Genomic DNA, 56707 nt, shown 5'->3' on the forward strand with positions numbered 1-56707 from the left:
CGTCCGCGGCGTCCCCGGCTCGTCCGGCAAGACCTCGACCAAGGACGTCATCGCGCAGCTGATCGAGCCGATGGGCCCGACGGTCGCGCCGCCCGGGTCGTTGGTGCGGTGGTGCGGGAGCGGGTGGCGGTGCTGGCGATGCCGGAGCAGCGCGAGGTGGCCGGAGCGCGGCGAGCGGTGGTCACCTCGCTCGGTGGGCCAGCCGTGCCGCCTTGCTGGCCCGCCGAACGGGCTGAGCTTGCCTGCTTCCCGCGCATCCCCGCATCTGGCAGGCTCGCCGGACCTGAGGTTCCTGCGGGCCACCCTCGTGCGACGGGCCTGTCCGGCCGTCCGCGCATCGCTCACTTCCTCAGGCCCACGAGAACCTCCATCGGCGTGACTGCACCAAGGACGTCGCGTACTCCCGCAAGTTCCCTGGCTGCGTGAGGTACGTGGGGAGGCTGAAAGCCCGGTGCTCGGCTGCCACCGTGAGCGCCCTGGCGTGGGTGCGGGGTGGGGCGGAAACCGAGAGCTCCAGCGAGTCGAAGCCCAGCGTCACCAGGGTCGCGCCGAAGCGGTCTTCCCAGCTGCGCAGGACTGCTGACAGCTCCGCGACCTGGTCTGTCGACTTGATCATTCCCGTCCAGCCGATGAGAGCCGGGACGTCAGCCGGACGGTCGGCTTGGACCAGGCCCAGCCGGTGTGGGGTCCGGGCGGCAAGGATCGAGCCGGTGTTGCCTGCTTCGGCCAGCGGATCCGAGCGGCGGTGCGAGCGTTTCGCCAATCCGGGGAAGCGGGTGCCGAACGGGCGCAGGCAGGCTCCGTCGCAGCAGGAACCGTCCCACCAGCGGGCCAGTACTTCGGCGGGGTCGGCGTTGGCGACGCGGTGGCCTGCGGGAGCTAGCCGGCCGCGGTCGTCCAGCCAGTCTTCGCCGCGGGCGGTGAAGCGCTGGTCGGGCGGTATGAGCACGGGCCACAATCCCGAGCGCTCGAACTCCGCGACGCAGCTCAGGTACCGCTGCGGGCGCGTGAGCGGTTCCTCCGACACCCAGATCCGCCCGTGCCAGCGCCCTGGCGGCAAGGTCTGGACCGGCGGTGCCCCGACGCCGGGGCGGAACGGTGCGATCGTCATGAGCTTCCCCTCGAACTGGTGTTCGGTGCCTGCATATCGAACAGTAGTTCGAACCACCGACAATTTCCAGGGCAACGCTCGCTCATCCGTTCGAGTGAACCTAGGGAAAGCCCAGGTCGAGGGGTGGAAAGAGTCAGTGCCGGGAGACGCGGCGCACCCGGACCGCGACGAACAGGCCGATGGCGATCGCCACCGCGGCGAGTACGACGTACTGGAAGACCGACGCGTACCGGTCCACCAGCGACCAGCTCTCCCCGAGCAGGTAACCGGCTACGACGAAGGCGGTGTTCCACAGTAGGCTGCCTGCCGTCGTCAGCAGCAGGAACCGGGCGAACGGCATCCGCTCGACGCCCGCCGGCAGGGAGATCAGGCTGCGGAAGATCGGCACCATTCGGCCGAGGAACACCGCCTTGCCGCCGTGGCGGGCGAACCACGCCTCGGTGCGGTCGAAGTCGGCGGCGTCCATCAGGGGCAGGCGGCTGAGCAGTGCGCGGCATCGGTCGCGGCCGAGCAAGGCGCCTAGCCAATAGACGATCACGGCGCCGGCGAGGGAGCCGAGGGTCGTCCAGAAGAGGGCGCCGACCAGGCTGAAGGTGCCGCGGCTCGCGGAGAAACCGGCTAGCGGGAGGACGAGTTCGCTCGGGATCGGCGGGAACAGGTTGTCCAGGCCGACGACGATCGCGGCGCCGATGCCGCCTAGCGAGTCCATCAGTCCGACGGCCCATCCGGCCAGTCCGGTGAGGGGTTCGGCGGGGGTGGCGAGCAAGAGGTTCACGAGGGGTCCTTTCGCGATGGAAGGCAACGTCGTCGAAGGTAGGAAGCCAAGGCGCGCAACACATTGCGGGCGGCCACCCGGAGAAATGCGGAAAACCGCAGTACTCCGCCCCCACCGAGCTGGCTAGCCTGATCAACGTGAACAGACCGCGAGTGCTGCGCCGGACGGCGGGCGTCGGCCTAGGCGCGCTGACGGCGCTCATCGAGGTGCCGTACCTGTTGCTCGCCGCACCCCTCCTAGCCATCCCCGCAGCACGACCGCGGGTGTTCCGCGGCGCACGAAGGCTCGCCGAAATAGAACGTGCCCGCGTGCAGCGTTTCCTCGACGCCGGCAACGGCGACGATTACGACGGCCGCCGCGCCCTGCAGTACCTCGTCCCGCGCGGCCTGACCGGGCTGCTCGCGCTGGGAGTCTGGGTGTGCATCGGCGCGGGTATAGCGGCTGGGGTGTTCTACTTCGCCCAACTGGTCACCGGACGAGCTCCCGGCGGAGCGGGCGACGGGACTCTCCTCGACTGGCTCCCGGTGCTGGCTCTCGGCGCGATCGCGGTATTCCTTTGTGGACAGGGCCTGATCGGCGTAGCCGCACTCGACCGAAAGCTGGCGAGGCGGTTTTTCGGGCCGAGCAGTCAGGAACTGTTGCGGCGCAGGGTGTCCGAGCTGGCGACCACGCGGAGTGAAGTGGTCGAGGCGGTCAACGGCGAGCGTCGCCGGATCGAGCGGGATTTGCATGACGGCGTGCAGCAAAGGCTGGTCGCGCTAGGCGTACTGCTCGGTCGGGCGCGTCGGACGCATGACGCCGACCGGGCGGCTGAGCTGGTCCGCCAGGCGCACGAGGAGTCGCAGGAAGCGTTGCGCGAGTTGCGAGAGGTGAGCTGGCGCGTGTACCCGATCGCGCTCGACGAAAGCGGTCTCGAGGCCGCGCTGGAGTCTCTGGCCGAGCGCGCCACGATCCCGGTCGACCTCCGTTACGCAATCGACGAGCCCTCGCCGGAGTTGGCGACGGTGGTCTACTTCGTGGCGTCCGAGTCGGTCACGAATGCGGCCAAACATGCCAACGCCAACAAGGTCACGATCGACGTCCGCCGGGGAAAGACCAAGCTCGAAGCAGAGATCACGGATGATGGCTGTGGTGGAGCGAGCGTCGGTGCGAGTGGCGGATTGTCTGGGCTGGCGAGGCGAGTGGCGGCGATGGATGGCGAGTTCTCCGTACAGAGCCCCGAAAACGGGCCGACCACAGTGCGGGTGGCGCTGCCGTGCGAGTGATTCTGGCCGAGGACGCGACATTGCTCAGGGAAGGTCTCGTGCGGCTGCTGGCGGAGGAAGGCCACGAAGTGGTCGCCGCGGTCGGCGATGGCGAGAAGCTTCTCGAAGCGACGGCGGAACACCAACCCGACGTGGTCGTCACCGACGTTCGCATGCCGCCGACTCATACCGACGAAGGGTTGCGTGCGGCGCTGGAAATCCGCGAACGCTGGCCGGACACGGGGGTGCTCGTGTTGTCGCAATATGTCGAGAAACGCTACGCGGCCAAGCTGATCGGCGGTGACGGCGGCCGCATCGGCTATCTGCTCAAGGATCGCGTCGCGCAGGTCGGCGACTTTCTCGACGCGCTGGACCGGGTCGGGGCCGGTGGCGCGGCCTTCGATCCGGAGGTGGTGCGCAGGCTCGTCGCCCGCACCTCGCACGAGGACGCGCTCGCGCGGCTGACCCCGCGCGAGCGCGACGTGCTGGAGAAAATGGCGCAGGGCCACACGAACGCGAGCATCGCCACGCTGCTGTACATCTCGCAGAGTGCCGTGGAGAAGCACGCGAACGCGATCTTCGACAAGCTCGACCTGCCGCAAGCGAAGGGGTACAGCCGCCGCGTGCTGGCCGTTCTCCGTTATCTCGGTTCGTGATTCACAGCGGTCGACGCAGGTCCTCCGCGTCGACGATGTGGTACGCGTAGCCCTGTTCGGCCAGGAAGCGCTGCCGATGCGCGGCGTACTCCGTGTCCACTGTGTCCCGCGAGACGATCGAGTAGAAGTGCGCCTGCCGTCCGTCGCCCTTCGGGCGCAGCAGGCGGCCGAGGCGTTGCGCTTCCTCCTGCCGTGAACCGAACGTGCCCGAAACCTGGATCGCCACTGACGCTTCCGGCAGGTCGATCGAGAAGTTCGCGACCTTCGACACCACGAGCGTGCGCAGTTCACCGCGGCGGAACTTGTCGAACAGTTCCTCGCGCTCCTTGTTCTTCGTCGCGCCCTGGATGACCGGGGCCTCCAGTTCCGCGCCCAGCATCTCCAACTGGTCGAGGTACGCGCCGATCACCAGGGTCGGTTCGCCGGCGTGCTTGTCCACAATGGACCGGATCACCGGGATCTTCGTCATCGCCGTCGCCGCGAGCTTGTACCGCTCGTCGGAGTCCGCGGTGGCGTACTGGAGCCGTTCGTTTTCAGTGAGCGTCACCCGCACCTCGGTGCATTCCGCCGGTGCGATCCAGCCCTGCGCCTCGATGTCGCGCCACGGCACGTCGTACCGCTTCGGGCCGATCAGCGAGAACACGTCGCCCTCGCGGCCGTCCTCGCGCACCAGCGTGGCGGTCAGGCCGAGCCGCCGCCGCGACTGCAGGTCCGCGGTCATCCGGAACACCGGCGCGGGCAGCAGGTGCACCTCGTCGTAGACGACCAGGCCCCAGTCGCGCGAATCGAACAGCTCCAGATGCCGGTACTCGCCCTTGGTCTTGCGCGTGACCACCTGGTACGTCGCGATGGTGACCGGGCGGATCTCCTTCTTCTCCCCGGAGTACTCGCCGATCTCGTCCTCGGTGAGCGACGTGCGCGCGACCAGTTCGCGCTTCCACTGCCGCCCGGCGACGGTGTTGGTGACCAGGATCAGCGTGGTCGCCTTGGCGTGCGCCATCGCGGCCGCGCCGACCAGCGTCTTGCCCGCGCCGCACGGCAGCACGACGACGCCGGAACCGCCCGCCCAGAACGCTTCTGCCGCCTTCCGCTGGTAGTCGCGCAGGCGCCAGTCGTCCTCGGCGAGATCGATCGGGTGCGCTTCGCCGTCCACGTACCCGGCGAGGTCCTCGGCGGGCCAGCCGACCTTCAGCAGCGCCTGCTTGAGCCGCCCGCGTTCGGACGGGTGCACGATCACCGTGTCGTCGTCGATCCGCGAGCCCAGCATCGGGCTGATCTTCTTGTTGCGCGAGACCTCTTCCAGCACCGCGCGGTCGGTCGTGGTCATGACCAGGCCGTGCGCCGGGTGGTTGGCGATCTGCAGCCGCCCGAACCGGCCCATCACGTCGACGACGTCGATCAAGAGCGGCTGCGGCACCGGGAAGCGCGAATACGTGGTGAGCGCGTCCACCACCTGTTCCGCGTCGTGCCCGGCCGCGCGCGCGTTCCACAACGCGAGCGGCGTGATCCGGTAGGTGTGCACGTGTTCGGGCGCTCGTTCCAGTTCGGCGAACGGCGCGATCGCGATCCGCGCGTCGTCGGCACGCGGATTGTCGACCTCGAGCAGCACGGTTTTGTCGGACTGGACGATCAGGGGGCCATCAGTCACCTCTCCTTTATACGTTCCCTCCCGGCCCGCGGCCCGGGGATGCCAAGATGGCGGGACGAAGCCGCGGGAGGGGACCCAGTGACCACACCACCGTTCGGCGTGCCGCCGGCCGCGAACCCGTACCAGCCGCTTCCGCGGCAGCCGGTGCCGGGCGGCCCGAAACGGGTGTCGGGCAAGCAGAAGGCGCTCTTCGCCGCGCTCGTCGTCGTGGCGCTCGGGCTCGGCACGCTCGGCGCGTTCGGGTTCGCCGCGGTCGCGCGCTCGGCCGGACCGCCGGTCGCGGGCAGTTGTCTCTACCTCACGTCGCTGGGCTCGGAGACGCAGACCTACACCGGAGCGGACTGCTCCGACCAGGCCGCCACCTACCGCGTCGACACCGTCGCCAAAGGCCGGTCTTCCTGCCGCGGCGAGGACTATGTGCCGTTCGAGCTGTACTCGTCGGCGCGCAGCACCACCAGCAGGCCGACCCAGACGCTGTGCCTCGCGTTGAACGTCGTGTCCGGCGAGTGCGTGCGTGACGTTTCGGACGAGTCGAAGGTCGGCAAGGTCGCTTGTGACGACCCCAAGGCGGAGGCGCGCGCGGTCGTGCACGACGGTACGAAGTCGGCGTCGAGCTGCGGCGAGAAGGACCTGTCGCTGGTCTACGCCGGGCCGCCGGTGCGCACGATCTGCCTGCAGCCGACCGGGGCGAGCATCTGAGGGCTACAAGGCGTTGGGGAGCATCGCCGCCACGTCGAGGCGGTTGGCGAGCTGCCCGGAGCTGTGCATGAGGTCGGCCACCCGCTGAAGCCGGGTCGCCGACAGCGTGGTCGGGTAGCTGCCGAGCGAGATCAGCGCGGCGGTGGTCTGGTCGATGTCGGAGAACGACGGCAGCGCGTCGCGCACCTTCGCCGAGTCGGACGCGGCTAGCTGGGCCTGGGTGAGGACGTTCCGGAACGCCGTCAGCGTGCGCGGGTTGGCGGCGGCGAACTGGCCGGTCGCGGCGTAGCCCGACGCCGGGAAGTCGAGGGTCGCGCCGGTCGAGCCGTCGGCGAGGACCCGCGCGCCGAGTTCCTTCTCCGCGCGGGTGATGTACGGCTCGACCATCAGCGCCGCGTCCGCGTCGCCGGACTGCAGCGCGGCGGGCATCTGCCCGAACGGCCGGGGCACGAATTCGATCTTCGATTTGTCGACGCCCGCCGTGCCGAGGACTGCCCGCGCGGTGAGCGCGCCGATGTCGTCAGGGGAGTCCACCGCGATCTTCGGCGACTTCTTCGCGGTCGGTTCGGTGTAGTCGGAATCGGGCAGCGTGACGAGCGCGATAGTCGTGCGGCCGAAGGTGTACGCCTCGCCCTGCAATTGCAGCGCGGTGCCGGACCCGGCGGCGCGGAACAGCGACACGTCGCTGCCGAACGTCACATCGACCTGTCCGGACTTCAGTTTTTCCACGCCGTCGCTGTCGCCGAGTTCCACCAGTTGGACATTCAGCCCGGCCTGGCGGAACTTTCCCGCGGCGACGGCGATCCGCAGCGGGGCGGTGTCGATGGGGCTCGCGACGCCGACCCGCAGCGTCGCGCGTTCCGGCGGTTGAGCTTGTCCGGCGTCACTGGATCCGAACACGGAGCAGCCGCTGAGTGCGAACAACGTCGCCACCAGCGCAAACCTCAGACCGGTCGCTTTCACTCGCCATCCCCTGCCGGGAGAATCTCTGCCTCGTGCTGGATCGTATGGGCCGCTGCCCATACGATCGCCCGCAGGGCTGTGCCCCCGCCAGGGTGGCTTCCCGATCTTTTCGCCGGGAACTACCAAGCGGTAGTTTCCGGCCGGAGCCCGATGACGTCCGTGGGCAGAGGTTCCCGCGGTGGAAAAGGAAGCACAGGTGACCCGTCGCGACGACCGTCCCCGTTCGGGTGACGCGACGGATCCGGCTGCCTCGCGCCCGGTCGGCGGCCGGTGGCGGCTGCGGAACTGGCGGCTGCGCACCAAGCTCTTCGTCGTCCTGCTGATCCCGGCGCTCGCCGTGGTCGTGCTGGTCGGCCTCCGGGTCAACAGCGACCTGCGCGACGCCCGCCAGCTCGCCGAGTTCGCCGCCCGTTGCCGGGTCGACTCGACGGTCGCCGAGGTCGTGCACCAGCTGCAGCGGGAACGCGACGTCACGGTGCGGTTCGTCGCGGGCGACCGCAAGGGGCCCACCGACGTCCTCGTCGGCCAGCGCACCCGGGTCGACCTGGCGATCGGCGCGTTCGAGCGGTCGCTCGCCGACAGCAAAACGCGGCTCGACGAATCGGCGGCGGGCGATCTGCAGCAGAGCGACGACCGGCTGCGGGTGCTGGGCGGCCTCCGGTATTCGGCCGAGCACTCCGCGTATCCGGCGGACGCGGTGCTCCGCTCCTACAGCGAGCTGATCTCGGGGTTGCTCGACATCAGCGACACCGCCGCGGCCGACGTCACCGAACCCGACCTGGCGCGGCTGCGGCTGGCCGGGAACGCGCTCGCGCGGATCAAGGACCAGATGTCGGTCAAGCGCGCGATCATGTCCGAGGCGATCGCGCAGGGCACGCTCAACCGGGACCGGACGCGTGCGCTGCTCGGCGCGGAGGCCGAACTGGCCGCCGCGCGCAGCGACTACCGCACCTTCGCGACTCCGGATGAACAGCGGATGTACTCGGACACGGTGATCGGCATCGTCGTCGACATCGGCAACGACATGGTCGAGTCGGCGCTCACGCGTACCGAGAACAACCAGCCGCTGTCCGGTCTGGACGCCGACCAGTGGGACACCGCGTCGACGTACACGGTCAATCTCGCCCATCAGGTGCAGCAAGCGCTGCTCGTCCAGCTCCAGGACAAAACGGACGCACGGGCCGCCAGCGCCCGCGCGTCGACGATCTGGGACGGCGGAATCGTCATCGGTGTCCTGCTGGTCGCCGGTGTGCTGTCGGTGGTGATCGCGCGCTCGCTGCTGCGGCCGCTGCGGATCCTGCGCCGTACCGCGCTGGAGGTCGCCGACCATCGGCTGCCCGAGGCCGTGCAGCGGCTGCTCACCGAGCCCGATCCGGCTCCGGAGAACCTGCGGCACCGGGCGGCGGTCGCGCCGGTGCCGATCTTCACCCGCGAGGAGGTCGGGCAGGTCGCGCGCGCGTTCGACGCGGTGCACGGCGAGGCGGTCCGGCTGGCCGCCGAGCAGGCGATGCTGCGCGAGAACGTCAACGCGATGTTCGTCAACCTGTCGCAGCGCAGCCAGGACCTGGTGGAGCGGCAGCTGTCCGTGCTCGACCGGATGGAGGCGGGCGAACAGGACCCGGAGACCCTCGGCGGGCTGTTCGAACTCGACCACCTCGCCACCCGGATGCGGCGCAACAGCGAGAACCTGCTGGTGCTGTCCGGCACCGACCTGATGCGCGAGGACACCGGACCGGTGGTCGCCGACGAGATCATCGGGGCCGCACTGTCCGAAGTGGAGGATTACCAGCGGATCGAGATCGGTCCGGCCCCCGCGCTCGCGGTGCGCGGCGACGCGGTCAACGACCTGGTGCACGTGGTGTCCGAGCTGCTGGAGAACGCCACCCGGTACTCCGGGCCGCAGGCGGCGGTCACCGTCGAGAGCGCGCGGACACCGGAGGGGGCGTGGCGGATCGAGATCACCGACCGCGGCGCGGGCATGCCGCAGGCGGAGATCGACCGCACCAACGCGCGGCTGGCGCATCCGCCGGAGGTCGACGTCGAGGTGTCGCGCCGGATGGGCCTGTTCGTGGTCGCGACGTTGGCCGAACGGCACGCCATCGCGGTGAAGCTGAGTCCGGCCGAGGGACGCGGGCTCACCGCGACGGCCGTCGTCCCGGCGGCGTTGATCACCGAGGCCCCGCCGCTGCCGCAGCCGCCCGCGCCGGTCGAACCGGAACCCGCGCCGGAACCGGAGCTGCTGGCCCCGCTCGCGCCGCTGGCCCCGGCCGAGGAGCCAGCGGAGCCCGTGGAACTGGTCGCGCCGACCCTCGACGACGCCGGTCCGCTGCGGCGGGCGCCGGTGGTCGAGGAAGCGCCGTCGTGGCCGGGGCCGGCGTCGCGGTCGCATTTGGAGATCGACGCGCCGACGGACCGGATGCCTGCCTACCGCGACGTGCTTTCGCGCTGGTTCGACCTCTCCGCCCCGGTCGAGGAACCAGTGGCGCCGGAGCCGCGCGTCGTCGCGCCGATGCCCGAGGTGCCCGCGTTCGAGCCGGACTACCAGGCAGCCGAGCCGAGGCACGCCTACGAAACGCCGCCGGAGTTCCCGACCGACGACCCGGACGAGGCGGCTCCCGAGTGGCCGGCGCCGGAGCCCGCGGAGCAACCGGAGTGGCCGTCGCCTGAGCACCTGGAACAAGAGGACGGGGCCGAGGACACCTGGCCGTTCCTGCGGGTCGCCGACGTGGCGGGCGGCCCCGCCGCGGAGCCGGAGCCGCGGCCGATACTCTCGCTTTCCCCCGACGCGGTGCGCGCCCGGATGACGAGCCTGCAAGGCGGCTTCCGGCGCGGCAGGCACGCCAGGGGGGAAGACACCCCGCCACTGGATCGAAACGGATGAGGCATGAGTTCGAACACCGCCCTGCTGGAAGTGATCGCGCTGGGCGCGCGGGACGCGGAGCGGGCGCAGGAGGGCGGAGCGGACCGGCTCGAACTGGTCTCCGACATGGCCAGCGACGGGCTCACCCCGAGCGAGGCGACAGTGCGCGAGGTGCTCGCGGCCACTGACTTGCCGGTGCGCGTGATGCTGCGCGCGGAGAACACTTTCGACGCGCGCGCGATCGACGAGCTGTGCGCTTCGGCGGCCCGGTTGGTGTCCGCGGGTGCGCAGGAGTTCGTCTTCGGCTTCCTGACCGAGGACGGCGAGGTCGACGCCGAGGCGTGCCGCGCGCTGCTGAAGGAGATCGACGGGCGGCCGTGGACGTTCCACCGCGCCATCGACCGTTCGCGCAATCCGATCGCCGCTTACGACGTGCTGGCTGAGCTCGGCTGCGACACCGTACTGGCGGCGGGCCACGCGAACGGTGTCGCGAGTGGACTGTCCGTGCTGCAGCAGCTGGCGCGGCGGACCGACGGTCCGGCGCTGCTGGTCGGCGGCGGCTTGCGGGCACAGCAGGTGCATTTGCTGCGGGCGGGCGGGGTGCGCGGCTTCCACGTCGGCGGAGCGGTGCGTCCGTCCGGTTGGGACGCTCCGGTCGACGCGGCGGCCGTGCGCGAGTGGGCCGAACTCGTCAAGGGCTGACGCTCCAGTCCATTGCGGAAGGGAACCTCGCCGGGAATTCCAATTCCGGCAAGGTTCCCTTCTTTGCTTGACGAGCACAGTGCGCGTGTGCGCGCAAGCGGTCCGGAATGTCCGGGGCTTCCGTCTTCCGACGTCCGATGGTTTCCGGATTCGGCTGGACATCGCGGCGTCAATCAGTCATAAATCGTGCAAGTGGAAAACAAACCAACCGCGTTAAGGTCAGCCAAAAGTAGGTTTCTTTGTTTCCTGCGGTTTTTTAGGGTCGGTGATACGGGTCGGTACCGCGATTTAGCCGACCTGGTCCCCGCCTCTCGAGAGGAATTCTCATGCGCTTGCGCAAGCTCGTCGCCGCCGCGGTTCCGCTGCCGGCCTTGCTGTGCCTGTCCGTGGCTGGCGTCGCGAACGCCGATCCGCTGGTCGCCCTTTCCGGCAACGCCGCACCGCTCGCCGCCAGCGCGCGGTCCGGCGATATTGCCGCTGAGCAGCAGATTCCCGCCGCACTGTCCCTCAAGCTGCACAACCAGCAGGCATTGGCCCGCTTCCTCGCCGACGTGCAGGACCCGGCTTCGCCGCGGTACCACCGATTCCTCTCTCCGGAGCAATTCACTGCTGCATTCGGCCCAACGCAAGCCGAGGCCGATCAGGCGGTGAATTTCCTCAAGCGCAGCGGTGCGCAGGGTATTGAGGTTTCCGGAAACCGGCAGGCGATCACCTTCTCGGCAACTGCCGGACAGCTGGAATCTGCCTTCCATACGCGTATCGGCAATTACACCGACACGGTCACCGGCCGGAAGTTCTACGCCAACGACTCGGCGCCGGAATTGCCCGCTTCGGTGTCCTCGGTGGTCGATTCGGTCGTCGGCCTCGACAATCACGCGGTCAAGCACCACGCGAAGCCGACGCAGGCGCCGCGCACGGTCAAGCCGGTGACGCCGACCATCCTCAAGACCGCGTACGGCACCAGCGGAATGACCGCCACCGGCGCGGGCGTGAATGTCGGTTTCGTGGAGTTCGACGGCTACAAGAAGTCCGACATCACCGCGTACGACACCAAGTACGGCCTCAAGGCGGGCACGGTCAGCACGGTTTCGGTCAACGGAGCCAACTACGACTCCAGCCCCGGCGACGGCCAGACCGAGGTCGACCTGGACATCGAGGTCGTGCACGCGCTCGCCGCGCCTGCCAACGACTACGTGTACGAGGCCCCGAACTCCAACGCGGGCGAGCTGGCGATGTACCAGAAGATCGCGTCGGACAAGAAGGTCAGCGTCGTCTCGATCTCGTGGGGCTCTTGCGAGGCGGCGGAAGGCTCGGCCGCGGCCAACAGCGTCGACAAGGCGCTCGCGACCGGCACCGCCGAGGGCATCAGCTACTTCGCCGCCGCGGGCGACGACGGCACCACCGACTGCGCCCGCCAGACCGGCAGCAAGTCCCAGGCCGTGGACTTCCCGGCGTCGAGCCCGAACGTCTCCGGCGTCGGCGGCACGCAGCTGACGGTGAATTCGTCGAACGGCTACAGCAGCGAGACGACGTGGAACGACGGTGCTTCCGGCGGAGCGGGCGGCGGCGGCATCTCGACGATCTTCGCCGCGCCGTCGTGGCAGTCCAAGCAGAGCACGACCAAGCGCAAGGTCCCGGACGTCGCCGGTGACGCCGCGCAGGGTTCGGCGTACACGATCATCTCCGGCGGACAGACCGGGAACGTGTGGGGCACGTCGGGCGCCGCGCCGCTGTGGGCGGGCTTCGCCGCGCTGCAGAACGAGGTCCACAAGGGCGGCCTCGGCAACCTGAACGCGAAGTTCTACAGCATCGGCAACGGTTCCTCGTACGGTTCCGGCTTCCACGATGTGACCACCGGCAACAACACCTTCAACGGCACCACCGGCTTCTCCGCCGGAAAGGGCTACGACCAGACGACCGGCTGGGGTTCGTTCAACGGCTCCGGACTGTCCAAACTGATCGGCTGACAACGACTGTCGCGAGCGCCTGTCCCGGTCGCCGGGGCAGGCGCTCGCGCGTGTCTTGTGGACTGAAGCGGCTACGGACAATGGCTGATTGACCAAGATCCGGGACGCTGTTTTGATGGCCGGGTGCAGCCTCTCCTGACGCCTAAGCAGCAGGCCCTCGTCGACCGCGCCGCCAAGCTCGCGGACAGTTTCGCCGAGCGCGCGGCCGAGCACGACCGGGACAACACGTTCCCGCACCAGAACTACGACGACCTGCGGGAGGCGGGCTTCCTCCGGCTGTCGGTTCCCGAGGAACTCGGCGGCTCCGGTGCCGGGCTGCCGGAAATCCTGCCGGTGCTGGAACGGCTGGCGATGGGCGACGGCGCGACCGCGCTGGCGTTCACGATGCACCTGTCGCCGCTGGGACAGTGGGCGAGCGTGTGGCGGCGCACGAAGGCGCCCCGGCTGGAGCAACTGCTGCGCAAGGCGGTGGACGGCGAACTGGTCTGGGCGTCGATCACCAGCGAAACGGGCCTGCGCAACGACATGACGGACGCGAAGACCCGTGCGGTCCGCGTCGAGGGCGGCTTCGAACTGACCGGCCGCAAGAGCTTCGCGACCAACTCGGCGGTCGCCACGCACTGCTCGACCACCGCCCGCTACGAGGACGCCGACGGCGGCCCGCGGCTGCTGCTGTGCCAGATCGCGCTGGACGCGCCGGGCGTCACGATCCACCAGACGTGGAACACCATGGGCATGCGCGGCACCCAGAGCAACGACGTCGAACTGGACAAGGTGTTCGTCGAGGACGCCGCGGTCGTGCACTCGCTGCCAGTGAAACACCTCGACTCGAGGGTGCTGGAAACCGTCTGGGCCTGGGCGATGCCCGCGTTCTCGGCGGTGTACACGGGAATCGCGGCCGGCGCGCTGGACTGGACCGTGCAGACGCTGATCCAGCGCGGCAAGGCGGAAGACCCGGTGCTGCAGGACGTGATCGGCGAATGCCAGATCCTGCTGGAAAGCTCCCGCGCGCTGATCTACCGCCAGGCCGAAGAGGTGACGAGCCGGCGGTTGTTCACCGGGGACATCCAAGACGGCGTGGCCCGCAGCGCGATCGTGAAGTACACGGCGGCGAACAACGCGGTCCAGGTGATGCAGCGGCTGGTCGATGCACTGGGCGGGATGTCCTACACGAAGGCGCTGCCGTTCGAGCGCATGTGGCGCGACGTGCAGGCGAGCACGTTCATGCCGATGGGCAACCTGGCGACCCGGAAACTGGTGGGGGCGAACGTGCTGGGCGTGCGAACGCTGCCGGAGATCGGTCCGGACGAGACCGGACCGGATTCCCGCGCTAAGGGCTGAACGGGTGAACCGGGCCGGAATCGAATGAGTTCTTGCTGCTCAGGGGCTATCTTGACCGCTTCGGTCTTGGTGTCCAGGGGAGGGACAGCGAGTGGCGAAGCCGATTATCCGGACGCGTCCGGACGGGACGAAGTATCCGATCACGCCTAAGAAGGGCGGCGGAGCAAAGGTTTTCGTAGCCGGGGTGGCCATCGTCGCCGCAGTCGGCGGCGGCACGGCGACGGGACTTGGCGGTGCGGCCAGCGTGGATTCCGGTGCGGCAGAGGCGTTGCCCGGCAACCTCGCGGGCGACGTCGCGGATTCCTTGCCTGGCCGGAGCCTCAAGGCACGGAAAGCGGAGGCCGAGAAGTCCGCGAAGCGGGGCCGTAAGAAAGAGACCTTCAGCCGGTTCAAGCTCAAGCAGCTCAAGGAAGCGATGGAGCGCGAGGGCGACTGCCTGCTGAATTCCACCGGTCGTGTCCGGGAGTACCTCGCACGGCACCGTTGTACCTCGTTGCATCGGAACCTCTTCGCCGTCGGAGACGGACACGGCAACGCGGCGGTGCTTTCCATCGCGCGGGTGGGGTTTCCGAAGAAGAGCGACGCCGAGGGGTGCGAGAAGGTCGAGGAGGTGCAGGGCAGCGGGGACATCAAACCCCTAGGCGCTGCCCTGCTCGGCCTCGACGGCGTGAAATTCTCCGGCCACCACTTCCAGTCCAGAGTGGACGGTCGAGCAATGGTGGTCGCCGAAACAGAAACCGTTGCCGGAAAAGTGGATCCCGGCACCCTTGACGCCCTTGCGGACGTCTCGGTCTGGTTCCCGAAGCTGTGACTACTTCTTCTCCGAAACGACGGCGTCCGAAGCCTCCGAAGCAGCGGCCTCCGCCGCCTCCTGCTCCGCCAGATCGGCCGCCGCCTGCACGGCCGGCCCGTGCAGCAACCGGGCCACTTCGCCGCGCAGCGAAACGAATTCCGCCGATTCCCGCGTCGTGATCTGGTCCCGCTGGGCGGGCAGGTCCACCTTCAGATCCGCCACGATCCGGGCAGGCGACTTCGACAGCACCAGCACCCGGTCGCCCAGGTACACGCTCTCGTCGATGTCGTGCGTCACCAGCAAAACCGTCGTGCTCTGTTCGACCTGCACCCGGCGCAGCAGGTCTTCCAGCTCGAACCGGGTCTGGGCGTCCACCGACGCGAACGGCTCGTCCATCAGCAGCAGCGCGGGGCGGCTCGCCAGCGCGCGGGCGATCGACACCCGCTGCTGCATGCCGCCTGAGAGCTGCCACGGGTACTTGTTCACCGCGGCCGACAGGCCGACCGCCTCGAGCGCTTCGGCGGCCCGGGCACGCCGGGTCGCCTTGTCGAGTTTGCTCCAGCGCAGCGGGAATTCCACGTTCTTCGCGACCGACAGCCACGGGAACAGGGAGCGGCTGTAGTCCTGGAACACCACGGCGAGATCGTCCGGCACCGACGTGACGCGGTCGCCGTGCAGGCTCACCGTGCCCGCGGTCGGCGGGATCAGGCCGGCGATCGCGCGCAGCAGGGTGGACTTTCCGCAGCCGGACGGGCCGACGATGCACGCCAGCTGCCCGGTCTCCACCGTGAACGACAGTTCGTTGACCGCGACGTGCGCGGACTCGCCGCTGCCGTAGCGGTGGCTGAGGCCGGAGACCTCGAGCATGGTCGACATAACGGGAAAACCTTCCTAGTTCCGGCCGGGCTGCCAGCCGAGCACCCGGCGTTCGATGCCGAGGAGTGCGGCGTTGAACGCGTAGCCGAGGATGCCCAGCAGCACGATCCATGCCCACATCTGGTCGAAGTCGTACGAACGCTGGGCGGCGAGCAGCGCGTAGCCGATGCCGTTGAGCGCTCCCACCAGTTCGGAGATCGCCATCAGGATCAGCGCGATCGAAAGCGACACCCGAAGCCCGGCGAAGATCTTCGGCAGCGCCGAGGGCAGCACGACCAGCCCGATCCAGTACCGCTTGGGCGTACGGAACGCGCGGGCCGTCTCGACCTTGACCTTGTCGACCGAGCGGACACCGTCCACTGTGTTCATCAGCACCGGCCACAGCGAACTGAAGATGATCGTCGCGGTCTGCATGCCAGGGCCGATGCCGAACAGGATGATGAACACCGGCACCAGCGCGGGCGGCGGAATGGCGCGGAAGAACGCGAACAGCGGCCCCACGTAGTCCATCCCGGTGCGCGAGCGGCCGAGCGCGGTGCCGAGCGCGACACCGATCACCACCGCGAGCAGCCAGCCGCCGAGCAGCCTGCCGAGACTCGGCAGGATGTGGTCGAACACCGGGTCGCCGAGGAACAGGTGCGAGGCCGGGCCGGAGAACCACAGTTTCGCGGCCGCGGCGGCGATCTTCGACGGCGGCGGGAAGAACACGCTTTCGCTCAGCTGCGTCGCGATCTCCCACAGCACCACCAGAATCGCGAACAGCAGCCACTTGCGGGCGAACCCGCTGAGGCCGCGGCTCACCCGGCGCGTGACGGTGGAGGGCTTCTCGACCACACTCACGCGGCGGCTCCTTCGACAGCGCTGCTCCAGCGGAACAGCCGATTGCCCAGTCGTTCCAGGCCCTCGTTCACGAGGTAGCCGAGCAGCCCGGCGACCACCGTTCCGGCGAGCACCAGATCCATCCGGCCCGGTCCGGAACTGGCTTCGAGCACGAACTGCCCGATGCCGAGCTTCGCCCCGGCCAGGAATTCCGTGCTGATCACCAGGATCAGCGAAATCGCCGCGGACAGCCGGATCCCGGTGAACACGAACGGCGCGGCGTGCGGCAGCGCGACCGAGGTCAGCACCCGCGAACGCGGAGTTCCGTAGGTGCGCGCGGTTTCCAGCAGCAGCGGGTCGATCTCGGCCAGCGCGTAAATGGTGTTGAAGAGAATCGGCCACACCGCCGCGTACACGGCTAGCGTGATCTTCGCTTCCGGGCCGCCGCCGACGACGATCAGCACCAGCGGAATCAGTGCCACAGAAGGGATCGGCCGCAGGAATTCGACGATCGCCTTGGTCGCGTCGCGCAGCCAGCGGACGCTGCCGAGCAGCAGACCGGCCGGGACCGCGATGGCGATCGAGATGAGCAGCGCGATCAGCCACGCGAGCACCGAGGCGACCACGTCGCGGACGAATTCGACGTCGCCGAACAGTTCGCCGATCCGGGCGAACACCACGGTCGGCGGGGGAAGGTCGTTCTGGTCGATCAGACCGGCCCGCACGACGGCCTCCCAGATCAGGAGGAAGCCGAGCAGGCCGGTCAGGTTCCGGACGAGGCGCACGTCAGGACGCGTTCGCCTGCGGGACGATCATCGACTGGACGTCGATCTTCGACTGGATGGAACCGAACTGCTGCAGCAGGTCCGGCACCCGCTGGATGCGCCGGGCGTCCAAAGTGGACTGGAAGGTCAGCAGGTTCGTGATCTTCGCGGTCGCCTCGTCCACCTTCGAGAACTGGATCATCAGCGGCTCGATCTTCGAACGGTCGGCCGATTCCTTGGTGGCCCGCAGCATCGCGCGCTGGAACGCCGCGACGGTCTTCGGGTTGGCGTCGGTGAACTTGCCGAGCGAGCCGTAGCCCGCGGTCGGGAAGTCCTTGGTGCCGCCGGAAGCGGTGTCGATGACCTCGACCGTCCCGTTGACCTTCGCCGACTGCGTGATGAACGGCTCGGTCAGGAAGCCGGCGTCGATGTTGCCGCGCTTGACCGCGGGGCCGATGTCCGGGAACCGCAGGGAAACCCACTGCACGTCGTTGAAGCTCACGCCGTTGTCGCGCATGACCGATTTGGTCAGGGTGTCGCAAATCGTGTTGGTGGCGGTGATCCCGATCCGCTTGCCCGCCAGGTCGTGCACGTTCTTGATGTTGCTGTTCGGCATCGCCACGACCTCGGTGCTCTTCGGGCCGGCCGAGGAGGCGTCGGCGACGAGCTTGATGTCCGCGGCGCCCTTGCTCTTGGCGATGAAGAACGGCGTGTAGCTCGCGTAGGCGATGTCGACCTCGCCCGCCTGCAGTTTCTGCAGCGACGCGTCACCGCTGGCGGCGTCGACGGCTTCGACCTCGAGTCCCTCGTTCTTGAAGTAGCCGTTCTGGACCGCGAGGTGGAAAGGCACCACGTCGATCGTCGGCATGATCGAGACCTTGATCTTGGCCTTCTCGACCCCGGAGCCGCCCTTCGCGCTGCCCGAATCGTCCGATCCGCCCAGCAGGCCGCATCCGCTGGCAGTCAAGGCCACGCCGCCCGCCATCGCGAGCGACAGGAACCCGCGCCTGCCGTAATCGCGCCGGCTGCTCACCGCTTCATCAAACAAGGTCGCTCCTAGCAAATGGGCCCGCGTCTGGCATGGACGCGGGGGGAAGGTGGCTCATTGTCCGGAGTCACGCGGCTACTGTAGAGAACCAGGACGATCACTCACAATGGGTGTTCATATACGATTCAGAAGTGGCACTGGTCACTCGATCAGGTGATCGAATCCCCTGGTATGTCGGGGTATGTGAACGACCTGTGGGTGCCCGATGGGCCTTGATCCGCTGCCTGGGTGCTCTCCGGGCAACTTCTGGAGGGTTACAAATGGGCCAGGCGTTCGCTACCCTCTGCTCCTGCAATGTGAGGTGTGGACCACCGATGTAGTGAGAGCGCGACTAGGGAAAAGGCTCTCCGCGCACGCCGGCGACGAGCCGGTGCAGGGTGGCCTCGGCCGAACGGACTAAGAGATCGACCACGTGCGGGGACCGAACGTCATGCCAGACCTGAACCGATTCCGCGCCCGAGGCGGCGGGCAGCCGCACCTCGAAGTCGATCTTTTCACTCGAAAGGGTGTAACAGTCCGGGGCGCGGTCCAGACCACTCAGGTGGCGGATTACCTGCCGGGAGCGTGCGCGTAGTGGCCACGAGCACGGCAGGTTCGGAATCAACGGGCCCCTCGGGCCCGGACGGTGGTGCGGCGGTGCCGAACGAAGACACCGCGGGGGCAGGGGAGGCCTCCGCTCAGGAGAACGCGGGGACCGCGCAGCAGCGGTCCTGGCTCGCGCTCGGCAACTGGCGATTGCGGTCCAAGCTCGCGCTCATTCTCCTCATCCCCACGATCACCGCGCTGGTGCTCGGCGTCCTGCGCGTGGTCGACGACGTGCGGTCGGCGGTCGACCTCAACCACACCGCCAACCAGGTCGCCTTCGCCGAGAAGGTCACCGCGGTAGTGCACGACCTGCAGCGCGAGCGCGCGCTGGCGGTGGTCCGGATCTCCTCGGCGGACCCGCTGCGCCAGACCGGCCTCGACGCGCAGATGGCGAAGGTCGACCGCGACGTCGACGACCTGCGCAACGCCGCGGTCAACCTCGACAACGAGGACCAGGCGGCCAGCGACCGCTACGCGCACGGCCTCCAGCGCCTCGACGCGCTGCGCCCGCTGCGCGCGGCGATGACCACCTCGGCCTACTCCGACCGCGCGGTCCTCGACACCTACTCCTCGGTGCTCGACTCGCTGATCCAGCTCGGCCGCGAGGTCTCCACCGCGACGACCGACCGCGACCTGCTCCGCCTCGGCACGAGCACGCAGTCGATCAGCGAGGCGAAGGAGTTCATCCTCCGCGGCGACTCCGCGCTGCAGATCGCCGCGTTCCGCGACGGCTTCCCCGGCAACCTGATCGACGAGACCCGGGCCGCCGAGGCCAGCGGCGACGCGTCGATCACCGCGTTCCTCGCCAACGCCACCGACGACCAGGTCCAGCTCTACAACGACACCTACTCCGGCCCCGAGGTCGACGAGCGTCGGCGGTTGCAGACACAGGCGTTCTCCTTCGCCCAGCAGAGCCAGCCGCTCAACCTCGACGGCACCAAGCTCGGCCAGGACTCCACCGTCGCCGCCGACAAACTGCGCGCGGTCGAGGTCAACCTGCTGACCCAGCTGCGCGCGCAGGCCGACGAACTGGCCAGCAACGCGGTGCGCTCGGCGTGGGTCGGCGGGGTCATCGTCCTCGCCGCGCTGGTCGCCGCGCTGATGCTGATGCTCGTCATCGCCCGGCTGATGCTGCGCCCGCTGCGGGTGCTGCGGAAGACCGCGCTGGACGTCGCCTACACCCGGCTGCCGGAAACCGTGCAGGCCATCCTGGACGACCCGGACCCGGTCAACGCCTCGAAGAAGGCGGTCGACCCGGTCCCGGTCCTCACCCGCGACGAGATCGGCGAAGTGGCGCGCTCGTTCGACGTGGTGCACGAGCAGGCGGTCAAGATGGCCGCCGAACAGGCACTGCTGCGCGAGAACGTCAACGGCATCTTCGTGAACCTCTCCCGGCGGTCGCAGCGGCTGGTGGAACGCCAGCTCGGCGTCATCGACCGGCTCGAGGCCGACGAGCAGGACCCGGACCATCTCGCGAGCCTGTTCGAACTCGACCACCTGGCGACCCGGTTGCGCCGGAACGGCGAATCGCTGCTGGTGCTTTCGGGCGCGGGCCTCGCGAAGTCGGTGCCCAAGCCGGTGCCGGCGGCCGACGTGATCGGCGCGGCGGTGTCGGAGATCGAGCAGTACGCCCGCATCGAGATCGGCATCGTGCCCGAGGTCGCGGTGCAGGGCCTCGCGATCCACGACCTCGTGCACGTGCTCGCGGAACTGCTCGACAACGCGACCTACTTCTCCGAACCGGAGACCAAGATCACCGTCCGCGCGGTCATCACGCGCAAGAAGGCGCTGGCGATCCAGGTCACCGACCACGGCGTCGGGATGAGCGAGGAACGCCTCGCCGAAGTCAACGAGCGTCTCGCCGACCCGCCGGACCTTGACGTGTCGGTGACCCGGCGAATGGGTCTGTACGTGGTCGCGCGGCTGGCCCAGCGGCACGGAATCGAGGTGCGGCTGCGCGAGAACGAGGACATCGAGGGCGGCGTGATCGCCCGCGTCGTGGTCCCGGTCGAGCTGCTCACCCAGGTCCGGACCGTGTCCCCGACGATGCGGAACACCCCGCCGCCGCCGAACCGCAACGAGGTCTCGCATCCGAGCCTTCCGCCGCTGAACCGCGAACCGGAGCCGTCGAACCCGCTTCCGCTCGCGCCGCCGCCCGCGGCCGCCGAGCTGACCGAGGCGATGGGTTCGGCGCACTCCGGCGGAGCGTCCGAGAACGGCGGCCTCGTCCCGCTCGACCAGCCGATCAGCCTCGACGACCTCGTCGCGGGCAACCGCGCGGCCGGTCCGTTCCTCAGCCCGGCGACGCCCGCCTCGGAAGCTCCGGCGTGGCCGACCGCTGAGGACCTCGCGCCGCTCACGCGCGAGTCGTACGGCGAGGGCGCGAGCCTGGCCCAGACCGAATTCCCGCCGCTGGTGCTGCCGAAGCGGGAGCCGAAGTACGTCGCGCCGGAAGCGCCCAAGGAGCAGCCGCCCGCCGAGCCGGACGGTTCCGCCGCGCTCGAGGACGACGTGCCCACCCGGCGGCTGCCGATCTACCAGTCGGTGCTGTCGCGCTGGTTCAGCGAGGGCGAGGACGGCGAACCCGGAGCCGGAACGCCGCAGGCGGCCGCGCCGGAACCGGAGCCGGAAGCCGCCGAGGCTCCCGCCGCCGCGCCGGAGGAACGCGCCGAGACCAGGGCCGAGCCGGCGCGGCAGGCGAGCGAGCCGCTCGAGTCGACGCCGCTCTACCCCGGTTCCGACGAGCCGGAGGACGACAGCTGGCACAGCGTCTCCGACGAGGGCTGGCAGGCGGCGCAGTCGCTGCTCGAATCCAAGAACGAGGAGATCACGTCCGCCGGGCTGCCCAAGCGCGTGCCCAACGCGTACCTGGTCCCCGGCTCGATCGGCAACGCGCCGGAACCGGCGCAGCAGCAGAACTCGTTCACCGACGCGACCACCGGAATGCCCGGAACGGGTGCGATCACCCGCTCGGCGACGGCTGCCCGCAGCCGGATGGCAAGCTTCCAGCGTGGGTACAAGTCCGGCAGGCACGCGCTGAAGGAGCGGCCGCCGGAAGCCCGGCTCGACGACGACGGGGTTCGCGTCACCGGGGCCGGGTATGTGAGCGACAGCAGTGAGGAGCGAGAGTGACACGGGCGGGAGTGCAGCCGGGAGGCGGCTCGGTGCAGCCGAACGGCAGGCAGGCCGGCGGCAGCGCGGCGAGCAGCTTCGCGTGGCTGATCACGGACTTCGTCCACCGGGTGCCCGGTGCGGCGCACGCGGTGGTCGTCTCGGCCGACGGTCTGCTGCTCGCGTCTTCGCGCGGGCTGCCGAAGGACCGGGCGGACCAGTTGGCAGCCGTCGCCTCGGGGCTGACCAGCCTCGCGCGCGGGGCGGCGAAGGTGTTCGAGGGCGGCCCGGTCGCGCAGACCGTGGTCGAGATGGCGAACGGATTTCTCTTCCTGATGTCGGTGTCCGACGGCTCGTGCCTCGCGGTGCTGGGTTCGCCGGAAAGCGACATCGGCTTGGTGGTGTACGAGATGACTCTGCTGGTCGAACGGGTCGGCCAGCAGCTGACACCGGAGATGCGGGCACAACTGCAGGGCGCTGCGGTCCGTCGCTAGGCGGACCTAGGACTACAGGAGTAAACCGTGGACGACGGGCGCTTGCGCGGCGACGGCCGGCTCGGTGACGAGCACACCGGGGGCTGGGGCGATCGGGACCAGAGCCGGGAGGACTGGAAGTCCTTCCGGGATCGGGTCGACCGCGAATGGCGTTCGAGGGACGTCCAAGCCGCTGATTCCGAGCCGGTGCGCGAACCGCCGAACTGGCTGACCGATTCCAACGCCGGGCAGCAGCCGGGCATCACCGCGGTGCCCGGGTACCGCGAGCGGCTGCTCGGCGGGCCCGGTTCGGAGCTGTTCGGCGGGGCGAGCGGACCGCTGTACGACTCGGCCGAGTTCGCCGCGTTCAGCGCCGAACGCGACGGGTCGCCGGGGCCATCGAGCTTCCCGTCGAACGGACTGGCCGCCGCGCTGCCGATGCAGGCGGCCGGCGAATACGTGGACGAGCCCGCCGAGGTGGAGACCTCCGGGCTGGTCCGGCCTTACTTCCGCACCCGAGGGCGCACGAAGCCGACCTACGACCTCGCGATCGAGGCGCTGGTGTCGACGAGCGAGCAGGGCAGGGTGCTTGACCGCGTCCGCGTGCCGGAGCACCGGTCGATCTGCGACCTCTGCCTCGACACCCGGTCGGTCGCCGAGGTGGCCGCGCTCCTGCGGCTGCCGCTCGGCGTGGTGCGGGTGCTGATTGGTGACGTGGCGGGCCTCGGCCTGGTGCTCGTGCACACGAGCAGCAGCACGAATTCGGGCGACCGCCCCAGTATCGAGTTCATGGAAAGGGTGCTCAGTGGGCTTCGGAGAATTTGACTCCGACGCGAACACACCGCATACGGGTCCGACCTCGTCGGCCAAGATCGTGGTCGCGGGTGGGTTCGGTTCGGGCAAGACGACTCTGGTCGGGGCGATCTCCGAGATCGACCCGCTGACCACCGAGGCCATGATGACCGAGGCCAGCGTGGGCCACGACGACGTGTCGGCCACGCCGAACAAGTCGACCACCACGGTGGCCATGGACTTCGGCCGGATCTCGCTCGACTCCGACCTGGTGCTGTACGTGTTCGGCACGCCGGGCCAGCACCGGTTCTGGTTCATGTGGGACGACCTCGCCGTCGGCGCGATCGGCGCGGTCGTGCTGGTGGACACGCGCAGGCTGGCGGACGCGTTCCCGTCGATCGACTTCTTCGAGAACCGGAAGCTGCCTTACGTCGTGGCGATCAACTGCTTCGACCGGCTGCTGCACCACCAGATCGAGGACGTGCGGCACGCGCTCACCATCTCGCCGTCGGTGCCGATCATGGCGTGCGACGCGCGGGAGCGGGATTCGGCGAAGCAGGTGCTGATCTCCGTCGTGCAGCACGCGATCGCGCACGACACGGCTTTGCGGGCGGGCTAGTCCCGTCCGCGGTCCCCGCCGCCGTCTGCGAAGGAGGCGTCCGCCGACTCCCAGATTCCCGTTACACCCCGGCTCGGGTGCGGCCGTTGGAGTGAACTCCACGGGCTTCACCCGCTTCGGGGAGTGGTGCCTCCGAGCGGGGCGGGCCGAGTAGTCCCGTCCCCTCGCGGCCGAGGCCGGCCGCCCCTGATCGGGGCGTCGGACCGGCGGTGACCTGCACGGACATCCCGCTGCGCACGGTGGCCGCCGCCACCACCGAGTGACCCGCGAATGCGTGGTTGTGCATGCGTTCGCGCGACGTTACATCCGGCAGACACGTACCGTGCCCGGGCACACGCTCGACACGACCGGGTGCGTGAATACGCTGGAACGACGACTTCACCGCGGCCGGGCGAGGATGGCCCGAGGGCGGCGAACGGGCGTCCGGCAGCGTTCGAGGAGCTTGGAGGGGCAGTGACCGATTCCGACCGGCCAGCGGACCAGGGCACGTTCAGCTGGCTGATCTCGGATTTCGTGCGCCGGGTCCCGGGTGCGGCGCACGCGGTGCTGGTGTCGGCGGACGGACTGATGCTCGCGCCTTCGGAGGGATTGCCGCAGGAACGCGCCGAGCAGCTCTCGGCGGTGGCGTCCGGGCTGATCAGCCTGACCCAGGGCGCGGCGCGATGCTTCGAGGCGGGCGGCGTGAACCAGACCGTGGTCGAGATGGAACGCGGATACCTGTTCCTGATGTCGGTCTCGGACGGGTCCTGTTTGGCCGTGCTCGCCGCGCCGACGTGTGACATCGGGACAGTCGCGTACGAAATGACCCTGCTGGTCGAGCGGGTCGGCGAGCAGATCACGCCGGAGCTGCGCGCGCAGCTGCAGGGCGGCGGGGTACTGGGGTAGCCGATGAAGATCTCGGGTTTCGGAGACCAGGACACGGGTGCCTGGGACGCCCTCCACAAAGGCACGGAACGGGAGTCGTTCGACTCGCCGAGCCGGTACGAGCTGAGTTCGCTGAGCCTGCGGTTGCCGCACCGGCAGCCTCGGGCCACGCCGCCTCCTCCGCCCCCGTCTTCGCGGCACGCGCAGCCGCCCGCCCGGCGTCCCGAGCCCGCGCCTCGCCCGGCTCCCGCGCCTGAGCCGCGTCCGGTGCGGCAGGCGGTCGCCCCGCGTCCGGTGGCCCCGCCGCCCGCTCCCGCTCCGGTGCCGGAGGAGAGCTGGGACGACGACGGCTACGAATGGGTCGAGGACGGCGAATCCGGGTACTGGGAAGAGCCGCGGCACAGCGACCGGTGGGAAGAGCCTCAGCAGCCGCGCTGGGAAGAACCCCGGCCCAGCCGTCCCGCGGCGCACGACCCGTACTCGTTCGACGAGTACGCCGGTTCGCCCGGCCCGGACGACCGCGTGGTCCCGGAAGGCTCGGCGTACCAGCGGCAGCACGTCGACCAAGCCACCCGCAGCAGGCACGCACTGGCCGAAGAGCCCCCGGCGGACGACCGGTACGCGTACTCCGACCCCGGCCCGGCCTCCGGAGTGTCCGAATTGGACCGGTTCTGGTCCGGCGACGAACCCGCGCAGCCGGAACCGCCCGCCCAGCCGACGAAATCGCGCGTGCGGCCGTACGCGCGGACCCGCGGGCGCACGCACTCGGACCACAATCTGGCGCTGGAGGCCCTGGTCTCCACCAGCGACGAGGGCCGCCGCTATCGCGGGGTGCGCTCGATCGAGCACCGCCGGATCTGCGATCTGTGCCTGGACACCCGCTCGGTCGCGGAGATCGCCGCGCACCTGCACCTGCCGCTCGGCGTGGTGAAGGTCCTGGTGGGGGACATGGCGGACATCGGGCTGGTCATGCTGCACCAGACCGATCTGGTGCTGGGCGACCGTTCGTCGCGGGAGTTCATGGAGCGGGTGCTGCAGGGGCTTCGCAACCTCTGACCACGCTCACTCAGGGTTCCCCTCACGAACGTTCGTGCTGGCCGAACCGCGCTGCTGAAAGACCCGACCGCTGGCGAGCTCAGTCCTCGACCAGTGCGGCGGAAGTGATGCGGTGCAACGGATACCGCTCGTGGTTCGCGCCTTCCAACACTCCGCCGCCGACCCGCAGCGGGCGCACCACGCGCTGGCTCGCCGTGCCGCGCGAGTCGACGAAGCCGATCCACACCTCGCGTTGTTCGAGCGTCGCGCGGGACAGCAGGTCGAGCGTCGCCGTCGTGTCCGCACCGCCGCCGCCTGGCGCGCGCACTGTCGAACCGCGGCGGCGGGCCGAAGCTTGGTCTCCCGCGCGGAGATTCGACACGATCCGCGCCGCCTGTTCGTCGGTCAGCACCGCCTGCTCGCCCGGCCGGGCGCGAGCCGCGCGGGCGCGGGCGGGGAGCCGGCGGCCGGTGGGGCGCAGGTCGACTACCCGGCCGTCCGGACCTTCCGCCGCGGGAGCGAAACCCGCGCCGCGCAAGGCTTCCAGTACTTCGGCCAGCGGCGCGGAGCTGATCAGCACCGTCGGCGCGATCAGTCGCAGGTCGTACTCCGCGGCCACCGGATTCGCGAGGACCTCGGCGAGCAGCGCCTCGTCGTCGCAGCGCAGGAACGAGCCCGCGGTACCGCCGCGGAGGCGTCCGTGGCGGCGGGCCACGTCGTCGATCAGGTACGTGAGGCCTTGCGGCACCGGGGTCGCCGACTTGTCGCGGAACATCGCGTGCAGTTCGTCGGCGGTCCGTCCGGTGTCCAGCGCGCGCCGCACCGAAGGCTCGGTGACGCGGTAAACCGTTGCGTGGCCAGCGGATTCGACGTCCGCGACCGCAGCCATGTCCGCTGCCAGTTCCGGCTCGAGCGGGCCCGGCGCGACCACCGTCAGGTCGGCTTGCACCAGCACGTGGTCGACCGGTGCGGGCAGCGCGTCGTGCATTGCCTCGACAGCGCCGGGGCGGTCGTCCTCCAGCAGCAGCCGGGTGGCGGTGGTGAGGGCGCCGAGACCGACAAGGCCCAGCGCGGTCGCTTCGGCCATCGTCCAGCGGACGGTTTCGTCTCGCAGCCGGCCACCTCGCCGGGGCGCGCGCCAAGCCAGCACGGCCACTAGCTCGTCGACACTTTTGACGCCTGCGCCCGGATTCAGCTCAGCCAGCGCGGAAAGCACGCGGTGCCGCGAAACCGGCGCGAGCGGCCGTCGCAATTCCTCGGACAACGGCGCGATCGGCTTGTCCTTCGCGTCGCGGCCACCGGCGAGCCCGGGCAGCCGCGGAAGTTCCAGCCACGCCTGCGCGAGCGTCATCCACCGCTGCACCGAAGGCGACGCAAGCCAGCTGTCGGTAAGCATGGTGGGCACGTATTCCGGGGCGGTGTTTTCGCTGTCCGCAACGAGTCCCGCGCCGACGACCAGTTCGGCGAGCAGTGTCGCGCGGGTCTCGTCGATTTCGAGATCCTTCGCGACCTTCTTCAGCTCTCGGACCCCGAGCCCGCCCGCCTTGAGCACCGGCGGCGGCGAATCCGACCACATCCGCAGCAGAGATTCCGTCTGCCGCAGCAACTCCATCGCCTCGCCGGCCGCGGTTTCGTCCACCGTGTCCGTCCGATGTGGATGGACGGGCAGCTCCGGCTCGACCAGCGTGTCCGGTTCGAACGCGTGCCCGCCGCGCAGCAGCAGGCCGAGTTCGCGAGGCAGTTCGACAGTCTGGTCGTCGCGGCGCAGCAGCAGACCGCGCGCGAGGAGCTTCTGCACCGGCGTGGCCGCGTCGGACAGCCCGACGTCGAAGCTCGCGTCGCGGGTCCGGCCGATCGGCGGCCCGGCGGCCAGCGCGGTGAGCACGGCCCGCTCGTCCTCGCCGACCTCCGCGAGCCGCGCGTCGATGTCGGTGGCGGCCAACGCGGGCGACGGTGCGCCGAGCCCGGCGGGGAACGGCCCGAGCGCGTCGCGGGCCGCGGGCGGCACGCGCAGCTCGTCGTCGGCACCCCAGACGAGCGCCCGGGCGCGCAGCCGCGCGAGCGGTTCGCTCACGTCGCGGCCGACCAGCGCCGTCACCGCGGACACCGGCGTCGGTTCGGTGTCGGCACCGGCGATCAGCAGCGCGTCGATCACCGCGAGGGTGAACGTGTCGAGGTCTTCGCAGGCTCGGGTGACCGACCCCGGGGTGCCCGCGCGGGTGGCGAGCACGGTGGTGTCGGACGGAGGAGGGGTGGACAGATCGCGACGCGTGCGCAGCAGTTCGGCGAGTGCGTCGTCGGACTCCGCACGCAGCCAGTCCGCCAGAGAGGTCGCGGGCATAGACACCCAGGATACCGGGCGGGTGCGCGCGCCCGAGCGGTGTTCGGGCAGACTGTGTGCGAGTTTGCCGGACGAGGGCCTCGGAGGAAGCAGTGGCGAAGGGCGACAAGCAGAGCAAGGGCATCGACCCGACGTGGCCGGGCGAACCGGGCGAGCACCCGGTCACCGAGCTGTCCTCGGACCGGCAGGGAGCGCTTTCGCCGTTCGGCGACCTGGCCTTCCCGCTCGAGCAGGTGCCTTACGTGCACCCGGAGACCGAGATCAACCGCTGACCTGCGTGCCCTCGTGAGTGGCGATGCCGGTTCTCGTCGGCGTAAACACTCACGAGGCTGAAGTTACTGGTCAGTCACCCGGTTGGGGTGTGGTGGCGCGGGTCACCGGACTAGATTCGAGCCGTCCGAACCCACACCACCTGCGGGGAGTACGTGTCATGCCGGTTCCCGGTCCCGGGTATTCGATCACCGTCCGGGTCGAGGCCCCGGCCTCGTCCACGGCCGCGGGTGATCTCACCACCGCGGTCGGCCGCGTCGGCGGCGTGCTGACGGCGTTCGACGTCGTCGAATCGCACGCGGACACGATCGTGATCGACATCAGCGCCAACGCGCTGTCGGAAAACCACGCGCAGGACATCACCGCGGCGCTCGATTCGCTGCCGGGCGTGCGCGTGCGCAAGGTCTCGGACCGGACGTTCCTGATCCACCTCGGCGGCAAGATCGAGGTCAGCCCCAAGGTCGCGCTCCGCAACCGGGACGATCTCTCCCGCGCCTACACCCCGGGCGTCGCCCGCGTGTGCCAGGCGATCGCCGCGAACCCCGAGGACGCGCGCCGGCTGACCATCAAGCGCAACACCGTCGCGGTGCTCACCGACGGTTCCGCCGTGCTCGGCCTCGGCAACATCGGCCCGGCCGCCGCGCTGCCGGTGATGGAGGGCAAGGCGGCGCTGTTCAAGAAGTTCGCCGACGTCGACGCGTGGCCGGTCTGCCTGGACACCCAGGACACCGAAGAGATCATCATGATCGCGAAGGCGCTCGCGCCGGTGTACGCGGGCATCAACCTCGAGGACATCGCCGCCCCGCGCTGTTTCGAGATCGAGAAGCGGCTGCGCGAGCAGTTGGACATCCCGGTCTTCCACGACGACCAGCACGGCACCGCGATCGTCGTGGTCGCCGCGCTGCGCAACGCGCTGCGCGTGGTCGGCAAGAACATCGAGGACTGCAAGATCGTGGTCAGCGGCGTCGGCGCGGCCGGGTCCGCGATCATCCGGCTGCTGCTGCGCAAGAACCCGGGCGACATCGTGGCCGCCGACATCGACGGCATCGTCTACCCCGACCGCGGCAACCTCGACGACAACCTGACCTGGATCGCCGAGCACACGAACAAGGACCGCAAGTCCGGCACCCTGCACGACGCGCTGGTCGGCGCGGACGTCTTCATCGGCGTCTCGGCCCCGAACCTGTTCGGCGCGGAGCAGGTCGCCACGATGAACGACGACGCCGTCGTCTTCGCGCTGGCCAATCCGGACCCGGAGATCGACCCGCTGGAGGCGCAGAAGCACGCCGCGGTCGTCGCCACCGGCCGCAGCGACTTCCCGAACCAGATCAACAACGTCCTGGCGTTCCCCGGCGTCTTCCGCGGCCTGCTCGACGCCGCCGCGCACAACATCGACGACAACATGCTGCTGGCCGCTTCCGACGCGATCGCCGACGTGGTGGACAACGGCAAGCTCAACGCGTCGTTCATCGTGCCGAGCGTGTTCGACAGCGCGGTGGCCCCCGCGGTCGCGGAAGCGGTGCGCAACGCCGTCCGCGCCGAACGCGCCAGCTGACCCAGCCTCCTTCCGTCCGTGAAGGGCTCCTTGAAGGAATCTGATTCCCGCAAGGAGCCCTTCACGGACTTTGGGCGAAGTTGCGCAGTAGCCTCGCGGGCGTGAGTGAACTCAGCCATGTCGACGAGTCCGGGGCCGCCCGGATGGTCGACGTCTCCGGCAAGACCGCGTCCGCGCGCACCGCGCTGGCCGGCGGGACCGTCCACACCACGGCGGAGGTCGTCGGCCTGCTTTCGGCCAACGGCCTTCCCAAGGGCGACGCGCTGGCGACCGCGCGGATCGCCGGGATCATGGGCGCCAAGCGGGTGCCCGAGCTGATCCCGTTGTGCCACCAGATCGCGCTGTCCGGGGTCAAGGTGGAGTTCGAACTGGCCGAGACCGCCGTGCACATCAGCGCGACGGCCAAGACCAAGGACGTCACCGGGGTCGAGATGGAGGCGCTCACCGCCGTCGCGGTCGCCGGGCTGACCCTGCACGACATGATCAAGGCCGTCGACCCGGCCGCGACGCTCGACAACGTGCGGCTGATCCGCAAGGACGGCGGCAAGACCGGGACCTGGGAGCGGCCATGACCAAGACCGCGCGCGTCATCGTCGCGTCGAATCGCGCCGCGCGAGGCGTCTACGAGGACAAGACCGGCCCGGTGCTCGTCGCCTGGCTGGCCGGCCGCGGCTACGACGTCCCGCCGCCGGTCGTCGTCGAGGACGGCGACCCGGTGGGCGTTGCGCTGCGGGCCGCGGTGTCCGACGGCGTCCAGGTGGTCCTCACGACCGGCGGCACCGGCATCTCGCCGACCGACCGGACCCCGGACGTCACTCGCGCGGTGCTGGATTACGAGCTTCCTGGCGTCGCGGACGCGATCCGCGCGGCAGGACTGCCGAAGGTGCCCACCGCGGTGCTCTCGCGCGGCGTAGCGGGAGTCGCGGGCCGGACCCTCGTGGTGAACCTTCCGGGCTCCAGCGGCGGCGTGAAGGACGGTCTGCGGGTCCTGGAGGACATTCTCGACCACGCGGTGGACCAGCTGGCCGGTGGCGACCACCCGCGCGAGGCGACGCCGTCGGGTCCCGCGGTCCGGATTCTGCGCGCGGACGTGAGCGATCAGCCGCTGTCGGTCGAGGAACACGCGCAACTGGTGGAGGACGACGCGGCGGGTGCCGTGGTCACGTTCTCCGGCGTGGTCCGCGACCACGACGGCGGCAAGGGCGTGCGCGATCTGACCTACGAAGGCCATCCGACAGCCCGTGACGTGCTCGCCGAGGTGGTCAACGACCTGGCGGCGCGCTGGAAGGGCGTGCGGGCGGTGGCGGTGAGCCATCGCGTCGGCGCGTTGACGATCGGCGATGTCGCGCTCGCTTGCGCGGTCGCCGCCGAGCACCGCGGCCAGGCGTTCACTGCGTGCGCGGAGCTGGTGGACGAGGTGAAGGCGCGGCTTCCGGTGTGGAAGCACCAGCACTTCACCGACGGGACCGACGAGTGGGTCAACTCGCCCTGACCCCTCGTGAGTGGCTACGCCGGTTCTAACCGGCGTAGCCACTCACGACCCTGCACACGACGAAGGGCCCCACCGCCAGGGGATTTGACGCGGTGGGGCCCTTCGGGCGTTCTGTCACAGCAGCCGCTGCGCCGGAACCAGCCTCACGAGGAGGCCAGGGTTCACTTGGTGGCGAGCTTCTGGCCGACCACGATGAAGTTCGCGTTCGACACGTACTGCTTGTTCAGGTCCTGCAGCTTCTGGTAGCCGCCCTGGATGTTGTGCTCCTTGGCGATCTTCGAGAGCGTGTCGCCAGCCTTGACGGTGTAGTCACCGTTCGGGTTGGAGTTCGCCACCAGCGCGGCAACCGGCTGGGTGACCTTCTTCGGGGCGACGCTCTTCGGGGTCGCCTTCTTGGCGGTGCTCTTCTTCGGGGTCGCCTTGTGCGCGGAGGCCGAGCTGCCGGCCTTCTTGCTGCACACCGGCCACGCGCCGGGGCCCTGGCCCTGCATGACGCGCTCGGCGACGGCGATCTGCTGCTCACGCGACGCGCCCTGCGGGCTACCGGTGCCGCCGTAGGCCTTCCAGGTGCTCTGGGTGAACTGGAGGCCACCGTAGTAGCCGTTTCCGGTGTTGGTGCTCCAGTTGCCGCCGCTCTCGCACTGCGCGATGGCGTCCCAGTTGGTCGCCGACGCGGGGGTCGCGGCGATCGCGAGGGGGGCGCCGACCGCGATACCCGCGACTGCGACACGGGCGATGGTGCGGGTGGCGGCGGACATCTTGCGGTGCTTGCCTCGGTAAGACATCTGAAAACTTCTCGATTCCTGCGCCTACGAGCACGATGCTGCGGGTCGGGTTGGGAGCCCGTCCGTCCGTTGCCGGCCGGCTGACGCGGACGTCGCACGACGCGCCGTCTTCGTCCCCTCGTCTCTGTCCGGAAATGCTTTCGCTCGGGGTATGGGTCCGGGGATCCGTTGGACAGAGCTGGGCGCTACGGATTCCCGGTGTTGCGTGGTCGGTCGGGGCCAACCGAAAAGCGACGGTACGTAATTCGCGGCGTGATCGGAAATCATTCGGGGTGTGACCTACGTCACAGTAACGGCACGCAACCTGTCTCGATCCGCCTGTTTGCGCTGGTCAGAGCGTCGTTATCTGCTCGTTTTCTTGCCGAGATATTTCACGGATCGTGAGGCTTGGGTCACGTCGATTACGCGTCAAGGGGCCATTCGCAGCAGATAAGGGCGGGCACTCTAAACCACTCGTCAACTGTCGGCCACTGCCCGCCGAGTGGTTCTTTGAGCTGCGGAAATACGCCGTGAGCGAAACGCTTCGGAGAGTAGGGATAAAGCGTGCCGACCGCTCAGCGCGCCAGTGCCGCCATTCGCCGTGGTCCGGACCAATCGGCCGGAAACCGCCGCTCCGGCCGTTCACGCGGCGCTCAGCCGCGTGAACGGGGCCTTTCCGGTCGCTCATCCCCCGGCGAACGGCGGGAGGACGTCCAGGTGGGACCCGTCACCGAGCGCGCGGCCTCGATCGCGGACCGCCACCTCGTTGACCAGGAAGCTCGCCGCGTCGAGAACACGGGAAAGTTGCCCGGGGTGCAGCTCGCGGAGCGCCTGGACGGCGTCCGCCACCGTCGCGCCCGCCGCCAGTTCCACCTTCTCCTCCTCGGTGCCCGCCGCGGCCCGCGCCGAGGCGAAGTACCGGACGACGACCGTCACCGGGGAAGCGGGCACAGTAGGAGAGGTCATGGCTCAACCGCCGATCGCGCTCATCGGCCGGATCGGCTGCGCGAAGCCGGCCTCGTTGATCTCGTGGCCCGCGAGCTTGCGCCACATCGTGTCGCGCCAGGCGTCCGCCACCTCCTCATCGCGCGCGCCCGCGCGCACGAGGGAACGCAGGTCCGTCTCGTCGTTCGAGAAGAGGCAGGAGCGGACGGCTCCGTCGGCGGTCAGCCGGGTGCGCTCGCAGGCGGAGCAGAACGGCCTGGTCACCGACGCGATCACGCCCACGTCGCCCGGTCCGCCGTCGACCAGCCAGCGTTCGGCGGGCGCACCGCCGCGCGGAGCCGGGAACGGCGACAGGGTGAAGGCCTCGCCGAGCATCGCGAGGATCTCCTCGGCGGTGATCATGTCGCGGCGGTTCCAGCCGTGCTGCGCGTCCAGCGGCATCTGCTCGATGAACCGCAGGTGGTAGCCCTCTTCGAGGCAGAACCGCAGCAGCGGCACCGCCTCGTGCTCGTTGTATCCGCGCATCAGCACCGAATTGATCTTCACCGGCGACAGCCCGGCGTCGCGGGCGGCGGCGAGGCCGGCCAGCACGTGCGGCAGCCGGTCGCGGCGGGTCAGCTCGGCGAAGCGCTCGCGGTCGATGGTGTCCAGCGACACGTTGATCCGGTCGAGCCCGGCCGCGACGAGGCCGGGGGCGCGTTTGGCCAGCCCGATCCCGTTGGTGGTCATGGACACCCGGGGGCGCGGTTCGAGCGCGGTGATCCGCTCGACGATCTGCTCCAGCCCCGGGCGCAGCAGGGGTTCGCCGCCGGTCAGCCGGATGTCGGTGACGCCGAGCAGCTCCACTGCGATCCGCATGAGCCGGACCAGTTCGTCGTCGGAGAGCACCTGCTCGCTCGGCATCCAGTCGAGGCCCTCGGCCGGCATGCAGTACGTGCAGCGCAGATTGCACCGGTCGGTGAGGGAGACGCGCAGGTCGGTCGCGACGCGGCCGAAGGAATCGACGAGACCGGGGTGCTCGGGCCGGGGCGTGCCGGACGGGCCTCGGTTGCCGGGGACGCGAGGAAACCCGAGATGTACTGCTGTCATTACGCTCAGGATAGCTTGCGAGGCCGGAAAAGGCAGTCTTGCGAAAAGCTGGGAAACCACCCTCGGTTCCGATGTGGAGGCACTCGGTGAGCACTGCTGAGACCAATGGTGAGCTGACTCACTTCGCGGAGTTGGCGGCTCAGCTGCGCACGCACCTCGTCCTCCGGCACGCGCGCGACGCCGCCCGCGAAGGGCTCTCGGCGACCGAGCTGCAAGCTCTCGAACTCGCCGGGCAGGCCGCGGATTCCCTTACCCCAGGCCGAATCGGGCAGCTCACCGGCTTGTCGACGGGTGCGGTGACCGGCGTGCTCGACCGGCTGGAGAAGTCCGGTCTGGTGCTCCGCGAACGCGACCGGACCGATCGCCGGAAGGTGCTGGTGACGATCACCGAGGCGGGCCGGGAACGCCTCGACGCGATCTCCGCGCGGGACGCGCGGCGTCTTGCCCGGGTGCTCGCGGAGTTCACTTCCGCAGAACGGAAAGTCCTCGGGCGTTATCAGTTCGCAATGCTCGAAGCGTTACGCGAAAATGCGCATCCCGCATAGCTTTTCCGCATCTGCGGGGATAATGTTCCGGCCATGCCGCAATTTCGGTTGTCCGAGGCCGCTCGGCTGCTCGGCGTAAGCGACGACACCGTCCGCCGGTGGGTTCGCGCGGGTCAGTTGACCGCGACGGACGACGCCGCGGGCCGCAAGGTCGTCGACGGCGCGCAGCTCGCCGGGTTCGCCAGGGCACAAGCGTCCGAACCGGACGATCCGTCGGCGGTCGGCCGCTCCGCCCGCAACCGCTTCGTCGGGCTCGTCACCGAGGTCGTCGCCGACAAGGTGATGGCACAGGTCGAATTGCAGTGCGGGGCGCACCGAGTGGTGTCACTGATGAGCACCGAGGCGGTCCGCGAACTCGGGCTGCGCCCGGGCGTGCTCGCGGTCGCCGTGGTCAAGGCGACCACCGTCGTGGTGGAAACCCCGGAAGGATCCAGATGAAGAAGCTCGCCCTCGTCGGTGCCGCGGCGCTCGCGCTGTTCGCCAGTGCCTGCAGCTCCGGCGACCAGCCCAGCTCCAACCCGGGTGCGGGTTCCGCGTCCGCTCCCGCCCCGGGCGGTGCGAGCGGCACGCTGACCGTGTTCGCCGCGGCCTCGCTCACCGAGTCGTTCAACGCGCTGGGCAAGCAGTTCGAGGCCGCGCACCCGGGCGTCAAGGTCACCTTCGACTACGAGGGTTCTTCCTCGCTGGTGCAGAAGCTGGACAACGGGGCCAAGGCCGACGTGTTCGCCTCAGCCGATCAGAAGAACATGGACAAGGCGGTGCAGGACGGCGTGATCGACGGGCAGCCGACCGTCTTCGCCACCAACAAGCTCGCGATCGCCGTGGCCAAGGGGAATCCGAAGGGCATCAAGACCTTCGCCGACCTGACCAAGCCGGGCCTGAACGTGGTCGTGTGCGCGCAGCAGGTGCCGTGCGGTTCGGCCACGCAGAAGGTCGAGCAGACCACCAAGACCACGCTCAAGCCGGTGAGCGAGGAGACGAACGTCAAGCAGGTGCTGGCCAAGGTCCAGTCGGGCGACGCCGACGCCGGGCTGGTGTACGTCACCGACGCGACGTCGGCGGCGGGCAAAGTGGACAAGGTCGACTTCCCGGAGTCCTCGGGCGCGGTGAACCAGTACCCGATCGCGGTCGTGAAGAACGCTCCGCAGGCGGCGCTGGCGAAGCAGTTCACCGACTTCGTCCTCGGGGCGCAGGGCAAGGCCGAACTGGCCAAGATCGGCTTCGGCCCTGGCAAGTAAGGCGGGCGCGGCGGCCGAGACCCGGCCGCCGCACGCCCGGGTTCCGCTGATCCTCTGGTTCCCCGCCGTCGCCGCGCTCGCGCTCGTCGTGCTGCCGGTGGTCGGCCTGCTCGTGCGGTCCGATCTGACCCGGCTGCCGTCGCTGCTGGTCACGTCGTCGTCGCTGAACGCGCTCCGGCTGTCGCTGGTGACCGCCGCACTGTCCACAGTGGCCTGTGTGGTGCTCGGCGTTCCGCTGGCGATCGTGCTGGCCCGCTCCCGGGTGCCGGGCGTGCGGATGCTCCGGTCGATCGTGCTGCTTCCGCTCGTGCTGCCGCCGGTGGTCGGCGGCCTCGCCCTGCTGTACCTGCTGGGCCGCAAGGGTTTCCTCGGCATCCTGATCAACTGGCTGACCGGCGAGCAGGTGCCGTTCACGACGGCCGCGGTGGTCATCGCGCAGACGTTCGTGGCGATGCCGTTCCTCGTCGTCAGCCTGGAGGGCGCGCTGCGCGGCTCCGGCGACCGCTACGAGCAGGTCGCTTCGACGCTCGGCGCGCGCCCGTGGACGGTGTTCCGCCGGGTGACGCTGCCGTTGCTGCTGCCCGCGCTGGGCTCCGGCGTCGTGCTGAGCTTCGCTCGTGCGCTGGGGGAGTTCGGTGCGACCATCACGTTCGCGGGCAGCTTGGAAGGCGTGACCCGGACGCTGCCGCTCGAGGTCTACACGCAGGCCGAAGTGGACATCGACAGCGCGGTCGCGCTCGCGCTGCTGCTCATCGTGGTCGCGATCCTGGTCATCGCGGTCGCGCGGCCGCGGTCGTGGGAAGGCGGGCTGCGGTGACCCTGTCGGCGAAGCTGGCGCTGACCCGCGGCGAGTTCTCGCTCGACGTCGAGTTCACCGTTCCCGGCGGCACCGTGCTCGCGCTGCTCGGGCCCAACGGCTCCGGGAAGTCCACTGTGCTCGGCAGCCTCGCCGGCCTGCTGCCGGTGACCTCGGCCGACGTCACGCTCGCCGACCGGCGGCTGGCCGGGACGGGCGTCGACCTGCCGCCGCACGAACGGCGGATCGGCCTGCTGTCCCAGGACGCGCTGCTGTTCCCGCATCTGTCCGCGATGGACAACGTCGCGTTCTCACCGCGCTCGACCGGTACCGGCCGGACGGAGGCGCGGACGATCGCCTCGCGGTGGCTGGCCGAAGTGGACGCGGCGGAGTTCGCGAACCGGCGGCCGAGCCAGCTGTCCGGCGGCCAGCAGCAGCGGGTGGCGATCGCGCGAGCGCTGGCCTCCGCACCGGATCTGCTGTTGCTGGACGAACCGTTCGCCGCGCTCGACGTTGACTCGGCCCCGGCGATCCGCGGTTTGCTGCGCCGGGTGCTGCGCGACGGCCCGACGACCGTGCTGGTCACACACGACCCACTGGACGCGCTTGCGCTCGCCGACCACGTCGCGGTGATGAACGGCGGCCGGATCGTCGAACGCGGACCGACCCGGGAAGTACTGGCCGCGCCGCGGACGCCGTTCACCGCGCGGATCGCCGGGCTGAACCTGGTGTCCGGGGTGGCGGTGAACGACGGATTGCGCACGCCGTCCGGCGAAGTGGTGACGGGTTTGCTGACGCCGGACACCGTGGCGGGCGAGGCGGCGGTCGCGGTGTTCGCGCCGAACGCGGTCGCCGTTTATCCGCACGACGGCGAGCACCACGGCAGCCCGCGCAACACGACCGAAGCCGTCGTCGCGGCGCTCGAACCGCACGGGCCGGTGATCCGCGTCCGGACCGAGGGCAGCGGCTGGGCACACGGCCTGACCGCCGACCTGACCCCGGCGGCGGTCGCGGAACTCGCGCTGGAGCCCGGTTCGGCGGTGGCGCTGTCGGTGAAGGCCGCGACCGTGGCGGTGCACCCGGCCGCGGCCTCCTGATCCCTCGCCATCTCGTCGCGACGATGCGCAGGCTGGGCCGCGTGGCTCCCACCGATGTCGATGAGGGAAAGCCTGACGGGCGAGCGGGGGCAGCTTCGCGCTCAGCCGCCACTGCGTCCGCGCTGAGAGAACCCCAACGTGGCATTGGGTGCGTGGGACGCACCGAACGCCGCATTGGGTGCGTCAGATGCACCCAATGCGGCATTGGGACGCTCGCTGCCCGGGCTGGCTGTTCCGGGTCAGCCGCCGTGGTGGTGGCCGCCGCCGGGGTGCACGTGGAACTTCGCCACCTCGGGCGGGTGCACGACGAACGGCCGCATCATCCCCTCGTCCTCGTGGTCGAGGATGTGGCAGTGGTACATGAACTCGCCGGTGCCGCCGCTGAACTGGCCCGCGACGCTCACCCACTGCCCGGGATCCACGATGATCGTGTCCTTCCATCCCTCCTCGTACTTCTCCAGCGGGATGTCGGCGAATCCTTCGATCGGCTTGGCCGTGCGCTCGGCGGCCGGGTCGAACGTCGTGGTGAAGCTGCGGCGGAAGAGCGCCTGGAATTCGGTCAGGTGGATGTGGAACGGATGCGCGGGCCCGCCGTTCGCGACGTGCACGATGTTCCACACGGCCCAGTTGCCGTGGTTGATGAAGATGCCGGTGGTGTCGTCGAAGATCCGGCCCACCATCCGGAACGTCTTCAGCCCGCCCGCCGGGTCGTTGATCTGGATGATCCCCTTGCCGCCCGGATCGGCGTCGACCTGCTCCAGGTCCCACATCTCCGGATGGCCGTCGGCGTTGAGCAGCAGCGCGACCCAGACGTGGTCGTGGTCCTCCGGCAGCGTCGAACCGTGCTTGATCCGGACGTACGACGACGAGAGCTTTTCGGGCAGCTCGAACGAATCGTGCCGGGCGCGGCTGTCCACCCGGAACTCCATGACGTCCGGTTCGACCCCGCCGAGGCGCGGATCGGCGTTGCGCAGCTTGAGTTTCTGCCCCTTGAACCGGCTGAAGTCGATCAGTACGTCGAACCGTTCGGCGGGCGCGACGGTCAGGCCGCCGGACGGCAGCGGCGCGGGAGCGGGCAGCAGCCCGCCGTCGGTGCCGATCAGGCGGACGGCGTCGTTCTGCGGCACGTTGTTCTCGTCGACCAGGTTGAGCGTGAAGAACCGTTCGTTGGCCGCGTTGAGCAGCCGGAAGCGGTACCAGCGCGCGCTGACGTCGAGGTGCGGCCAGATCACCCCGTTGACCAGCGTGAACGGACCGGAGAACGGGATCATCGGCCCGTTCGGCACGTACGGGAACTTGTACAGCAGCTGTCCGGTGAGCTGCCCGGTCGCCGGGTCGGTGTCGAGGTTGCGGTCGGTCAGGATCAGCGGGAGTTCGCGATCGCCGCTGGGCAGGTCGAGCTCGTCCTCCTCGTCGTCGCGGATCAGGTACAGGCCGGCCAGGCCGGTGTGGACGTTGAACCGGGTGATCGCCATGGCGTGGTCGTGGTACCAGAGCGGCATCGCCTGCTGCCGGTTCTGGTATTCGGCGAGCTGCGAAGTGCCGGGAAGACCGGCGTTGTGCGCCCATCCGTCGTTGCCCGCGTTGGTGCGCGCGCCGTGCAGGTGCACCACGGTCCAGGCGGGCAGGTCCGCGACGCCGTCGACGATCGAGTAGCCGGGCCGGTCGAGCTCGCGGCCGGGGCGGGTGGTCGGCCCGTCGGCCACCGGTCCCTGCACGGCGACCAACGGGAACTTGCCTGCTATTTCGTTCGACCACGAAATCCGCAGTTGTTTGCCGCTGCGCACTTCGATTGTCGGCCCCGGGTAATGTCCGGCATAAGTCCACAATGTACTCGGCGGCAATTGCGAGTGCAGCCGTTGCTGCTTCGCCACCATCGGAATGGTGATCATGTCCTGGCCCCACCACGGCGGCCGCAGCACCGGCGGAACCGGCAGCGGGTCAAGGAACTTGGTGAGCCCCTAGTTCGGCCCGGTGATCGGACCCGCGGCGGCCGGCCGTTCGGCAATTTCGGTCATCAGGTTGTTCCCCCTTCAGGAAAAGGGGCAGGAAGAATTGCGCAACGGCGAATGCGCCGGTGCTTACGGAAAAGATTCCCCCGAACCCCCTCGGTAACTGGTAGCGCGACTCCCCTCGCGTTACCGGCGATTTCCACTGTAGCCGTTTTTGTCGTATGCCGCAGGCGTCTCGCGCGCGTGATAGGTTTTCGCGCATGAGCGAAGGCCGGTGGACGTATCTCTCCGACATGGACGGTGTGCTGGTCAGGGAGGAACACCTCGTCCCGGGGGCGGACGAGTTCCTCGCCGAACTGCGGAACAACGATATCGACTTTTTAGTGCTCACCAATAACTCGATCTACACCCCGCGCGACTTGCGGGCGCGGCTGCTGCGGACCGGTCTGGACATCCCCGAGGAGTCGATCTGGACCTCGGCGCTCGCGACCGCGAAGTTCCTCGCCTCGCAGCGGCCGAACGGCTCGGCGTTCGTGATCGGCGAGGCCGGGCTCACCACGGCGCTGCACGAGGTCGGCTACGTGCTGACCGAAAGCGACCCGGACTACGTCGTGCTCGGCGAGACCCGCACGTACAGCTTCAGCGCGATCACCCGCGCGATCCGGCTGATCGAGGGCGGCGCGAAGTTCATCGCGACCAACCCGGACGCGACCGGCCCGAGCGTCGAGGGTTCGATGCCCGCCACCGGGTCCGTCGCGGCGCTGATCGAGCGGGCCACCGGCCGCTCGCCGTACTACGTCGGCAAACCGAACCCGCTGATGATGCGGTCCGCGCTGCGCCGACTGGGCGCGCATTCGGAGTCGACGCTCATGATCGGCGACCGGATGGACACCGACGTGCACTCCGGGATCGAGGCCGGGCTGCAGACCATCCTGGTGCTCACCGGCATCTCGAACGAGGAGTCGGTGGAGAATTATCCGTACCGGCCGACGAAGGTGATCGGCTCGGTCGCCGACCTGATCGGGCGAACGCTCGACCCCTTCGGCGAAGGCTGACCGCCCACCGCCCGGGAACAGGGCATATCGTCGAACAATGAGCGTCTATGTGGTGGGCGACGTCCACGGGCACCGGGACGCCCTGGTTGACGCACTGCGCGCCGAGGGCCTGGTCGACAGCGACGGCAAGTGGGCCGGCGTCGACGACCGGTTGTGGTTCCTCGGCGACTTCACCGACCGCGGCCCGGACGGCGTCGGGGTGATCGACCTCGTGCGCGAACTGCAGGAGCAGGCGGCGGAGTCGGGCGGCTCGGTGCAGATGCTGCTCGGCAACCACGAGATCCTGCTGCTGGGGATGTACCACTTCGGCGACCGCCCGGTGCCGTCCGACTTCGGGCCGCGCAGTTTCGCGCGCAGCTGGGAGATCAACGGCGGGCTGCTGTCGGACCAGGACCGGCTCACCCCCGAGCACATCGAGTGGCTCACCGAACGCCCGCTCGTCGCGGTCGACGAGGACCACCTGCTGCTGCACTCGGACACCCTCGAGTACCTCGACTGGGGCGAGGACCTCGACTCGATCAACGCCACCGCGCACGACATTCTTTCCGGCAGCAACATCGAGGCCTGGTGGGACGTGTGGCGGCGGATGACCACCCGGTACGCCTTCCGCGGCCCGGACGGCGAGGAGAACGCCGAGCGGCTTCTCAAGACGCTCGGCGGCTCGCGGATCGTGCACGGGCACAGCGTGATAGCCGACCAGTTGGGCATCCACCCGACGCAGATCGAGGGCCCGTACCTCTACGCCGGCGGGAAAGCGCTGGGCATCGACGGCGGCCTGTTCGTCGGCGGTCCGTGCCTCGTGGTGAAGCTGCCCTTCGAGCCGGAGGACTAGCCGGCGGGGGCGTACCGCAGCTCGAGAATCCCGGACGGGAAGGCAGTGCTTGTGACCAGGCGCAGCCGCCGGGCTTCGGCGAGCTCCGGGAACAGCGCCGCGCCCTTGCCGGTGACGGCGGGGAGCACCCAGAGCCGGTACTCGTCGACCACGCCGAGCTTGATCAGCGAGTGCAGGAATTCGGTACCGCCCGCGGCGACGAGATCCTTGCCGGGCTCAGCCTTGAGCTTGGCGATCTCCTCCGCGAGGTCCCCGCTGGCTATGCGGGTCTCGGGCCAGTCCGCAGTGGTCAGGGTTCTGGAGAAGACGACCTTGGGAATCGCGTTCATCGCCTTGGCCGAGGGGTGGTCTGAGGTGGGCCAGAAGCCTGCCATGGCCTCGTAAGTGTTGCGGCCCATGAGGAAGGCCCCGGCCTCCCAGAGCTGGTCGACGAAGTATTTCTCCTGCTCGGGGTCGTCGATGGACATCATGACGTCCCGGATGCCGTTGTCGGCGTCGGCGCTCTTGCCGTCCAGCGAGACGTAGAAACCGAGGATCAGCTTGCGTGTGGTTGCCATGCGACACAGCTTGCTGCCGATGGTTTGAGTTGTCAAGACAAAATTATTTTTCGGTGGGCGTTAGGGGGAGACAGCTGGTCGGAGGCCGGAAGACGGCGGATCCTGGAGGTCGTGCCCGTCTGGCAGATCGCGACATCGAGCGCGGCTGGATCGCTGATCGCGTTGATCGGCGTATTCGCCGGAGTCGTGGCGACGACGCGGACACAGCGACGGCACTGGGCGCGCGACAAGCTCGCCGAGGCGTGCCGGGACATCGTCCAAGAAGCGACGCGCGTCCAGCGCGCATTCCTCCGGAGGCGGGAGGACGGAGCCGCGCAGATCGATTGGGTGGCCTGGAACCAGGCGTTGTCCAGCCTCTGGCTCTTCGGCGACGACCGGCTCGCGCGTGCCGCCGCGCGGATGGACGAGACGTTCTTCCTCGTCAACCACGCCATCCGGAAAGGCGAGATCGCGGATCTCGCCTCGTGGCGCAACGCCCGGGACGCCATGGAGTCCGACCGGCTCGCCTTCATCAACTACGCGCGAAGAGGAGTCTTGAACGCGAAGCTGACGATTCGCACGCCGCTGAACTCCCGGCCGGACGTCGACCCGCGCGACCCCGGCGACCAGACGAGCCAGTGATCCGGGGGCGAGCTCACGCGTCCACGATTTCCTTGCCCAGCGGCATCAGCGAGATCGGGATCATCTTGAAATTCGCCAGCCCCAGCGGGATGCCGATGATCGTGAGGCATTGCAGCGTCCCGGTGATCAGGTGGCCGATGCTGAGCCACAGGCCGGCGACCAGGAACCAGATCACGTTGCCTACGAACGAGCCCACCCCGGCCTCGCGCCGGTCGACGACGGTGCGGCCGAACGGCCACAACGCGTAGTTCGCGATCCGGAACGACGCGATGCCGAACGGAATCGTGACGATCAGGACGCAGCAGACGACTCCGGCGAACAGGTAGCCCAGCGCCATCCAGAAACCGGCGAGGACGAGCCAGATTACGTTGAGGATCAGTCGCATCAGACGTACAACTCCCCGCTCACTACGGTGACGGCCTGGCCGCGCAGCAGCACGCGGTCGTCGCGGACTTCGGTGCGGACGGTTCCGCCTCGGGCGGAGAGTTGCTGTCCGACGAGGGTGGTTTTGCCCAGTTGCCGCGCCCAGTACGGGGCCAGCGAGCAGTGTGCGGAACCGGTGACCGGGTCCTCGTCGACGCCTACGCCGGGGCCGAAGAACCGGCTGACGAAGTCGTCGCCCGCCGCGGTGATGATGAGCCGCCCGGTCCACGTGGCGCGGAGGGCGTCGAGGTCCGGCTCCGCGTTCCGGACCGCTTCGACGCTGTCGAGCACCGCGAAGAGGTTCTCGCGAGCGCGTCCGGTGAACCGTGCGGGCTCCTTGAGGATGGGGGAGAGGTCTTCGCCGGTCTCGACGGGCGGGTCGGCGGGGAAGTCCATCTCGATCCAGCCGTCGGCCTTGGTGCACGTCAGCCTGCCGCTGAGGGTGTCGTAAACCTGGTGCCCGCCAAGGACATGCGTGACCGCGATGGTGGCGTGCCCGCAGAGCGAGACCTCGTCGGTCGGGGTGAACCAGCGGAGCGATTTCGCGCCCTCGCCGGTGTTGACCACGAATGCGGTCTCGGAGTGCTTCATCTCCGCCGCGACCTGCTGCATCCACCCGGCGTCCGCGGGCTGGTCGAGCACGACGACGCCGGCCGGATTGCCGGCGAAGGCTTGGTCGGTGAAGGCGTCGACGAGGTGGAATTCGTTCCGGGCACTCGGGTCCATGAAACCGATCCTGCCCGGCTGGCCGGTCGCCGGCATCGGGGATTAGCCCTGAATTCTCAGCGCACGCCCTCTTCGATGGTCTCCAGCAGCCATTTCCGCAGGTGCGAGCCCGTCGACGGGGTGAAATTCAACCGGAATCCGCCGTCGGCCAACGGTTCCGAGAACGTCAGGTATCGCCCGCCGTCGGTGTCCACGAACGTCGCGGTCGAGACCGGGCGGAGCGTGCCTTGCCCTGGGCGCAGCGAAAGTTCCACGGTCCCGTGCCGGTGCAGCGGCCATTGCGAGTACCCGGCCAGCGCGTCGCGGTCCTGGCGCGACGGCGCGGGAGCCTCGGCGCCTCGTTTCGGGGGCGCTTGAGTGATCGCGACCGGGGACACGGGCAGCGCCCGATAGGGCGGGAACATGCTCAGCACCAGGTCTACCAGCCGCTCCGGCCGGACTTGCCGGAAGCGGAGCCCGTCGTCGACCTGTTCGGAGAACACGCCGAGGCCCTCGCCGATGCACGCGCGGTACAGCACGATCCCGGACGGCGGTTCGGCCGCGCGCACGATGATCAGCACGTCCGGCCTCGTCCAGGCACGAAGGGTCGCTTCGACGTCCCGGTCGAGTTTCTCCGCGTCAGCCAGCCCGCGGCCGCGCAGCGCGTTCCACGCTTCCTCGGCCAGCCGGTTGTGCTCGGTCATCGTCGCGCCCGCGCTGCGGATCTCGAACGGATGCCACGACGCGGGCAGCCCGGTGCGCCGCACCGCCACGTCGGTCTCGGTCCAGCCCAGGGAGAATTCCTCTGGCAACGTCCCAGTCCCCTCGTGCACGAAACAACCCGCACCGAGGGTAGCGGAACGCGCACGACGATCAGCCGCTCGTGCGAGCGCACCCCATAACGAGGGTGGCGGAAAGGTCCGAAATCGAGCTTAGACTCTGCTTCGTCGACGAAGACCGCCACGGGAGGCACCCATGCCTGACGCGCCTGCACTGCCGAGTTACGCCTCCGGGACCTCCAGCGTCCCCCTGCTCGGCGACACGATCGGGGACAATTTCGACCGCACGGTGGCCGCGTTCGGCGACCGGGACGCGCTCGTCGACCGCGAGGCAGGCGCCCGCTGGACCTACCGCGAACTCGCCGCCGAGGTCGACACCCTCGCGCACGGGCTGCTGGCGTCGGGCATCGGCAAGGGCGACCGCGTCGGCATCTGGTCGCCGAACCGGGCGGAATGGACGTTCCTCCAGTACGCGACGGCGAAAATCGGCGCGATCCTCGTCAACATCAACCCGGCCTACCGCTCGCACGAACTGCAGTACGTGCTCAACCAGGCGGGCATCCGGATGCTCGTGGCCGCGGACAAGTTCAAGACGTCCGACTACGGGGCGATGATCGAGGAGGTCCAGCCGTTCTGTCCCGGACTGGAAGCGGTCGTGCTGCTCGGCACCTCGTCGTGGACCGACCTGATGGAGTCCGGCCGCGGCGGCGACGCGGAGCGGCTCGCGCGGCTGCAGGCCGGCCTGTCCGCGGACGACCCGATCAACATCCAGTACACGAGCGGCACCACCGGTTTCCCCAAGGGCGCGACGCTCAGCCACCACAACATCCTCAACAACGGCTATTTCGTCGGCGAGCTGTGCAATTACACCGAGGAGGACCGGGTCTGCATCCCGGTGCCCTTCTATCACTGCTTCGGCATGGTGATGGGCAACCTCGCGTGCACCAGCCACGGTTCGTGCATGGTCATCCCGGCGCCGGCGTTCGACCCGAAGGCCACGCTCGCCGCGGTCGCCGCCGAACGCTGCACGTCGCTGTACGGCGTGCCGACGATGTTCATCGCCGAGCTGAACCACCCCGAGTTCGAGACCTTCGACCTCGGCTCGCTGCGCACCGGCATCATGGCCGGATCGCCGTGCCCGGTCGAGGTGATGAAGCAGGTCATCGACCGGATGGGGATGACCGAGGTGTCCATTTGCTACGGCATGACCGAGACGTCGCCGGTGTCGACGCAGACCCGCGCCGACGATTCGGTGGAGCGCCGGGTGTCCACGGTCGGCCGGGTCGGCCCGCATCTGGAGTCCAAAGTGGTGGATCCGGAAACCGGACTCACCGTGCCGCGCGGCACCCCTGGCGAATTGTGCACCCGCGGCTATTCGGTGATGCTCGGCTATTGGGAGGAACCGGAAAAGACCGCCGAGGCGATCGACGCCGCGCGCTGGATGCACACCGGCGACCTCGCGATCATGGACGACGAGGGCTATCTCAACATCACCGGCCGGATCAAGGACATGGTGATCCGCGGCGGCGAGAACATCTACCCGCGCGAGATCGAGGAATTCCTTTACACGCACCCGGATGTGCTGGACGCGCAGGTGATCGGCGTGCCGGACGTCAAGTACGGCGAGGAATTGATGGCCTGGATCCGGATGCGCGAGGGCGCCGATCCGTTGACCACGGAGGCGGTGCGCGAGTTCTGCCAGGGCAAGCTGGCGCATTACAAGATCCCGCGCTACATCCACGTGGTCGAGGAATTCCCGATGACGGTGACCGGGAAGGTGCGCAAGGTCGAAATGCGCCAGCAGTCGGTGACTTTGCTGGGGTTGGAGCAGGCTGCGTCGCAGAAGCACGCGTGAGCCTTGTGAGTGTTTATGCCGGTTCTAACCGGCATAAACACTCACAAGGAGGTCAGGCGGAGGCGGCCGCGGCGGCTTCGGCGAGGGCTTTCTCGTCTTCCTCGCCGAAGGTGTCCTCGAGCTGCTCGGGCGAGTAGTCGAGGTCGATCTGCTCGACCGGCGTGCCCCGCGCGGATTCGATCGCACCGAGGCGTCGCTGGGCGCGGTCGGCGGCGTACTGGATCAATTCCTCGGGGTCGTTGTCAAACGGGACTTCCTCGAATTGGTCCTGCACCCACTGGATCATGCCGAGCGCGTGCGGCAGCAGTTCGCCCATGCGTTCCTGCACGGCGTCCCACATCGCGTCGTCCGCGGCGACGTGCCTGCGGCAGGTGAACGTGCCCCACGCCATGTGGCGGCGTTCGTCGTCGCCGATGCGGCGCACCAATTCCTGCATTCCCGGCAGGATCTGGTTCTGCGTGCAGATCAGCTGCCACGAGTAGTAGCCGGTGAGCGCGAGGCTGCCTTCGATCACGTGGTTGTACGTCACGCTCGCGCGGATCTGGTTGAGCGGACTGGGATCGGCCTCCAGCGCGCGCAGCGACTGCGGCAGTTCCTCGTAGAAAAGCTTGCGGTAGTGCGGGTTTTCCGCGACGTAGGAATGCAGGTCGTCGTCCAGCCCGACGGCGTCCATCCAGCGCCGGAAGACCTCGACGTGCTTGGCTTCCTCGAAACAGAACTGCGTCAGGTACATCTCGTCGCCGAACCGGCCGGTCGACGACATCGCGCGCATGAACGGCTGGATGTCCTCGGTCACCGCTTCCTCGCCCGCGATGAACTGCGCCACGAGATAGGTGGTCGAGCGCTGCTGCTCGGGCGTCAGGCTTTCCCAGCCCTCTCGTTCCTTGCTGAAATCGAGGTCCGCCGGGTTCCAGAACTTCTTGTTGCCCTTGACGAACAGCCGCAACGGGAACGAGTCCCAGTTCAGCCCGCCCTTGCGCAGGGACGAGAATCCGCTGCGCAGCTCCGGAAGCGTCTCGGTCATGACTGGCCCTCTCGTTTCACTCCATTGTGGACGAATTGGTCGATGGCGGGGGCGAGCACCGCGAGGACCGACTCGGCGGCCTCGGCCGCGGAATGCGTCGGCAGCACCAGGTGGCTCAGCGAGAGCCGGACCACCGTTTCGGCGAGCAGCGCGGCGGCCTCCGGGCTGAGCCGGGGTTCGAGCGCGAGGTACTGCTGCGCCGCGAGTTCGGCCGACGCGGTGAGGATCGGCTCGCCGCGCGAGGTCAGCAGGGGGAGCAGATCCTCGCCGGCTTCGGTGCCGAGCGCAGCGGCGATCAGCCGGTTCTCCCTGGCGTGTTCGATCGTGTAGACGACCGCGCCGCGGATGCCCGTGAGCAAACTCTCGGCGTCCTCGAAGCGGCACCGGATGCCGTCGAGGAATTCCGCCGCGACGCGCAGCGCGACGGCCTGCGTGAGCGCCGCCTTGCTGCCGAACTCGTTGTAGACCGTCTGCCTGCTGACCCCGGCTTTCGCGGCTACGTCGGCCATCCGGAGGCCCTGATGGCCGCGGTCGGGGAGCAGGTCCGCGGCCGCGTCCAGCAGCGTCTCGCGAAGCGTCGCCTTGGTCCGCTCGGTGAAGCTGGTCACACCGTCAGCTTGACACAGACTGAATCTGTGTCAAGAACCTTTACCTGGATGGTGCACGTGTACAAATGCGCGCCGGATTTGTCGGTGCGGACGGCTACCGTGTGGGACGTGGGCATCACGGTGGGGTTCGACCTCGACATGACATTGATCGACCCGCGGCCGGGCATGGTCGCGGCGATGAACGCGCTCGGCAAGAAGTCCGGGCTGCCGTTCGACGGAGAGGCGTTCGCCTCGAACCTCGGACCGCCGCTCGATCAGGCGCTGCGCGAGTTCGGCGCGCCCGAAGACCGGATTCCCGAGCTGATCTGGCAGTTCCGCGAGCTGTACCCGGAAACGGTCGTGCCGAGCACAGTCGCGCTGCCCGGCGCGGCCGAGGCGCTGGAGGCGGTCCGGGCGGCGGGCGGGCGAACGGTCGTGGTCACCGGCAAGTACGGGCCCAACGCGCAAATGCACCTCGACGCGCTGGGCATGAAGGTCGACGCGCTGGTGGGCGAGCTGTGGTCCACGCAGAAGGCGGCGGCCCTGCTGGAACACGAGGCACGGGCGTACGTCGGCGATCACCTCGGCGACGTACGGGGCGCGCGAGCGGCCAACGCGGTATCCGTTGCCGTGGCGACCGGGCCGTGCACCCGCGAGGAGTTGGCCGCCGAGGGAGCGGACATGGTGTTCGACTCGCTGGTCGAGTTCCCGGAGTGGTTTGCCAGGACGTTCGTGGAGACCGCGGTGTAAGCGCTGGTCAGCCGTGCTTTCCGGCGCGGGCTTCCTGGATCAGCGCGATCAGGCCGAGGAGCAGGCCGAGCGGAGTGATCACCCCGGCGGCCGCGCTGAGCCACACCGGCAGGTTCTCGAGCCCGGCGGCGAACATCACGAACACCGTCGCCACCGCGAGCATGCCGATGGCGAACAGGCCGATGCCGAGCCGCATGAGGATCGGTTTGCCGGTCTGCTTCGCTGCGTTCTCCATGGGGTGAGAGTAACGGGACTATCCGCTTCTCCCCAGCGCCTGTGGCGAGATACGCTTGTCGGACGCGCGCCTCGAGATCGCTCGGGGCGCGTTCGTCGTGACCTGCACAGCAGAAGGACTGGTGAGGGAAGTGCCGACCGGCAAGGTCAAGTGGTACGACGCGGAGAAGGGGTTCGGCTTCGTCACACAAGACGGCGGTGCGGACGTCTACATCCGCAAGGCCGCGCTGCCCCACGGCGTGGAGGGCCTGAAAGCCGGGCAGCGGCTCGAGTTCGGCGTGGCCGACGGCAGGCGCGGACCGCAGGCGCTCTCCGTCCGGCTGCTGGACCCGCCGCCGTCGGTCGCCGAGGCGCGCCGCCGTCCCGCGGAGGAGTTGCACGGCCTCGTCGAGGACATGATCAAGCTGCTGGAGCTGAAGGTCCAGCCGGACCTGCGGCGCAACCGGTACCCGGATCGCAAGAACACCAAGCAGATCGCGGAGATCATGCGGGCGGTCGCGCGCGACCTCGACCCGTGATCAGTCACGCCACCGCTTGAAACCGTGAAGGGCTCCGTGCGGGAATCTCCCCGCGCGGAGCCCTTCACGGCTTTGGCCGGATCAAGCAGGCTGTACCTGCAGCGACCACAGCGCCGTCGTGACCGCTTCGGCGTCGTTCGGGTCGCCGGTGCGGCTGATCACCGACGCCTGCGCGATCTCGACCACCACGATCTGGTCGTCCTTCGCGGGCGGCGTCGCGGTGTAGGCGTAGCGGTCGCGGGAGGTGATGATGTCCTCCTTGAGCGGCTGGGGCTCGCCCTTGCCGTTCACGTACTGCACGGTGACCTTCCACGGCGTCTCGGCGATCTCCTTCGGCACCGAGATCTGCACCGACCGGCCCGGCCGTACCTTGAGCTTGCCGGTCGCGCCGGGGTTGGCCGCGCACACGCCGGATTTGATGTCGCAGTTGCCGATCGGGGCGACGTTGATCGTGTGGCCGTCGGCGTAGAAAGTCACCTCGGCCGGGCCCGGCGCGGAACAGCCGGCCACCGCGAAACCACCGGCCGCGAGCACGGCCACCACCCGGGAACGTCGCATGGCCCGAGATTACCGGCGGCCTCGCGCGGGCCCCGGAGCGGGGAAGCTGCCGGTCGGCTCTGGGCGCAATGGGCGATTGCCGCCGAGGCCGGGCAGCAGTGAACCGCCGCGCTGCACCAGGAACGTCTGCGTCAGGCCGACCGCGAGCAAGAGCGTCACGACCAGGAAGCCGATCCAGTAGGTCGGCGGCAGCAGCAGCCCGACCGCGCCGCCCATGCACCACGACAGCTGCAGCACCGTCTCCGAACGCCCGAACGCCGAGGCGCGCGACTGCTCCGGCAGGTCTTCCTGGATCACCGCGTCGAGGCTGATCTTCGCCAGCGCGCTGGCCGTCGCGCCGATGAGACCGACGATCGCCGCGGTGGCGAGGCCGGGCAGCAGCGTCGCGATCAGCGTCGTCACGACGCACGCCGCCACACAGGCCACGATCACCTGGTCCGCCGAACCGAAGTGCAGCCGCGAACCCAGTGCGTTGCCGACGAATCCGCCGACGCCTGCCGCCGCGCCGATGATGCCCAGCAACAGCAACTGCACGAACGGGCTGTGCCCGGCGTGTTCGGTCTGCGCCTTCACCGCGAAAGCGGCGAACATCATCAGGAACCCGGTCAGCACGCGGACGGAACCGTTGCCCCACAAGGCAACGACGATGTGCCGTCCCATCGGCTGGCGCTGCCGTTTCTGCTTCGGCTCCGGCCGCGCGGACAGCGACGTCGGGACCTCGCCTTCGGTCACCTCGACCCACGACGGGATCCGCATCGACTGCACGGCCGCGGCCACGCAGATCACCGCGGTGAACCACAGCGCGCCGGAGGAGTTGGAGAGGCTGCTCACACCGCTGGCCAGCGCGCCGAACACGCCGCCCGCGATCAGGCCGAACACGGTGATCCGCGCGTTGGTTTTCGACAGCGTGATCTCCGGCGGCACCACGCGCGGCGTGACCGCCGCCTTCAGCACGGTGAACGACTTCGACAGCACCATCATCCCGAGCGCCGCCGGGTACAGCAGCCAGTCGTCGAAGTGCAGCGCCATCACGACGGCCATCAGGCCCTGTCCGAGCGACGACACGCACATCGCGAGCCGCCGGCCGCGCTGGATCCGGTCCAGCGCCGGGCCGATCACCGGCGCGACGAGCGCGAACGGCGCGATCGTGATCAGCAGGTACAGCGCGACCTTGCCCTTGCTCTCGCCGCTGGTCGCGGCGAAGAACAGGGTGTTGGCCAGTGCGATCGCCATCGCGGCGTCGCTGGCGTAGTTCAGCATCACCGCGTACATCAGCGAGGTGAGGCCGGACTTGTCCGCGCCGTCTGCCTTGGTGGCGCGCTGGAACGCGCCGATCGCCTGCCCGCTCAGCTGACGGCTGCGCAGCGCGGCGACGCGCGTGACGGTGAGCTTTTTCGGCAGCTTCGGAACCGACCCCGCGCCGGGGACGGCGGTGGTGTTGAAGGCTTCGTCCTGCTCGTCTTCGATGCGCGGCTCGCCCGCGTAGCCGCCGGTGTCGTAGTGCTCGTAGCCGGCGCTGCCGGGACGGTCGTCGTACGGCCGCGGGTGGACGGGCTCGGTGCGGTGGTCGCGCGGCGGGTACGGCCGGGCGCCGCGCGGGGGCGGCGGCGGGCGGTGTCCCATCGGGACGGCACCCGTGGGCGCTTCGTCGGCGTTCGGCTGAAACGGCGGCGCGTCGTCGTAGAAGGCGCTGCGCGGCTCCGGGCCTCGGGGATAACCGCGGGGAGGACGCTGATCGACGTGCTCGGTCCGCGGTTCGGCCGGGCGTGCGCGCGGAGGTTCGGCCGGGATGCGCTCCGGTCGGGCCCGCGGCGGCTCCGGCGCGTACTCCGGCGGAGCCTGGCGAACACGCTGGTCAACGGCCGGATCGACCCGGGTCGGCGGGGTGTCGCGCCACGAGCGGGCTTGCGCCGCGCCGGGCTCGGGAGTCCAGCGGCGCTTCTTCTTCCCACGGCCTTTGCCCGACTGCCCGCCGAGGGGGCTGTCGGAACCGGAGCGAGAGCTGAAGAGGGCCACGGTTCAATCCTGCCTCATCGGGGTCCCGCCCCGCCCGCTCACGTGCCGGTTCGCTGATTTTCCGGGACGAACTTCACGCGGAACGACGACTGCCACAGCTTTCCGGTCAGAAGGAATTCGTCGGTGCCTGGGATCGCGGCGATGCCGTTCAGCACGTCCTCGCCGGGCCGGGCGGACGTGCGAAGCCTGCTGGCGTCGATCTTCGCGGTGATCCGTCCGGTAGCGGCGTCGATGCGCAGAATGGTGTCGGTCTGCCAGACGTTCGCGTAGACGGTGTCGCCGACGCACTCCAGTTCGTTCAGCTGATCCTGGCCTACCTCGACGGAACCGGTGACCGCAAACGTTTGCGGATCACGGAACGTGAGCTTGGACGACCCGTTGCTCATCACCAGCCGCCCGTCGGGCTGGTGGCACAGTCCCCAGCCCTCGCCGTCGTAGCGAACGCGCCGCAGTTCGGCGAGCGTCTGGGAGTCGCGTTCGATCGCGATTCCGTCGCGCCAGGTCAGCTGCCACAGCTTCGGCCCGAGCACCGTGAGGCCCTCGGCGAACAGCGGCGACGGCACCGTCACCTGTTTGGCTGGTGCTCCGCCGGCCGGGCCCGCGGTGAGCGCGGACTTGCCTTCGAGCCCGCGACTCTCGTACAGCGTCGTGCCGGAGTACTCGAGCCCTTCGGTGAAGGCGGCCGAGTCGTGCGGCAGCGTTTCGAGCACCTGAACGGTGAGCTGTTCGGGCTGGGCGGGCGCGGCTTGGGTGCCCGCGCATCCGCCGAGCAGGGCGGCGGCCACCAGGGGCCAGACGATCCGGGTTCGCACGAGGAACAGCCTGGCACGGGCGGCGCGGATGCGTGCGGCACAATTGGGGGTATGACGCTGCTGTTGACCCTGGACGACGGCTCTCTCCACCGGAAGCTCGCGGACGCCGTCGAGGCGGCGCGGGAGGCCGTGCTGGCGGAAGCACCCGCTGACCAGGTCGGCCAGCACGTCGGCGTGGAGCGCGAGGACGCGGTCTCCGCGAGCCACCTGTTCGAAGCCTCGGTGCCCGGATATCGCGGCTGGCGCTGGTCGGTCACCGTCGCGGTGGCCGGGCCGGACGAGCCGGTCACGGTGAGCGAGCTGGTGCTGCAGCCGGGCCCGGAGGCCTTGGTCGCGCCCGCTTGGGTGCCGTGGGAGCAGCGGGTGCGCGCCGGAGACCTCGGCGTCGGCGACCTGTTCCCCGCGGACAAGGACGACCCGCGCCTCTCGCCCGCGTACCTCCAGTCGGACGACCCGGCTGTCGAGGAAGCGGCGCACGAGGTCGGCCTCGGCCGGGTTCAGGTGCTCTCGCGCTACGGCAGGCTGGACGCGGCCGCGCGCTGGCACGGAGGCGAGTTCGGCCCCCGTTCGGACATGGCCCGCAGCGCGCCCGCGACCTGCGGGACCTGTGGGTTCTTCGTGCCGCTGGCGGGTTCGTTGCGGGCTGCCTTCGGGGCGTGCACGAACGACATCGCGCCCGCGGACGGGCACGTCGTGGACGTGGCTTACGGGTGCGGCGCGCACTCGGAGGTGCGGGTCGAGGTGACGTCCTCGGTTCCGGTCGCGGAGCTGGTTTACGACGATTCGCTGATCGACTTCACGCCGGTTCCGGAGGCTGCTCCCGAGCCGGGCGTCGTCGCGGACCCCGCGGTGGTGGAAGAGGCGGCGGCTGCGGCTGCCGAGGAGACCGCCGCGGTCGCGGTGGTGGAGCCGGAGGCGGCCGCGGAGGTGGCGGTCGAGGAGGCTGCCGCTGAGGCGGCTTCGGACGTTCCTTCGGACGCCGTCGAACCGGTTGCCGAGGAGTCTGCGGCCGGGGAGCCGGTCGAGAACGCGACTGCCGAGCCGGTCGAGGGCGCGGACGTCGTCGAGGCTTCGGCGGCCGGCACCGCTGCTGAAGTGGTCGTCGAGGCGAGTGCCGATGCGGCTCCGGCCGAGGACGACACCGCGAAGCAGGACGACTCCGACGGGAGCGATGTCCTCCGGTGAACGAGGTCGCTGGGGGAGCGGCTGATCCTTTCGGGACAGTCCGGCTGCGGGAATCGGTGCTGAGCGCCTGGCGCGATTCGCCCACCCGCTTCACTGAGGACACCAACTCGGAACGCGACCTGCGCGTCGGCGCTTACCGCGACCGGTTGTTCGTCGAACTGGCACAAAACGCCGCCGACGCCGCGCAAATCGCGGGTGCCCCGGGCCGGATCCGAGTGTCCGTTGTGGACGGTGAACTGCGGTTCGCCAACACCGGCGCGCCGCTGGACACCCGAGGGGTCGAATCGCTGGCGTCGTTGCGGGCGTCGGCCAAGGAAGGCACCGTCGGCCGGTTCGGGGTCGGATTCGCGGCCGTCCTGACCGTCACTGACGAGCCTCGGGTGGTTTCGGCCTCGGGCGGGGTCGCGTTTTCCGCGCAGCGCACCCGGGAGGAATCCGGCCGGGACGGCGACGTTCCGGTGCTGCGGTTGCCGTTTCCCATCACGGAGCAGCCGGCGGACGGATTCGCCACCGAAGTGCGGTTGCCGCTGAAGGAATCCGGGCAGGGTCTGCTCGACGGCCTGGCGAACGAGATCGAAGACCTTCTGCTGGCGCTGCCGTGGCTCGCTGAGGCCGAAGTGGACGGTCGCAAGTGGACTCGACGCGGCGAAGAGATCGTCGAGATCACCTCGCCGACCGGACGACGGCGTTGGTTGAAGCACGGCGTCTGGGCGGTTCCGGTTGACGCCGACGGCGTACCGCAGCCCCTCGAAGACGATCTGCTGCACGCGCCGACGCCCACCGACGAAGGACTTTCGCTCCCGGCTCGGCTGATCGCCGAAGTGCCGCTGGAGCCGTCTCGCCGCCGAGTGCTTCCCGGTGCGGAGCTCACCCGCGCGCTGGAGAAAGCGGCGAGCGAATACGTCGATCTGGTCCGAGCGGTAGCCGCGGAGCATCGGCCGATCCTGGTTCCTGCCGCGGGTTTCCCGCAGTCCGCGGTGGACGCACAGCTGAAAGATCTGGTCTACGCTTCGCTGGCGCAGGAACCCTGGCTGGCCACTGTGGACGGTCAGGAGGTCTCCGGGCAGCAGGCGCGGGTGCTCGACATCGACGGACTGGCTCCGCTGCTGGCTGACGTCATTCCGGGCTTGGTGCAGGCGAATCCGCGGCTGCTCAAGCCGGTGTCCGCGCACATCCTCAGCATCGGCGACGTCCTCGAAGTCCTGACCGGCATCGACCGCGAGCCCGACTGGTGGCAGAAGCTCTACGCGGAGCTGGCGGTCGCGGTCGAGAGTCACGCGCTCAGTGCGAATCAGCTCGACGGACTGCCGGTCCCGTTGTCGGACGGGCGGACTTTGCCGGGTGTCAAGGGCGCGCTGCTCGTCGACGGCAGCAGTGAACTCCGCGAACTTCTGTCCGATGTGGACGTTCCCGGTCTCCGGCTGGTGCACCCGGCCGCGGCGCATCAATTGCTGGAACTGCTGGGGGCCAAGCACGCTGACGCGCGGCAGCTGCTCGAAGCGGAACAGCTGCAGTACGCGGTCGAGCACAGCGTCGCCGACGTTCAGTCCGGTTTGGACGGGATGAACCTCGCCGGTGCGGTACTCCGGCTGGTCACCGATTGCGGCGACCAGGCACCGGAGTGGATCGGCGCGCTGGCGCTGCCCGCGGAGGACGGCTGGCGCCGCGCGGACGAGCTGGTGCTCCCGACCTCGCCGTTGCTGGACGTCATCGACCCCGAGGTCTTCGAGCCCGGCGGCGCGCTTTCCGTGCTGGACGAGGAATTCGCGGAGGACTGGTCGACCGGGACTCTCGTCGCGGCGAAGGTGCTCGACTCGTTCGCGGTCGTGCTGGACGAGGATCCGCACGAACCTGACCACCACCTGCCGGACGAAGTGCAGTGGTGGGATTCGTTCGAGCAACCACCGACGACTGTCGTGTCCATCCGGGACCTCGACCTCGTCGCGGACGACGCCTGGCCGGACGCGCTCCGCTTGATCGCGTCGCGTCCGGACACGTGGCAGGCACTGCACAGCCCCGACGGCCACGCGGGCTGGTGGCTCGCGCGGTACGCCCTGCTGGCCGGCGAAGCGCCCGGCGCGTGGCGGCTCGCCTCGGCGACCGCGCTGGCTGGCCTGTACGACCCGGTCCCCGACCTCGACCTGAACGACGACCTGCTCCGCGCGGCCGGCGTCCGGACCGGACTGGACCTGGAGACCGCGGAAGACGTCACCGACCTGCTGGAGCGACTCGGCGACGCACAACGGACGCCGACCCCCGGCTTGGTGGCCCGCGCGCACGCCGCGCTGGTGGCCGCCCCGATCGACATCGCCGACGTCGACGCCCCCGCGCGAGTCCGCGCGGCGGACGGCAGCGTCGTCGAGGAAG

The 56707-nt window shown here is 69.5% G+C and carries 55 protein-coding genes (1 of these 55 cut by a window edge); 31 read left to right on the forward strand and 24 right to left on the reverse strand.

Annotated elements, in window-relative coordinates:
- The 3 genes from H4281_RS45305 to H4281_RS43520 all read right to left on the reverse strand — a co-directional run.
- A partial coding sequence (locus H4281_RS45305) for a hypothetical protein (RefSeq protein ID WP_220508755.1) occupies positions 1 to 345 on the reverse strand: 345 nt, incomplete at its 3' end.
- A gap of 4 nt (positions 346 to 349) precedes the next feature.
- Positions 350 to 1111, reverse strand: a complete 762-nt coding sequence (locus tag H4281_RS43515; protein WP_037807874.1) for a DUF4253 domain-containing protein — start codon at positions 1109 to 1111, stop codon at positions 350 to 352.
- A gap of 133 nt (positions 1112 to 1244) precedes the next feature.
- The gene (locus H4281_RS43520; protein WP_182896698.1) at positions 1245 to 1886 is read right to left on the reverse strand and encodes a DedA family protein; all 642 of its coding nucleotides are present in this window, start codon (positions 1884 to 1886) and stop codon (positions 1245 to 1247) included.
- Between the two features lie 137 nt (positions 1887 to 2023).
- On the opposite strand from H4281_RS43520, the gene H4281_RS43525 reads away from it, so the two are divergent.
- On the forward strand, positions 2024 to 3151 hold the full coding sequence (locus H4281_RS43525; RefSeq protein ID WP_182896699.1) for a sensor histidine kinase: 1128 nt from the start codon (positions 2024 to 2026) through the stop codon (positions 3149 to 3151).
- Positions 3142 to 3786 (forward strand): response regulator, encoded by a 645-nt coding sequence (locus H4281_RS43530; protein WP_182896700.1) that lies wholly within the window; start codon positions 3142 to 3144, stop codon positions 3784 to 3786. Before H4281_RS43525 ends, H4281_RS43530 begins: the two co-directional genes overlap by 10 nt.
- A gap of 1 nt (position 3787) precedes the next feature.
- Here the strand turns inward: H4281_RS43530 and H4281_RS43535 are convergent, their stop codons facing one another.
- Entirely contained in the window at positions 3788 to 5434 is a 1647-nt protein-coding gene (locus H4281_RS43535) for a DNA repair helicase XPB (protein WP_182896701.1), read from the reverse strand.
- Positions 5435 to 5512: 78 nt separating this feature from the next.
- Between H4281_RS43535 and H4281_RS43540 the strand changes: the two genes are divergently transcribed.
- A complete protein-coding gene (locus tag H4281_RS43540) occupies positions 5513 to 6133 on the forward strand; it encodes an LppU/SCO3897 family protein (RefSeq protein WP_182896702.1) in 621 nt (206 codons plus the stop codon).
- Between the two features lie 3 nt (positions 6134 to 6136).
- On the opposite strand, the gene H4281_RS43545 is transcribed toward H4281_RS43540, so the two are convergent.
- Positions 6137 to 7156 carry an ABC transporter substrate-binding protein gene (locus H4281_RS43545; RefSeq protein ID WP_246412789.1) on the reverse strand — a complete coding sequence of 340 codons (1020 nt, stop codon included), beginning with the start codon at positions 7154 to 7156 and terminating at the stop codon, positions 6137 to 6139.
- A gap of 136 nt (positions 7157 to 7292) precedes the next feature.
- Between H4281_RS43545 and H4281_RS43550 the strand changes: the two genes are divergently transcribed.
- The 5 genes from H4281_RS43550 (at position 7293) to H4281_RS43570 (ending at position 14777) form a co-directional block, all read left to right on the forward strand.
- The gene (locus H4281_RS43550) at positions 7293 to 9977 is read left to right on the forward strand and encodes a sensor histidine kinase (RefSeq protein ID WP_182896704.1); all 2685 of its coding nucleotides are present in this window, start codon (positions 7293 to 7295) and stop codon (positions 9975 to 9977) included.
- 3 nt (positions 9978 to 9980) lie between these two features.
- A complete protein-coding gene (locus H4281_RS43555; RefSeq protein ID WP_182896705.1) occupies positions 9981 to 10658 on the forward strand; it encodes a copper homeostasis protein CutC in 678 nt (225 codons plus the stop codon).
- A gap of 326 nt (positions 10659 to 10984) precedes the next feature.
- Positions 10985 to 12625 (forward strand): S53 family peptidase, encoded by a 1641-nt coding sequence (locus H4281_RS43560; protein WP_182896706.1) that lies wholly within the window; start codon positions 10985 to 10987, stop codon positions 12623 to 12625.
- 123 nt (positions 12626 to 12748) lie between these two features.
- On the forward strand, positions 12749 to 13966 hold the full coding sequence (locus H4281_RS43565; RefSeq protein WP_182896707.1) for an acyl-CoA dehydrogenase family protein: 1218 nt from the start codon (positions 12749 to 12751) through the stop codon (positions 13964 to 13966).
- 91 nt (positions 13967 to 14057) lie between these two features.
- Positions 14058 to 14777, forward strand: a complete 720-nt coding sequence (locus H4281_RS43570; protein WP_246412791.1) for a hypothetical protein — start codon at positions 14058 to 14060, stop codon at positions 14775 to 14777.
- On the opposite strand, the gene H4281_RS43575 is transcribed toward H4281_RS43570, so the two are convergent.
- From H4281_RS43575 to H4281_RS43590, 4 genes are read right to left on the reverse strand one after another with little or no spacing between them, the layout of a single operon-like run.
- Entirely contained in the window at positions 14778 to 15635 is an 858-nt protein-coding gene (locus H4281_RS43575; protein ID WP_182896708.1) for an ABC transporter ATP-binding protein, read from the reverse strand.
- A 15-nt stretch (positions 15636 to 15650) separates the two neighbouring features.
- A complete protein-coding gene (locus H4281_RS43580; RefSeq protein WP_182896709.1) occupies positions 15651 to 16475 on the reverse strand; it encodes an ABC transporter permease in 825 nt (274 codons plus the stop codon).
- Positions 16472 to 17239 (reverse strand): ABC transporter permease, encoded by a 768-nt coding sequence (locus H4281_RS43585; protein ID WP_067594799.1) that lies wholly within the window; start codon positions 17237 to 17239, stop codon positions 16472 to 16474. The genes H4281_RS43580 and H4281_RS43585 overlap by 4 nt, the downstream gene beginning before the upstream one ends.
- Before the next feature lies 1 nt (position 17240).
- Positions 17241 to 18203 (reverse strand): ABC transporter substrate-binding protein, encoded by a 963-nt coding sequence (locus H4281_RS43590; RefSeq protein WP_220508765.1) that lies wholly within the window; start codon positions 18201 to 18203, stop codon positions 17241 to 17243.
- 699 nt (positions 18204 to 18902) lie between these two features.
- Here H4281_RS43590 and H4281_RS43595 point away from each other — a divergent pair.
- From H4281_RS43595 to H4281_RS43620, 6 genes are all read left to right on the forward strand, one after another.
- Entirely contained in the window at positions 18903 to 21983 is a 3081-nt protein-coding gene (locus H4281_RS43595; protein WP_237597404.1) for a sensor histidine kinase, read from the forward strand.
- Positions 21980 to 22456, forward strand: coding sequence for a roadblock/LC7 domain-containing protein (locus H4281_RS43600; RefSeq protein WP_369871052.1), 477 nt, complete (start codon positions 21980 to 21982; stop codon positions 22454 to 22456). Before H4281_RS43595 ends, H4281_RS43600 begins: the two co-directional genes overlap by 4 nt.
- 27 nt (positions 22457 to 22483) lie before the next feature.
- Positions 22484 to 23260, forward strand: coding sequence for a DUF742 domain-containing protein (locus H4281_RS43605; protein WP_037807839.1), 777 nt, complete (start codon positions 22484 to 22486; stop codon positions 23258 to 23260).
- A complete protein-coding gene (locus H4281_RS43610; protein ID WP_182896712.1) occupies positions 23241 to 23846 on the forward strand; it encodes a GTP-binding protein in 606 nt (201 codons plus the stop codon). The genes H4281_RS43605 and H4281_RS43610 overlap by 20 nt, the downstream gene beginning before the upstream one ends.
- Positions 23847 to 24299: 453 nt before the next feature.
- Positions 24300 to 24731, forward strand: coding sequence for a roadblock/LC7 domain-containing protein (locus H4281_RS43615; protein WP_009083953.1), 432 nt, complete (start codon positions 24300 to 24302; stop codon positions 24729 to 24731).
- A 3-nt stretch (positions 24732 to 24734) separates the two neighbouring features.
- Positions 24735 to 25766, forward strand: a complete 1032-nt coding sequence (locus H4281_RS43620) for a DUF742 domain-containing protein (protein ID WP_182896713.1) — start codon at positions 24735 to 24737, stop codon at positions 25764 to 25766.
- A 79-nt stretch (positions 25767 to 25845) separates the two neighbouring features.
- Here H4281_RS43620 and H4281_RS43625 read toward each other — a convergent pair whose 3' ends face one another.
- Positions 25846 to 28086 carry a helicase-associated domain-containing protein gene (locus H4281_RS43625; protein WP_182896714.1) on the reverse strand — a complete coding sequence of 747 codons (2241 nt, stop codon included), beginning with the start codon at positions 28084 to 28086 and terminating at the stop codon, positions 25846 to 25848.
- Between the two features lie 92 nt (positions 28087 to 28178).
- On the opposite strand from H4281_RS43625, the gene H4281_RS43630 reads away from it, so the two are divergent.
- The 4 genes from H4281_RS43630 (at position 28179) to H4281_RS43645 (ending at position 31403) form a co-directional block, all read left to right on the forward strand.
- On the forward strand, positions 28179 to 28358 hold the full coding sequence (locus tag H4281_RS43630; RefSeq protein WP_037807827.1) for a hypothetical protein: 180 nt from the start codon (positions 28179 to 28181) through the stop codon (positions 28356 to 28358).
- A gap of 158 nt (positions 28359 to 28516) precedes the next feature.
- Positions 28517 to 29911, forward strand: a complete 1395-nt coding sequence (locus tag H4281_RS43635; protein WP_182896715.1) for an NAD-dependent malic enzyme — start codon at positions 28517 to 28519, stop codon at positions 29909 to 29911.
- A gap of 101 nt (positions 29912 to 30012) precedes the next feature.
- Complete coding sequence (gene moaC, locus H4281_RS43640; protein WP_037807821.1) at positions 30013 to 30483, forward strand: cyclic pyranopterin monophosphate synthase MoaC; 471 nt, start codon at positions 30013 to 30015, stop codon at positions 30481 to 30483.
- Positions 30480 to 31403: a molybdenum cofactor biosynthesis protein MoaE gene (locus tag H4281_RS43645; protein ID WP_182896716.1), complete on the forward strand. Its 924-nt coding sequence runs from the start codon at positions 30480 to 30482 to the stop codon at positions 31401 to 31403. Before moaC ends, H4281_RS43645 begins: the two co-directional genes overlap by 4 nt.
- A gap of 161 nt (positions 31404 to 31564) precedes the next feature.
- On the opposite strand, the gene H4281_RS43650 is transcribed toward H4281_RS43645, so the two are convergent.
- The 3 genes from H4281_RS43650 to moaA all read right to left on the reverse strand — a co-directional run bounded on the left by H4281_RS43650 (position 31565) and on the right by moaA (position 34201).
- On the reverse strand, positions 31565 to 32188 hold the full coding sequence (locus tag H4281_RS43650; protein WP_037807815.1) for a LysM peptidoglycan-binding domain-containing protein: 624 nt from the start codon (positions 32186 to 32188) through the stop codon (positions 31565 to 31567).
- A gap of 663 nt (positions 32189 to 32851) precedes the next feature.
- Positions 32852 to 33133: a MoaD/ThiS family protein gene (locus H4281_RS43655; protein WP_182896717.1), complete on the reverse strand. Its 282-nt coding sequence runs from the start codon at positions 33131 to 33133 to the stop codon at positions 32852 to 32854.
- Between the two features lie 3 nt (positions 33134 to 33136).
- Entirely contained in the window at positions 33137 to 34201 is a 1065-nt protein-coding gene (gene moaA / locus H4281_RS43660; protein ID WP_182896718.1) for a GTP 3',8-cyclase MoaA, read from the reverse strand.
- A gap of 86 nt (positions 34202 to 34287) precedes the next feature.
- Between moaA and H4281_RS43665 the strand changes: the two genes are divergently transcribed.
- Genes H4281_RS43665 through H4281_RS43685 form a run of 5 tightly spaced genes read left to right on the forward strand, consistent with a single transcriptional unit; the run spans position 34288 to position 37877 of the window.
- A complete protein-coding gene (locus H4281_RS43665; protein ID WP_312872293.1) occupies positions 34288 to 34746 on the forward strand; it encodes a MarR family transcriptional regulator in 459 nt (152 codons plus the stop codon).
- 33 nt (positions 34747 to 34779) lie between these two features.
- Positions 34780 to 35184: a TOBE domain-containing protein gene (locus H4281_RS43670; RefSeq protein WP_009083933.1), complete on the forward strand. Its 405-nt coding sequence runs from the start codon at positions 34780 to 34782 to the stop codon at positions 35182 to 35184.
- Positions 35181 to 35984, forward strand: a complete 804-nt coding sequence (modA, locus tag H4281_RS43675; protein ID WP_182896720.1) for a molybdate ABC transporter substrate-binding protein — start codon at positions 35181 to 35183, stop codon at positions 35982 to 35984. The genes H4281_RS43670 and modA overlap by 4 nt, the downstream gene beginning before the upstream one ends.
- A 49-nt stretch (positions 35985 to 36033) precedes the next feature.
- A complete protein-coding gene (locus tag H4281_RS43680; RefSeq protein ID WP_182896745.1) occupies positions 36034 to 36801 on the forward strand; it encodes an ABC transporter permease in 768 nt (255 codons plus the stop codon).
- Positions 36798 to 37877: a sulfate/molybdate ABC transporter ATP-binding protein gene (locus H4281_RS43685; RefSeq protein WP_182896721.1), complete on the forward strand. Its 1080-nt coding sequence runs from the start codon at positions 36798 to 36800 to the stop codon at positions 37875 to 37877. Before H4281_RS43680 ends, H4281_RS43685 begins: the two co-directional genes overlap by 4 nt.
- Before the next feature lie 239 nt (positions 37878 to 38116).
- Here the strand turns inward: H4281_RS43685 and H4281_RS43690 are convergent, their stop codons facing one another.
- Positions 38117 to 39769 (reverse strand): multicopper oxidase domain-containing protein, encoded by a 1653-nt coding sequence (locus H4281_RS43690; protein ID WP_246412793.1) that lies wholly within the window; start codon positions 39767 to 39769, stop codon positions 38117 to 38119.
- A gap of 320 nt (positions 39770 to 40089) precedes the next feature.
- Between H4281_RS43690 and H4281_RS43695 the strand changes: the two genes are divergently transcribed.
- Together H4281_RS43695 and H4281_RS43700 are read left to right on the forward strand one after the other, a co-directional pair.
- Complete coding sequence (locus tag H4281_RS43695) at positions 40090 to 40884, forward strand: HAD-IIA family hydrolase (protein WP_037361533.1); 795 nt, start codon at positions 40090 to 40092, stop codon at positions 40882 to 40884.
- Between the two features lie 37 nt (positions 40885 to 40921).
- Entirely contained in the window at positions 40922 to 41716 is a 795-nt protein-coding gene (locus tag H4281_RS43700; RefSeq protein ID WP_182896722.1) for a metallophosphoesterase family protein, read from the forward strand.
- Here the strand turns inward: H4281_RS43700 and H4281_RS43705 are convergent.
- Complete coding sequence (locus H4281_RS43705) at positions 41713 to 42273, reverse strand: dihydrofolate reductase family protein (protein WP_182896723.1); 561 nt, start codon at positions 42271 to 42273, stop codon at positions 41713 to 41715. The genes H4281_RS43700 and H4281_RS43705 overlap by 4 nt on opposite strands.
- Positions 42274 to 42384: 111 nt before the next feature.
- Here H4281_RS43705 and H4281_RS43710 point away from each other — a divergent pair, with 111 nt between their 5' ends.
- Positions 42385 to 42894, forward strand: a complete 510-nt coding sequence (locus H4281_RS43710; protein WP_182896724.1) for a hypothetical protein — start codon at positions 42385 to 42387, stop codon at positions 42892 to 42894.
- A gap of 13 nt (positions 42895 to 42907) precedes the next feature.
- Here the strand turns inward: H4281_RS43710 and H4281_RS43715 are convergent, their stop codons facing one another.
- Genes H4281_RS43715 through H4281_RS43725 form a run of 3 tightly spaced genes read right to left on the reverse strand, consistent with a single transcriptional unit; the run spans position 42908 to position 44855 of the window.
- Positions 42908 to 43279, reverse strand: a complete 372-nt coding sequence (locus H4281_RS43715) for a YccF domain-containing protein (RefSeq protein WP_182896725.1) — start codon at positions 43277 to 43279, stop codon at positions 42908 to 42910.
- A complete protein-coding gene (locus H4281_RS43720; protein WP_182896726.1) occupies positions 43279 to 44043 on the reverse strand; it encodes a PhzF family protein in 765 nt (254 codons plus the stop codon). The genes H4281_RS43715 and H4281_RS43720 overlap by 1 nt, the downstream gene beginning before the upstream one ends.
- 56 nt (positions 44044 to 44099) lie before the next feature.
- Positions 44100 to 44855 (reverse strand): ESX secretion-associated protein EspG, encoded by a 756-nt coding sequence (locus H4281_RS43725; RefSeq protein ID WP_237597396.1) that lies wholly within the window; start codon positions 44853 to 44855, stop codon positions 44100 to 44102.
- Between the two features lie 142 nt (positions 44856 to 44997).
- Here H4281_RS43725 and H4281_RS43730 point away from each other — a divergent pair, with 142 nt between their 5' ends.
- Positions 44998 to 46656 (forward strand): AMP-binding protein, encoded by a 1659-nt coding sequence (locus H4281_RS43730; RefSeq protein WP_182896727.1) that lies wholly within the window; start codon positions 44998 to 45000, stop codon positions 46654 to 46656.
- Positions 46657 to 46708: 52 nt separating this feature from the next.
- Here H4281_RS43730 and H4281_RS43735 read toward each other — a convergent pair whose 3' ends face one another.
- Both H4281_RS43735 and H4281_RS43740 read right to left on the reverse strand, forming a co-directional pair.
- On the reverse strand, positions 46709 to 47680 hold the full coding sequence (locus tag H4281_RS43735) for a R2-like ligand-binding oxidase (protein ID WP_182896728.1): 972 nt from the start codon (positions 47678 to 47680) through the stop codon (positions 46709 to 46711).
- Positions 47677 to 48288: a TetR/AcrR family transcriptional regulator gene (locus tag H4281_RS43740; RefSeq protein ID WP_182896729.1), complete on the reverse strand. Its 612-nt coding sequence runs from the start codon at positions 48286 to 48288 to the stop codon at positions 47677 to 47679. The genes H4281_RS43735 and H4281_RS43740 overlap by 4 nt, the downstream gene beginning before the upstream one ends.
- A 108-nt stretch (positions 48289 to 48396) precedes the next feature.
- Between H4281_RS43740 and H4281_RS43745 the strand changes: the two genes are divergently transcribed.
- Complete coding sequence (locus H4281_RS43745) at positions 48397 to 49017, forward strand: HAD family hydrolase (RefSeq protein WP_182896748.1); 621 nt, start codon at positions 48397 to 48399, stop codon at positions 49015 to 49017.
- A 7-nt stretch (positions 49018 to 49024) separates the two neighbouring features.
- On the opposite strand, the gene H4281_RS43750 is transcribed toward H4281_RS43745, so the two are convergent.
- A complete protein-coding gene (locus H4281_RS43750; protein ID WP_067594726.1) occupies positions 49025 to 49252 on the reverse strand; it encodes a hypothetical protein in 228 nt (75 codons plus the stop codon).
- A 130-nt stretch (positions 49253 to 49382) separates the two neighbouring features.
- On the opposite strand from H4281_RS43750, the gene H4281_RS43755 reads away from it, so the two are divergent.
- Positions 49383 to 49769, forward strand: a complete 387-nt coding sequence (locus tag H4281_RS43755) for a cold-shock protein (RefSeq protein ID WP_037718500.1) — start codon at positions 49383 to 49385, stop codon at positions 49767 to 49769.
- A gap of 81 nt (positions 49770 to 49850) precedes the next feature.
- Here H4281_RS43755 and H4281_RS43760 read toward each other — a convergent pair whose 3' ends face one another.
- Genes H4281_RS43760 through H4281_RS43770 form a run of 3 tightly spaced genes read right to left on the reverse strand, consistent with a single transcriptional unit; the run spans position 49851 to position 53155 of the window.
- Positions 49851 to 50327, reverse strand: coding sequence for a DUF2771 family protein (locus tag H4281_RS43760; protein WP_037807782.1), 477 nt, complete (start codon positions 50325 to 50327; stop codon positions 49851 to 49853).
- A 9-nt stretch (positions 50328 to 50336) separates the two neighbouring features.
- A complete protein-coding gene (locus tag H4281_RS43765; RefSeq protein ID WP_182896730.1) occupies positions 50337 to 52343 on the reverse strand; it encodes an MFS transporter in 2007 nt (668 codons plus the stop codon).
- 38 nt (positions 52344 to 52381) lie between these two features.
- Positions 52382 to 53155, reverse strand: a complete 774-nt coding sequence (locus tag H4281_RS43770) for a glutaminyl-peptide cyclotransferase (RefSeq protein WP_182896731.1) — start codon at positions 53153 to 53155, stop codon at positions 52382 to 52384.
- 51 nt (positions 53156 to 53206) lie between these two features.
- Here H4281_RS43770 and H4281_RS43775 point away from each other — a divergent pair, with 51 nt between their 5' ends.
- Together H4281_RS43775 and H4281_RS43780 are read left to right on the forward strand one after the other, a co-directional pair.
- Positions 53207 to 54340, forward strand: coding sequence for a DUF3027 domain-containing protein (locus H4281_RS43775; RefSeq protein ID WP_182896732.1), 1134 nt, complete (start codon positions 53207 to 53209; stop codon positions 54338 to 54340).
- Positions 54337 to 56707, forward strand: the 5' portion of a protein-coding gene (locus H4281_RS43780; RefSeq protein WP_182896733.1) for a sacsin N-terminal ATP-binding-like domain-containing protein. 422 nt of this gene lie beyond the right edge of the window; only the first 2371 of its 2793 coding nucleotides appear in the window; it begins with the start codon at positions 54337 to 54339; the stop codon falls past the right edge of the window. The genes H4281_RS43775 and H4281_RS43780 overlap by 4 nt, the downstream gene beginning before the upstream one ends.

Source organism: Amycolatopsis dendrobii, assembly GCF_014145675.1.
In the GTDB taxonomy this organism is placed as follows: domain Bacteria; phylum Actinomycetota; class Actinomycetes; order Mycobacteriales; family Pseudonocardiaceae; genus Amycolatopsis; species Amycolatopsis dendrobii.

Excerpts from the sequence above, each read along its gene's own strand:
- H4281_RS43560 (WP_182896706.1), top strand. The coding sequence starts at position 10,985 with ATGCGCTTGCGCAAGCTCGTCGCCGCCGCGGTTCCGCTGCCGGCCTTG.
- H4281_RS43555 (WP_182896705.1), top strand. The coding sequence starts at position 9,981 with ATGAGTTCGAACACCGCCCTGCTGGAAGTGATCGCGCTGGGCGCGCGG.
- moaA (WP_182896718.1), bottom strand. The coding sequence starts at position 34,201 with ATGACAGCAGTACATCTCGGGTTTCCTCGCGTCCCCGGCAACCGAGGC.
- H4281_RS43620 (WP_182896713.1), top strand. The coding sequence starts at position 24,735 with ATGAAGATCTCGGGTTTCGGAGACCAGGACACGGGTGCCTGGGACGCC.
- H4281_RS43715 (WP_182896725.1), bottom strand. The coding sequence starts at position 43,279 with ATGCGACTGATCCTCAACGTAATCTGGCTCGTCCTCGCCGGTTTCTGG.
- H4281_RS43515 (WP_037807874.1), bottom strand. The coding sequence starts at position 1,111 with ATGACGATCGCACCGTTCCGCCCCGGCGTCGGGGCACCGCCGGTCCAG.
- H4281_RS43735 (WP_182896728.1), bottom strand. The coding sequence starts at position 47,680 with ATGACCGAGACGCTTCCGGAGCTGCGCAGCGGATTCTCGTCCCTGCGC.
- H4281_RS43545 (WP_246412789.1), bottom strand. The coding sequence starts at position 7,156 with ATGGGCAGCGGCCCATACGATCCAGCACGAGGCAGAGATTCTCCCGGC.
- H4281_RS43760 (WP_037807782.1), bottom strand. The coding sequence starts at position 50,327 with ATGCGACGTTCCCGGGTGGTGGCCGTGCTCGCGGCCGGTGGTTTCGCG.
- H4281_RS43700 (WP_182896722.1), top strand. The coding sequence starts at position 40,922 with ATGAGCGTCTATGTGGTGGGCGACGTCCACGGGCACCGGGACGCCCTG.
- H4281_RS43720 (WP_182896726.1), bottom strand. The coding sequence starts at position 44,043 with ATGGACCCGAGTGCCCGGAACGAATTCCACCTCGTCGACGCCTTCACC.
- H4281_RS43635 (WP_182896715.1), top strand. The coding sequence starts at position 28,517 with ATGCCGGTTCCCGGTCCCGGGTATTCGATCACCGTCCGGGTCGAGGCC.
- H4281_RS43650 (WP_037807815.1), bottom strand. The coding sequence starts at position 32,188 with ATGTCTTACCGAGGCAAGCACCGCAAGATGTCCGCCGCCACCCGCACC.
- H4281_RS43750 (WP_067594726.1), bottom strand. The coding sequence starts at position 49,252 with ATGGAGAACGCAGCGAAGCAGACCGGCAAACCGATCCTCATGCGGCTC.
- H4281_RS43695 (WP_037361533.1), top strand. The coding sequence starts at position 40,090 with ATGAGCGAAGGCCGGTGGACGTATCTCTCCGACATGGACGGTGTGCTG.
- H4281_RS43655 (WP_182896717.1), bottom strand. The coding sequence starts at position 33,133 with ATGACCTCTCCTACTGTGCCCGCTTCCCCGGTGACGGTCGTCGTCCGG.
- H4281_RS43705 (WP_182896723.1), bottom strand. The coding sequence starts at position 42,273 with ATGGCAACCACACGCAAGCTGATCCTCGGTTTCTACGTCTCGCTGGAC.
- H4281_RS43670 (WP_009083933.1), top strand. The coding sequence starts at position 34,780 with ATGCCGCAATTTCGGTTGTCCGAGGCCGCTCGGCTGCTCGGCGTAAGC.
- modA (WP_182896720.1), top strand. The coding sequence starts at position 35,181 with ATGAAGAAGCTCGCCCTCGTCGGTGCCGCGGCGCTCGCGCTGTTCGCC.
- H4281_RS43575 (WP_182896708.1), bottom strand. The coding sequence starts at position 15,635 with ATGTCGACCATGCTCGAGGTCTCCGGCCTCAGCCACCGCTACGGCAGC.
- H4281_RS43590 (WP_220508765.1), bottom strand. The coding sequence starts at position 18,203 with ATGGCGGGCGGCGTGGCCTTGACTGCCAGCGGATGCGGCCTGCTGGGC.
- H4281_RS43625 (WP_182896714.1), bottom strand. The coding sequence starts at position 28,086 with ATGCCCGCGACCTCTCTGGCGGACTGGCTGCGTGCGGAGTCCGACGAC.
- H4281_RS43690 (WP_246412793.1), bottom strand. The coding sequence starts at position 39,769 with ATGATCACCATTCCGATGGTGGCGAAGCAGCAACGGCTGCACTCGCAA.
- H4281_RS43775 (WP_182896732.1), top strand. The coding sequence starts at position 53,207 with ATGACGCTGCTGTTGACCCTGGACGACGGCTCTCTCCACCGGAAGCTC.
- H4281_RS43645 (WP_182896716.1), top strand. The coding sequence starts at position 30,480 with ATGACCAAGACCGCGCGCGTCATCGTCGCGTCGAATCGCGCCGCGCGA.
- H4281_RS43730 (WP_182896727.1), top strand. The coding sequence starts at position 44,998 with ATGCCTGACGCGCCTGCACTGCCGAGTTACGCCTCCGGGACCTCCAGC.